This is a genomic window from Proteiniclasticum ruminis, from assembly GCF_900115135.1.
In the GTDB taxonomy this organism is placed as follows: domain Bacteria; phylum Bacillota; class Clostridia; order Clostridiales; family Clostridiaceae; genus Proteiniclasticum; species Proteiniclasticum ruminis_A.
The window spans coordinates 57672-101235 of sequence record NZ_FOVK01000009.1; the positions used below are offsets into that span (position 1 = coordinate 57672).

Genomic DNA, 43564 nt, shown 5'->3' on the forward strand with positions numbered 1-43564 from the left:
AGACACCAGAAGAAAAGCCGATGAACTGGTGAACAGGATGGACTTTGACTACTATAACTCCTTTACACTCAACTCCCTGGGTGTTCTAACCGAGAATAAAGTCACGTTCGAAGGCTTTGAACCGACGCACAATCACATGAAGCCACTCCACGAAACGGAACCGAACTTTTATCGACAAAGATTTCATGCCGCCAAAGAAAAATAGTATGAAAAGGGAAGGATCCGGTAGCCTTAGCGTTACCGGATCCTTCTATAGCTATAAGGAGATTTTATTCGGATGCAGGTTTCAGATTTCCTGCAAAATGACAAGCCACAAATCGTTCCGGAGCCACTTCACGAAGCTCTGGAGTCACATCTTTACACATGGCCTGACGATGTCTGCAACGTCCATAGAAGCGGCAGCCTTCTGGAGGATTGATGGGAGATGGCACATCTCCTTCCAGAAGTATACGCTCTCTTTTTACATCGATTCTTGGCACAGGAATCGCAGAAAGCAGTGCCTGAGTATACGGATGAAGCGGGTCTCTAAACATCACATTGTACTCAGACAGCTCCACGATCTTACCAAGATACATGACCGCAATCCGGTCACTGACATGCTTCACCACACTAAGATCGTGGGAGATAAACATATAGGTGAGGTCAAACTCCTTCTGAAGATCGCCCATGAGATTGAGAATCTGCGCCTGGATGGATACGTCAAGGGCAGAAACCGGCTCATCCTGAACAATGAACTTTGGTTTTAATGCCAAAGCTCTGGCAATACCGATTCTCTGTCTTCTTCCGCCATCCAGCTCATGAGGATAAGCATTGGTGAGTCTTTCTGCAAGACCAACAGTATCCATCAGTTCTTTCACTCGATTGATTCGTTCCTTCTTATCCTTGAAGACCTTGTTGACTATAAGAGGCTCCGAGATGATCTCTGCTATGCTCATTCTGGGATTCAGAGAAGCAAAGGGATCCTGGAACACGATCTGCATCTCTTTTCTCATATTTCTCATCTGCTGCTTGTTGAATGTGCGGATGTCCTGACCTTCAAAAAGAATCTCTCCGTCTGTGGCTTCCAGCAGCCTCAAGACCACACGTCCTGTGGTGGATTTTCCGCATCCGGACTCTCCCACCACTCCTAAGGTTTCTCCCTTGTTGATGAAGAAATTCACATCATCCACGGCGTGAAGAAGGCCTTTCTTCGTTTCAAAATACTTTTTGAGGTTTCTCACCTCTAGCAGTTTTTCTTTATTCATAGCCTTTACCTCATCCATTACTTTTCCACTCCTTCTTCATAAAGGAGACATTTCACAAAATGTCCCGGTGCCACTTCTGTGTTCTTAGGCACTCTCTGAGAACAGATGGGCATTGCCTTATCGCACCTTGGATGGAACGGACAACCAGACGGAAGATTTGTTGGGTCTGGCATCAGGCCTTTAATTGGCTTCAATCTATCCATATCACTTTCGATGTCAGGAATCGAATTGAACAGTCCCACGGTGTAAGGATGTTTCGGACTTGTGAAAAGCTGCACCTTGTCCGTGTACTCAATGACATTGCCGGCATACATGATGGCTACTTTATCGCACACTTCTGCCACGATTCCCAAGTCATGGGTGATCATGATCATCGATGTGTTCAGCTCAGTTTTCAGCTTCTTCATAAGTTCCAGCACCTGGGCCTGAATGGTCACATCGAGGGCTGTTGTGGGCTCATCTGCGATGAGAAGCTTCGGATTACACGCAAGGGCAATGGCAATGACCACTCTCTGCCTCATGCCACCGCTGAACTGATGGGGGTATTCCTTGGCTCTTTCTGCAGGAATCCCTACTTTCAGAAGCATTTCATTAGCTTTATTGAGTGCTTCCTGAGTAGAGAGATTCTGATGAAGCCTTATAACTTCAGCGATCTGTTCTCCTACTGTCATGACAGGATTGAGAGAGGTCATAGGATCCTGGAAAATCATGGAAATCTCATTCCCTCTGATTCTTCTCAGTTCACCTTGTGTTTTTCCAATGAGATTGCTCCCCTCAAAAATCACTTCCCCGGAAATGATCTTTCCCGGTGGATCCGGAACAAGCTGCATGATGCCTAAAGCTGTGGTGGTCTTTCCAGCTCCAGTTTCCCCCACAAGACCCAACGTTTCTCCTTCATTGATTTCCAGATACATATCCTGAACAGCCTTCACCACGCCATCAACGGTGATGTAGTGTATGGCCAGATCTTTAATTTCCAGTAATTTTTTCTTTTCCATTACTTTCGCCTCCTAGCGCACGCTAATTCTTCAGTCTTGGATCCAGCGCATCTCTAAGCCCATCCCCAAGAAGGTTCAGCGCAAAGATGGTAATCATAATTGCAAGACCAGGGAAAGCCGTGAGATGTGGATAGTCTCTGATATACTGACGTCCGCTGTTCAGCATTGCTCCCCATTCCGCAAGAGGCGGCTGGATGCCTAGCCCGATAAATCCAAGTCCCGCTGCAGAAAGAATCGCATTGGCCACTCCTATGGTTGCCTGAACAATCAGTGGTGCCATGGAGTTTGGAATGATGTGCTTTAAAATCAGTCTGGTATCATCTGCACCCACTGCTCTTGCCGCTTCGATGAACTCTTGGTCCCGAAGGGATAATACCGAAGCTCTTACAATTCGCCCATAAGAAGGAATAGAACCAATACCTACCGCAATCATAACATTCCGAAGTTCAGGCCCTAAAGCCGCCACAATGGAAATGGCCAGCAAAATGGAAGGGACCGCTAGAAGAATATCAATGAATCTCATGATGACATTATCAATCTTGCCACCATAAAAGCCTGCGACAGCACCCAAGGCACCACCTATAAACATTGCGATACCCACAGCAATCAGCCCAACCTTCAAGGAGACCTGAGCTCCATAGACGATCCTTGAAAAGATATCACGTCCGAAATTGTCTGTACCGAACCAATGGTCCTTGTTTGGTGTCTGGAATCTGCGCATAAGATCCTGGTCATCATAGCCATAGGGTGCCACATAATCTGCAAAAACTGCTGCTAGAATCAGGATCACCATTACGAGAAGTCCCAGCATTGCGGCTTTGTTTTGTTTCAGTCTGCGCCAGACTTCACGCCATGGGCCGGACTTTTTCTTCTTTTTCACTATAGTGTTTTCCGCCATAGAACCATCCCCCTACTTATACTGTGACTTGATTCTTGGATCAAGATATGCATAAAGAATATCCACACCAAGATTCACGATACTGAATACCACGGCAATGAAAAGTACGCCTCCTTGCACAAGAAGCATATCTCTTGATTTGATGGCATCTACCATTAGTCTTCCTACCCCAGTGATACCGAAGATGGATTCTGTAAGTACCGCACCACCTAGAAGGTAACCGAACTGAAGACCAATAACTGTGATAACTGGAATGAGTGCGTTCTTCAGCGCGTGTCTATTAATAACGACCGACTCTTTCTGCCCCTTGGCACGAGCCGTTCGGATGTAGTCCTGTCTAATGACCTCCAGCATACTGGAACGGGTCATACGTGTAATGATTGCAGCAGAGCTGGTTCCCAGGGTGACCGCAGGAAGAATCATGTGCTTCCACGTATCAAATCCAGAAGAGGGAAGCCATGCCAGCTGTATAGAAAATAATAGAATCAGCAGCAGCCCCTGCCAGAAGTTCGGCATGGATACACCGACCAACGCAAAGACCATGGATGCGTTATCAAAGAGAGAATACTGCCGCGTGGCCGAGATAATTCCCACGGGCACTCCTATGAGTACAGCGACTAGAACCCCCAATGCCGCCAGTTTCAACGTGTTGGGAAATCGTGCGGCTATTTCATCAAATACGGGACGGTTGGTGATGTAGGAACGACCAAGATCCTGATGTACCACCGCATTTTTGACATATCTTCCATATTGCACAAAGAAATTGTCATTGAGTCCCAGTTCATCTCTTAACCTCTGCACCTCAACCTCTGGCGCAGATTCTCCCAGCATGATTCTTGCAGGATCTCCTGGAGTAAAGTACATCATTGTAAATACAATGAATGATACGCCTATCATAACGGGAATCAGCATCACCAGACGTCGGAGAATATACTTGTACATAAAATTTCCCCCTTGTGTATTAACATCAAGATAGGGCCATAGTACTATGACCCTATACTCTCTGTATGCTTTTAAATTAATCTTGAATTATTCGAAGTATACACCCGCAAGCTTATGATGACCGGCTGGATGCTGTGTGAAGCCCTTAACGTTTGCTCTAGTACCTGTAAGGTCTTCTCCAGTCCATGTGAAGATCCATGGAGCTTCGTCTCTGATGATTTCCTGAGCTTCTTTGTATGCTGCTTCTCTTGCTGCAGGATCTGCAGTTCCACGAGCAGTATCAAGAAGTTCATCTACTCTGGCATTGCTGTAGAAAGTTCTGTTTCCAGCTGCACCATGCTGTGAGCTGTGGAACAGTGCGTACAGACCGTAGTCCGGATCACCAGTAACAGTTACCCATCCAAGGATGAACATGTCATGTTCTCCATTGGCAGTACCGTCCAGGTAAGCACCCCATTCAATAACCTTAACTTCTGCTTCAATTCCAATTTCCTTCAGCTGATTCTGAACGATTTCAGCGATATCCATTCTCTGCTGGTTGTCATTGGTCCAGATGGTGGTTTTGAATCCATCTGCATATCCAGCTTCAGCCATGAGGGACTTCGCTTTTTCGATGTCAAATCCATATTCATCCAGTTCCTGATTGGACGCCCAAACGTTAGGACCTAATGGACCCTTGGAAGGAGCACCAACACCTGCATACACTACATCAACGATGGTCTTCATATCCAGTGCATAGTTGATCGCCTGTCTGACCTTGACGTTGTCAAACGGAGCTTTGTTTGCATTGAATCCGATGTATGTGGTGGAAAGGTTCATATCTCTTAACAGTGTGAGGTCGCCATTCTCTTCGACTCTGGTCACATCGGTAGGCTGCACATCATAAGCGATGTCCACTCCGCCAGACTCCAGTTCGATGGTTCTTGTGGTATTGTCTGCGATGTTTCTGAATACAACGTGAGCTACCTTGGCTTTTTCACCATGGTATTCATCATTTCTGTCCAGTTCGATCTTGTCTCCGGTTACCCAGTTGGCAAACTTGAATGGTCCAGTTCCCACAGGCTTCTGGCCATAGTCTTCTCCACCTTCAGTAACAGCCTTCTCATTGAGAATTCCTGTTGCAGTGTGCGCCAGATGCGCAAGCAGTGGAGCAAATGGTTCTTTTGTGGAGATTCTGATGGTATAAGGATCAACAACTTCAATCTTCTCGCCATCAATAGCCCCAACGATATGACCAATGTGTGTGGATTCCAGAGCTCTCAGAAGTGTGAACTTCACATCATCTGCTGTCAGCTCTTCGCCATTATGGAACTTAACCCCTTGCTTCAGTTTGAATTCAAAGGTCAGTTCATCTACCTGATCCCAGGACTCTGCAAGACCTGGCTCCAGTTCCATTTTTTCATTCTGATTGATTAGAGTCTCATAAATCTGTTTTGAAACTCTGGAGGAAGGCTGGTCGTTGGTTGCATGAGGATCAAGAGACTTCGCATCAGCACCCATACCTACGATGAGTGTGTCCTTTGCAGTTTCTCCTGGTTCTTCTTCGCCAGGCTCTTCTCCCGGCTCTTCTGTGCCAGGTGTCTCTCCCTCTGGAGGTGTTTCAGATCCGCCGGAACATCCCACTACGGTGAATGCCATAACCAAGATCATACTGACGAGCAATGAAATACGTTTCTTGTTCATTAAGGTTCCCCCTTTTCTTTTATCCTGATTTAATCCTAAATCATAGGAACATTATATTCACAAATCATAACGTTATCAAGTGATACTTTTGAGATTTTTGGCATTATGACTGATTATATTGAACTGAAAATAAGAGCATTTTAACAAAATGGTAATTTGTGTGTTAGGAATTGATAATTATACTTTGATGACCAAAATTTTAGAATGCTTGAATTCACTAGCCTACAGCAATTCATTTCTTAATATTCAGTTTATTTGTAGGTTTTTAGGGAATCGCTTTCATAATAAATTCATAATTTTATCACAAATTACCAATTGTAAGTTTTTTTGCAGTTATTTTGATATATTATGATTATGGGGGGGATTATATGTCAAAATTACTAGATAGATTCGAAACAATCTTTGAAGTGAGGCGGAAAAAACAGAGTTCCTTATCCATACTCTTCACATTTCTTCTGCTCCTTCTGGTGGGAAATTCTCTGTTTTTTGTCATGACCTATCAGAAGAAAGCCTATGATCGATATGAGCTGGAGTATCAGATGGTGCACTCTGCTTTCCTGGAGTATCATGAGAAGCAAGGAGTCTATCCAGTTCGAGAGCCCATAGTATGGAAAGACGAGAAAAATCTTCAAATGTTTTTTGAAGAAAACCAGTTTCCACTGACTGGCTCCATCTCTTATGTGGATCTTGAAGCGCTGAAACTCCCATCAGAAGTGAAAAAAACATATCTTTGGGACAAGGACAGAAGCATGCTTTACACCTCTGAGTTCGTCAGCTTTGGCCTCAGAAGATGGCATCTTCCAGGTGCCAGGTAATCTTTTAGGCATTGAAAAAACCATCCTGAACTCCAACTGGAATCAGGATGGTTTTCTATTTTCATGTGAAAGCCCGGTTAGAGCACTTCTCTTGTCCATCGGTTGGACTGATAGATATAGTACCCATAAAGCACCACCAGGATATTGGAGACATTCATGGCAATCCAGACACCTCTTTGACCTAAACCAGTGAACTGGTTGAAGATCAGAATCAATGGGATTCTCACAAGCCAAAGCCTTCCGATGGCCATGAACATGGAGTAGTTTGTATGCCCCGCTCCCTGGAAGAGTCCCTGGAAAATAGAGAAAAGACCCATGAGCGGTATGGTCGGCAGGATATAAATAAGATACTCCAAGCTTTGGGACACCATGAGCTCTTCTGCTGTTGGAGTGAAAAAGTAAATCAGCTCTGTTCTGAAGACATAAATGAGGGCACTGCCCACGAGACTGATGAGAAGAGAAAGCTTCACCGCTTTCCAGAATCCTTCCTTGACCCGCTCCGGATTCTTCGCCCCCATATTCTGTCCCACGATGGAGGTAAGCCCTGAACCAATGCCCATGGCCGGCATCATGATGATGTTGTTGATGCGGTTGATCAGGGCAAACGCCGCCAGAAGAGAAGTGCCGTAAGATGCGATGAAGGTATTGAGCAAGATAAACCCAAATGCTGCTCCAGACTGCCCCGTTGCACTGGGAAGTCCCACTTTCATAATCCTCTTCAGTTTCTTTGTTTCCAAGGGGATATTCTTGAAGGACACTGAAAAAGCCTTGGATGTTTTTCTCATCATATAGTAACCAAGAAACATGAGCACCACATGAGCAATAGAGGTAGCAGCTGCGGCCCCTCCTACCCCCATGCCAAGTCCACGGATTCCTAATAGGGGTATTTCTGAAAAAATGAAAAATGGATCCAGGATGATATTCACCACCGCTGCGATGCTGTTGACGATGGTGGATGATTTTGTGTTCCCTTGAGCATTCATGATGGCCATGAATCCCATAAAAAGGATATGCGGAGGCACACCCAGGAAAATGATTTTCAGATACTCTGTGGAAAGAGCTCCAAATCGGCCTTCACCACCCATGAACTGAATGATATAGGGTGATGAGATATAGCCTAGTCCTCCGAGAATCAGTCCAATAAACCCACTAAAGAGAATCACATGATAAGCGTACTCTTTTGCTTCCTTCTGTTTGTTTCGGCCGATGAGCTGCGCGAGGATCGAGGTTCCCGCAATCTGAACCCCCATACCGATGGCCTGAAAAAGAAACATCACGGGATTCACAAAAGACACCGCTGCAAATTCCGTGGTGCCAAGCTGCCCCACAAAGTAGGCATCGGCCATATTGTAGAGCGTCATGATGAGATTGTTCACTATGAGTGGAAAAGAGATCATAAGAAGCACGGAGTACATGGGACCATGTAAGATCATCTCCGTCTTGGATGTTTTTTTCGCCATGTTTATTTGTTCTGTTTCCGCCATCTTTATCCCCTCCCTTACACTGGTACAAAACCCACTGTGCTGATATCTCATTCTTTCTGATATAGTTCAATATACCATGTTTTCCCGGCGTACTGGACTTCTCTCCGGTACAGATTCTCCTCTAAAAGATACAAAAGGGAAGCACCCGCTTCCCTTTGTACTCCACTATTCATTTCTAGAAACTGACGTATCGTTGAGACTTTCTGAGATCTTCAGCAGAATCGATTCCCTTGAAGGCTCCATATCTGTATGATAGAACACGCGAAGAACCAGGTCTCCTTTGACTGCAACAATTTCCCATTGATTCCTAACATAGACTTCATCTAGTCCATCGACAATCACTGCTTCAAAATCACTGACAACTGTTCCGTAGTATAAACTGGCTTTCAGCGATTCCAGAAATCGATCTCGAATCCTTTGACTTTTGATAAGATATACCTCTTGATCAAGATAGATGTATCCTTGAGTTCCATTACTGAACTCCTTTGTTTTTATCACTTTGCCAAAAATGGTCTTCCTGCTTCTATACTTTCCCTCATAGGCATCGGATGTTTCTTCCTCATGAAATTCTCCTTCATGAAGCTCCTCAAGGGTTATGAAGGGCCCTTCAAAAGAGCTGGGACTATCTCCTCTTACTGAGGTGGAACCTTCAATGAGCCCTAAAATCAGAACTCCTGAAACAAATACTGCAACAATACCTTTTTTACAGACTCGAACCAAATTTTCAAAAGTGGTGATCATCCTAAGCGGTACGCCTTTTCTTAATTTCGAGATCAGGTACTGACTGCTGATCATTCCTATAGCATAATACCCGATCCCGAGTGCAATCGATCCAAATACAAGAAATGCAAATGCAGGCATTTCAATAAGCGCTTCATAGAATCTATCTGAAATATATCTGAGATATGCTCCAGCACTTCTTTTGGGATATCCAGCCATCTGTATCGCAAAGAGAATAGCATATGTGACAATCAACGTCAGAAATTCCTTCAGAAAACTTTTTCTCAATATCTTCATAGACTCTATCTGATCTTCAGGCTGCGTATAGAGTTCTGGTGGATCTGTATTCTTGTCTGCAGAAAAAATCTGAATCTGACGCTTTCCGCATACATGGGTCCAGCCGCATTCCTCATAAACAAGGATCTGTTCCTCTGGAATCTTTCCATCTTCCAGCCTTTTATCGTCCACGATCTCCACCCGGTAGCTAAGGTTCTTTGGTTCTTCTTTTCGGAATCTGCTGAGATAATGGCCTCTCTTTTCAAGAATCATGCCTTTCTTAGCCTTTCTCTCATAGAACTCTTCCGTTTCAGTAAGAGAAAAGGTACTTGGATGAAAATAGTACTTCTTTTTCTTTTTCATATGAGCCCTCCAGAGTTATTCTGTCCGTCCTTAGCGTTTTCGCTCTTGTATTCTCTCTTTATGATTTACCAAAAGACCGTTCTTTACTGTTTAGAATCTCCGAGAGCTTATGGAGAAACTCTTCCTGTGACAACTGGTTTTCAGAAAAGGTTGTAATATTTAAAACTAACTCATCTTTTACCACGACCATGTCATAGCTGTTTTTCACATAAACCTCATCCAGTCCAGCTACACTCCGCTCAACATAGTCTTCGTCATATTTACCAAGAAGGCTTTCATTAATCAGTACCTCTACCAGCATCCCTCGGAGTTTATCATTCTTGATCTCATAGACTTCCTGAATAAAAGTAATATCTTTGTAAAACTGATTGCTGCTTTCCTGAGTCTTAATAATTTCTCCCCAGATAGTCTTTTTCTTTCTGTAGTAATCCTCTCCCAGAATGGAGTTCTCATCAGGAGGTGCTTTTTTGACATCAAAGTCTGAAAGTGTCACATAAGGTCCTGCTGCTTCACTGGGATCTTCCCGTTTTTCATATGTGAGGATCTCTGGAGCGCTCATAAGAAGCAGTCCGATCAAAACTACCATGGTTGCTCCTTTTTTAAATGGCTTTAGCTCTTTTCCATAAGGCTTGATTTTTCGAAGGGGTATCCCTTTCTTTAACCTGGAAATATAGTACTGGCTGCTGGAGATGCCAAAGAGGTAGCGTCCAATCCCGTTCACAAGGATCAGCACATAGAGTATCGCCAGCGGTGGTTTCTCCATGAGAAACCGAAAATATAAGGAGCCCACATTCTTCAGGAACTGGCTAAAACTCCCTCCACTAAATACTTGAAAGTTGATAAAGAGGAACAGTGACCATGATGTCAACATACTGATAAATGCCATAAAATCAGTTTTACTCAGTATCTTAATGGATTCGATCTGATCTTCCGGCTGGTAGTAAAGCTCTGGAGGATCTGTACTCTTGTCTGCTGAAAAGATCTGAATATGACGGTGCCCACATACATGGGTCCAGCCGCATTCTTCATAGATGGCGACCTGCTCTTCCGGTATCTTGTGTTCATTTAATTTATCATAGTCGATGACTTCTACCCGGTAGCTGAGATTCTTTGGCTCTTCCTTTCGGAATTTGCTTAAATAGTTTCCTCTTTTCTCTAGAAGCAGACCGTTCTCTGCCTTTTTCTCATAGAACTCTTCAATTTCAGATAAAGAATAGGAACTTGGATGAAAATAGTACTTCTTCTTCATGTGAGATCCTCCAGTATTTTTCCATCATCCACCTGATTTTTCAGGCGCTGGTATTCTTCTTTCAGGGCTTCTATGCCAAGGGCTGTGATATGGTAGGTTTTTTTCCTTCCTTCTTCTTCCACAAGACCGATGAGACCTTCTTTATTCATCCGGGTGAGCACGCCATAGAGTGTACCTGGACCCATGAGAAGCCTTCCCTTGGAAAGCTCTTTGATGCTTTGCATCATGCCATAGCCATGGCTGGGATGAATGAGAGATAGAAGGATATAGAATGTGGCTTCGGTCATAGGTGTGCTGCTCATTTCCCGTCTCAACTCCTACTATTATGTTACGCGATATATCGTGTAACATAATAGTAGCGGAGAATATACCTGAATGTCAAGAGTTCCAACTAAAAAAGAGCCTCTCACCCAATGAGAAACCCTTCTTTACTTTGACCTATCTCCAGAACCCTGAATGTTCTTTCTTGTCTTCGATGTTATAGGCAATCATCTTATGAAGAAGCTCAAAGTCCACAGGTTGTTTCCACGGAATCTGAAAAAGCTCTTTCAATAGTGGATACTGTGCCTTTAGAATATCGTCCTGAAACTTCTGAAGGCAGGCTCTCTCCGGTCCCACCGAAATATGACCCTTGGACACACTGAAGCCGATGATAAAGGTGCCATGGTCGGTAAACATGGGCTGTTTCCACTTCACTTCTTCCTGAAGCTCTGGAAACTCCTTCCGGATGTAGGAAATAATCGATACCAGCCGTTGCCTTTTTTCACCTTCTTCCACCGTTTCCAGAAACTCTTGAAAAGTATTCATCTTCCTCCACTTCCTTGTTTATCTACTCCGGCAGCACATCGTAAGCAAGTTTCTCAATGATTTCCTGATGCTTTGGATAATCAGCAAGCAGTTCCTTCTTCGTGAACAGCCTAAAGTCTTTAAAATCAAATCCAGGCACCACGGTGCAGCTGACTAAGGCATACCCTTCTTCTACAGATGACCCGAAGATCTCACCTGCTTTCACCGTATGGTGCGGCACCATTCCAGTTTCCAGTCCCAATACTGTTTTCTCATAGGTGCCATCTCTTAGAATAGAATGTACCGTCAATGGATTTCCTCCATGGTAAAACCAGAGCTCATCCGACACCAGCTGATGAAAATGGGACGGACTCTCCTTTGTGAGAAGAAAATAGATGTTGGTATACAGGGGCAGATTTGCCTCTTCTTTTCCATATTTTTCTTCAGATCTGTCTGTTTGTCTATAAAATCCACCTTCCGGATGGGGCTCTAAATTCAGTTCTTTGATCCATTCCTCTGCTGTTCTCATGATGCACCTCACGTTTTTTATTTCAGTATAACAAAAAACTCTACAGATTTTGTGAATCTCTAGAGTTTTTCTGCATAGTCTATGGCAGTGTGATCTTATAGGAATGTTTATAGTAACGATCCGTGGAGGTTTCCTGGGGTATGATGAAGCCTCCCCCACCTGTATATCCTCTGTAGTCCACTGTAGAGTCTGCTACCACGCCTTTATGTGTCATGGTAAAATCCTCCATGGTCTTTTCATAAATCTCCTTCATCACATCTTCAGGTTTCAAAGAAGAGAAAAATCTTCCTTTTTCCTGGGCTCCTGCTGCGGAAAGATAAGCAAGGCCCATATAGTTACCATTGGTTGCAATGAAATCATCCACATCTCCAATACTGGTCTCAAAATAAAAAGTTCTTAAGTACTCTCCGTCCACTTCAAACTGAAATTCTGGTCTAATGGAGTAATTCGGCACTTCAATGACATAACCATCCTGCTCCACCTCTTCCCAGTCTCCATGCTCATTGAGCTGTTCTACAGGTTCCTTGTCGAAGTATGCTACATAGTAGCGGTAGTTCTCGGAAAACTCTGTTAGAGTAAGTTCTCCCCGATGGGGTGGCAGCGTCTGATATCCCATGAAAAAGAAGATACTCAGAAGGTAAAAACCATAAGCAGCCACAAAAAGCACCGGCCTTAAATTCCTTTCATCCTTCAGTCTGTAGGAGAATCCCAGCTCCCACGGCTGCTGCTCTTTCTCATCCGCCCGTTTATAAGATTTGTAGAGTGTGTACAGCTCCAAAAACGTAATATTAAACGCCAAGCCATAATAAAGCACGCCTAAAGTTCTTGTGAACGCCTCCCGATAACTTGGATACTCTCCATCTTCCCGGCGGACCACCAAACCCCATATGGCTTTTCCTGGTGTTGTTCCAAGTTTTGAAAGAAGCAGTGGCTCTATAAGAAGCATGAGAACTGTTCCAAGAATCGTATCCACGATATTATCAAACCTATTGTGGTTTCTCAGAAAATCATGGAATACAAACACCCTCACAATGGTGATGAGCAGTGTATAGAAAGCAAGATCCAGGATTCTTGCAAAAAATCTTCGCCATGGTGCATAAATCTGTGGAGTCCTGTCTTCCTTTTCTGGATAATAGGGACGTCCCGTTTCTTTTTCCTTCTCCTCCAGGAGATGAAGGTACTTTAGCCCGTCAAGCTTCTCCAGGCTGTCCACTTCATTTTTCATAACCATACATACTTCTTTGGCGTAGTGAATCTGCCCCTCTTCATTTTCAAGAGTACGGATTCGCTCTTCCAAAGTTTCCCTGATTGAAGATGCTCCAGAGAATATTCCTTTGATTTCTTCCACCGTCATATGAAGACTTCGAAAGAGTTTAATCTTATAGAGTGCTTCCAGGTCTTCTTCCCCATACTCCCGGTATCCGTTCTCCAGTCTCTTTGGATGAATGAGTCCCTCACTCTCATAAAACCGGATACTGGATCTCTCCAACCCAGTTTTTTCTTCCACTTCCTTAATTTGCATTAGCTCTCCCCCCTTGTATTACTTCTATTTTAAACTATAATCAAAGATTACAGTCAAGAACTATCGGCGATTCCTTTATATTTTTCTCTATATATTGTCCTATATGGAATCTATGGACTATATAAAACGCATTTTCATCCATAGTAGTGCATTCTCCACACCGTAGCCTTCCCCTTTGATAAATTGAATAAGGACCGATAAAATGGTATTCTCAATTATATTGGGAATAGAAAGAATACGAGGTTATTTGAAGAATGGAAAATTTAGATCTTCTCCCTGTTCTATTGGCAAGTGATATTAATGTATATAGTATGGCGAGAGCTTTTCATGAAGAGTATAACGTTCAATCCCTCATGGTGGCGAGACATCCTTCTGGTCCAGTGATGAACTCAAAAATCCTAAGATACTGGGAAGAGAAAGAGTTAGATGATACCCAAGTATTTTTGGATACCATGAAAAAAATCCACGAAAAAAACAAAGATAAAACCCTCATTCTCATTGGATGTGCAGACCATTACGTGAGGCTTATTGTTGAAAACAAAGAGGCGCTGAAAGGGATGTATATCGTCCCTTACTCCGATAAGGAAGTACTCGACAACATCGTCCTGAAGGAAACCTTCTACAGCCTATGCAGCAAGTATCATTTAGATTATGCCAAGACCCTTGTCTATAAGAAGGAAATGAATCTGGATTTCACCCTGGATTTCGACTTCCCAGTGGTGCTGAAGCCTTCCGATTCTGTAAGCTATAATAAAAATTCCTTTGAAGGTCAGCATAAGGTCTACTTCATTGACAATATGACAGACTTGAAAGATACCCTGAAAACCATCTATGGACATGGCTATGAGGATAATATGATCATCCAGGAAAGAATCCCCGGGGATGATTCCGCCATGTATGATCTGCAAGTCTATGTAGGCAGTGACCATAAAGTGAAGCTGATGAACTTTGGCAATGTTCTTCTGGAGGAGCATACACCCAAGGGAATCGGCAGCAACGCTGCAACCTTAGTGGATTACAATGAGGAACTGATGAAAAAAATCCAGGTTTTCCTCGAAGATATCGGTTATGAGGGTCTTGCAGACTGTGACCTGAAATATGATTATCGTGACGGCACCTACAAGATGTTTGAAATCAATATCCGTCAGGGTCGAAGTCACTACCGGGTCACCGGTGGCGGAGATAATCTGGCGAAGTATATTGTGGAGGACTATGTGCTTCATAAAGAGCTTCCATTGAAGTTTGTGAAAGATGAATATTTCTGGCATGTGGTTCCACTTGGTGTTGTGTACAAATACATGAAAGATGAAGAAAAGGTCAAGAAGATCAAACGGCTTGTAAAAGAAGGAAAAGTATGTCACTCACTTTACTACAATAGAGATCTGAGCTTAAAAAGATGGGTTTATCTGAAGCTTAGAGATTTCAATCAGTACAAGAAATACAAGGAACATTTAGGCTAACACAGTATCGATATTGTACACAGGTAAAGAGGAAAGCAGGGTCTTGCAGCGCAGACTGGTTCCTCTTTTTCTTTAATATCATATGTAGGGGGGATATTTATGAACTTGACTTTATCACATCTCAAAAAGGAACAATGGAAAGGAACAGAACTTCCCTTGGATTATATCAGTACGGAGTATTATGATGTAAAGATCTTGCAAAGCAGCGTAGGTTTTGAGATTTCTCTCACCAAAGAACCCCTGAAAGCGCCTTTTATCAGCCGATCTGATGAAAAGGGGTATCCGGATAAGCTCTATGAAGAGTATCGAGAAGATCCTTATGCATGGGGATACCTGGACGGAGAGAGACTGGTGGCAGCTCTAGAAACTGCCTCAGAGAACTGGTCCAACAGACTGCGTATTTCTGAGCTTTTTGTGGAGGAGACCTATCGTAGAAAAGGTCTGGGACACCACCTCATGGCCATTGCAAAAGAACAGACCAGAAGAGAGAAAAGAAGAGCTCTGATTCTGGAGACCCAATCTTCCAATGTCCCTGCCATCACCTTCTATCTGAAGGAAGGATTTACCCTCATCGGTTTTGACTCCTGCGCCTACAGCAATGAGGATCTTCAAAGAAAAGAAGTACGGCTGGAACTGGGCTGGTTCCCAGAAAAAAGAAAAAAGCTGAAAAAAGAGGACATTCTCATCCGAGAGGAGAACCCGGAAGACCATCACCAAGTGGAAGCCATGACCCAAAGAGCCTTCTGGAACAAACATCATCTGGGATGTGATGAGCATTATCTGGTCCATAAAATTCGGCAGCATAGGGACTATATCCCAGAGCTTTCAAGAATTGCACTGGTAGACGGGGAAATTGTCGGTGCCATATTTTATACGAAATCCTTTGTGAAGGATGAAAATATAGAACAGGAAGTGCTTACCTTCGGTCCACTTTGCGTAGATCCTCTTTGGCAGGGAAGGGGCATCGGAGAGGCTCTTCTTACAGAAACAGCACAACTGGCCAAAGAAAAAGGCCATCAGGGAATCATTATTTTTGGTGAACCGGATTACTATCCACGTCTTGGTTTTAAGACCTGCGACCATTATGGCATCACCACAAAGGACGGGAAAAACTTTGATGCCTTCATGGCACTGGAGCTTTCAAAAGACTCCCTGAAAAATATATTTGGCAAATTCTACGAATCTCCGGTTTTTGAAGACTTGCCCAAGGAAAAGGTGGAAGAATATACTGCTCTTTTCCCAGAGCTTCCAAAAATCCCCTTTCCGGATCAGTGGGACTGATTTCCTCAAAAATAGAAGAGCTGCAGCAAATAAGCGCTGCAGCTCTTCTTTCTTCTCTTTTTTATCAGTCTTTTTCATCCACTTCAAACTCTGTGATGAGTCCAGTATAGGCATTGATTTCAATCTCATATTCTTTTCCCTCATGATGAATTTCAAAATCATAACTGTCCTCATCCGTGTCCTCATCTACGATGGTTCCATTGACTCTCTCTAGGGCAATTCGTCTTGCTTCCTCCAAAGTAATCCTTGATTTCTGCGGTGTGCCTGTTCCTCTATCATCGTCATCATCGTTATCATCCACTTCAACTTCTTTCACCGCTCCCGTGAAGGCATGAACTTCGACTTCATATTTTTTCCCATCATAGCGGATGTCAAAATCATAGCTGTCATCGTCTCTTTCTTCTTCTACAATGGTTCCATTGATTCTGCCCAAAGCGATCCTTCTTGCCTCTTCCAAGGTGATTCTTGATTTCTGCGGTGTGCTTGTTCCTCTATCATCGTCATCGTCATCCACTTCAACTTCTTTCACCACTCCAGTAAAAGCATGGACTTCGATTTCATACTTTTTCCCATCATAGCGGATGTCAAAATCATAGCTGTCATCGTCTCTTTCTTCTTCTACAATGGTTCCATTGATTCTGCCCAAAGCGATCTGTCTTGCCTCTTCCAAAGTGATTCTTGATTTCTGTGGTGTATTTGTTCCTCTATCATCGTCATCATCGTCGTCATCCACTTCAACTTCTGTCACTGCTCCAGTGAAGGCATGGATCTCAATCTCATGCTTCACCCCATGATAGAGAACTTTCATCTCATACTCCTCATCATCCAGCTCCATCTTCAGAAGCTCTCCTGGATACCTTCCCAGTGCGATGCTTTTTGCTTCTTCAAAGGAGATCATGCCTTCCTTTGGCTGGTCACTGTTGTAAGTATACGAGGATAGAACCTGGAAGATCTCCTCCTGATCAAGATCCTGGGCTCTGTAATATTCCAAAAGTTCTTTCAGCGTCATATTCTCCAGTTCAGCCAGGCCTAGGGAAACACCAAGCTCATTCAGTCTTCCCACAGCAGCTTCTCTGCCTGTGAGGTTCTGTTCTACTGAATCTTTGAAGTTTCCAGCTAAAACTGTGGCTTCAATCTGCTTGTTTTCCAGGTAAGCTCGGATCATCTCATTGACTTTTAGTACCTTCTCCTCGTTGGCTGCAAGATCTCTTACACTGATCATCACCACATTATCTGTACCGCCGTCAATAAACCCTCCAAGAATCATAAGATCCACCAGCTCACTTACAGTCGCTTCCAGAGATCTTGTGTCATTTGTGAATCCTGTCAGAAGTTTTTCTGCGTCTTCATTAAGCGCTCTCACTTCAACCACTTGCTCCAGCCGGTTGGTCACCACTTCAATGCTTGGGTTCACATCCATGGTCATACGGAAAGAAGGTGCCGTAAGATAGTAAAAGAGTCCAGCCACTAGCGCGATCGTAAGCAGTGGAAGCATCAGTATCATTTTTCTTGATTTCATCATGGGTAAAACCTCCTGTTTTTTTGTCTTATATCTATATAACAGAGGATCTTCTCATTTTATTGCATCGATTTAAAATTAATCCTCATCGTCATCTTCAACTTCTTCATCATCCCTATCGTCAACTTCTTCATCCTCTGTATCATCTTCACCGTCATCGTCACTGTCGTCCTCTTCATCCAAAGCCTCTCTGTCATGGTCTAGAATCCTTCCCGTGAATGCATCAATCTCCAGCTCATGCTTTTCCGCGTCTGTGTGGATTTCAAACTCATAACTGTCCTCATCCAGATCTTCTTCCACAATTCTTCCGCCAGTTCTTTCCAAAGCAATTCTTCTGGCTTCCTGTAGGGTGATTCTGTTTCTTCCTTCTCCTCCGGAGGGGTTTTCATCGGGGTTTTCCTTCTCCTCCGGTTCCAGATGCTCCACTTCTGAAAGGTCCTCACTCTCAATGATCCTGCCCAGATCTAGCTCCAGATTTTTCGAGAGAAGCACCAGCTCTTCCAGTGACATCTTCACCAGATCCTCTACCAGAAGTCCTTCCTGAAGAATCATCAGATTTCTGATGAACGTCATTTTGCTGATGGATATGCCATATTCTTTCGCATAGTTCTCTATGGCGCTGGTCTTTTCTAGGCGCTGATTGAGAAGTATCGGAACAATTTCCCTGTTTTTCAGATAGGCATGAATGAGATCATCCAGTCTGTTAAGCTTCTCCTCTTCCTTCATCTCATTCCTGCTGAACACCGAAAGAAGCATCACTTCTTCTTGGCTTCTCAGATATCCTTCTTCAATAAGTTCCTCCAGAATCATCTCCGTCACGTCCTCATAGGATTTTCCACTGTAGTCTATATCCTGAAGTAGAACTTCTCCCTCCACATTAGAAGCTCGAAGCCCAATCACTTCATTCTTCTTGTTTGTTTTCAGTTCTATGCTTGGATTCACATCCAGATAGATTTCACTGTCCACCACCTGGTAGGTGCGATACCAGCTGCCGAACATAAGAAGCAGTATGGCTGCGGTGGCGAGTGGAATCATGGATTTCACAAATGGTCTTTTTGTCTCCTGACGGGTGATCTCATCATGCCGAAGCATTTTAACCACAGGTTTTCCTTTGATCTCTTCCAGAAGATCAAGCGGTGCCGTTTCTATAATATTCTTCAGTCGCTTCTCAATCTGACTATCCTTCATGATCTTCCCTCCTCCAAATAAGTTCTCAGCTTTTTCAGCCCCCGGTGATACTTGGAAAGCACCGTGGAAAGCTTCATCCCAAGGCTTTCGGATATCTCCTTATGTTTCATCCCTGATACCGCATATAAAAGAATGATTTCCCGCTCCTCTTCTGTGAGATGCGCCAGCACATGTTCCAGCACCATCCGGTCCTCCAGGTCTGTCACATAGGAGAATCTCTTGTCATTTCCAAGAAGGGACGTATCCTCCAGCTGAACCCGGTTTCTTTTTTTATACTCTGTGTAGTAGATGTTCTTCGCAATGGTGAACATCCATGCCAAGGGCTTCCCCATGGGCTTATAAAGATGGGCGGCAGAAAGAATCTTCAGATAGGTTTCCTGCATGATCTCTTTTGACAGCTCATGGTCCCTGGTGAGGGAGACACAAAACGCATAAAGCGCTCTTTCGGTGAGATGATACAGTTCATCCAGAGCATCAGTGTCACCGGCACCGATCCTTTGAAACAGACTTTCATCCACTGCCAGGGAGTCCCCTTCTTCTTTGGGGGTATTCTCTTGTAGCACAAAAGTGAAAAGTATCATCTCGACTCCTCCTATACCATTAACTGCGCTGCATGGGCTTTTATTGCATACCATGCTCAAATTAACATTTTGTTCATAAATAGAGCCAGGAAAAAGATGATGTCTTTCCCCTGGCCGGTTTTCTCTTCTTTGTAGTATACCATAGAATCAATTGCATGAAATTAATTTCCTGACACGTCAATGCAGAAGTCTCTACCGGTTTTTAGGAGAGAGGTTGCAGCTTTTCTTCCAGAAGCAAATTATTCGGCGCTATTGAGCCTCTCAAAACGTGGTAGAATAAAGAAAACACCACTGGAGGAAGAGACATGATGTGCACAATCATCCCCTATACGCCCGACAAGATAAATGAAGTCAGAATGCTTATAGAAGACCCCTTCGTCAGAGAAGATCTCCTTGGGTGCCTCGAAGAGTTCCCGGATTGCGGCCTGCTTGCCATGGAAAAAGGTGCCATCGTAGGCGCTGCAGTCTTTACTGGAAAAAATGAGGCCACAAGCTTCACCCTTTATGTGGGAACATCCTATAGAGAACGAGGCGTCGGTACAAAGCTACTTCTGGAGCTGGAAAAAAGCATGCGCTCCAGTGCTGTGAAGGAAGTCTATTGTGATTTTCAGGAAAATCCGAAGCCTTCCTCTTTTGTAGTGAATAACGGCTATCCTCTCCAGTTCCGGTCCAGTCTCATGACCTTCCAAGGTGCTGATGCTGTCTTATCTGATCAACGGATCCGTCTCTATGAAGATCAAGACTATGAGGCTGTTCGTGACATCCTTCACCGTGCATTTCAAAAAATGCGGAAACAGGTGGGTCTTCCACTGAAAGAGGCACCAAAAAGTAGAGAAGAAAAAGAAAAGTATCTGGAAAATAGAACCTCTATCTTTGTTCTGGAAGAAGAGAGCATCATAAAAGGCTGCATCTTTCTGGACGGCCATGAGATAGACAAACTGGCGGTAGCGCCTGAAGAAGAAGGAAAAGGATATGGGAGAGCCCTCCTTGCGGCGGGTGTAAAAAATATACGAACCCATCATAAGGAAGCCGCCCTGTGGGTGGTCCAGGGAAACCCTGCGGAAAAGCTCTACACAAGCTTTGGATTCCAGAAGAAAAGACTTCACTGCTTCCATAAAAAGATATTGTCCTAAAGGAGAACTTATGATTACTTTTGATAAATCCCCTGCTCTTACCCGATGTTTTCACGACCTGTCCCTCTCCATGGTCAGCATGCAGGAATTCCTTAGAAAGCTCTTGCCTTATATGGAAAAGCCTTTGACAGAAAAAGAGGAGAAAGACGTGCTCTTTCTTTTTTCACAGTATGGAGTCCCTCAGCACTCCCTGAAGATCTCTCCAAAGCTACTTAAGAATCATCCCTATTTTAGAAATATCCAGCTCAAAGAGATACAAACCGAAACAGTTTCCTACAAAGAAACTGTCATTCCAAAAAGAAGGCTCATGAATACAGATTTCATGAAACCGCTGGGCAGACACCTTTTTCACTATCATCCTCTGGGATACTTCGAAGAAGACATCCGGATGCCAGCTCTTCATGAAGGCCACACTATTTGGATGGCTCCAGCCGTCAGTGAGTTCACCAGCATGGAAGAAGGCATCAGGAAGGGTCACGGCAAATGCCTCACCTTTGGCCTTGGCATCGGCCTCATCGTCTACATGTGGCTCAGAAAAGAAGAAGTTACTGAGGTAACCATTGTAGAATTCAATGAAGATGTGATACAGCTCTTTCAAAAGCATATTCTGCCTCAATTTCCAGAAGGAAAATCCGTAAACATCATCCATGGAGATGCCTTTGACTATTTTACCGAGGACTTTCTAGAGCAGTTTGATTACGTGTACGTTGACTTCTGGGAATCCACCGAAGACGGTCTTCCCTACTATACAAAGCTCATGGAGACCGGCGTAGATCTTCCCCAGGTGGACTTCTGGATTGAAGATGCCATTCTCATGGATGTGAAATACCTCACGTTCCTCTACCTGAAGCATGTGTATGAAGGGAAAGCACCCAGTGATTTTATGTTTCAGCAGGATTTTTCCCTGGCGAAATATGCCCGGAAAATCCATTTTTTCTTCCAGCATCTGGAGATGACCATCTGTTCACCGGAGGAGCTTCTTAGCCTCATTCACAGCAGAAATGTCCTGAGAAGCATTCTATCCATCTAAATATGTCCCTACAGACAACCCCCCCCTGGAGCCTGATAAAGCTTCCGGGGGGTTTTTATAAATCAATCTAAGCTATGAGCACTAAGCAGAAGAGGAAATAACCTCACAAACCATAAGTGATGAAAAATGACACTAAATGAAGTAGATGAAATTCATTTAGTGGAGAACTTTCTATTATATTTTACCAATTTTCTCTCATCTTTTAGTCTCATCAATTCTGTGATAAAATAGATTTTATTATGCAAAGTATGTTAAAATTTGACAATATATGATTGGACCATCGAGAGAACAAAAGACCCTTCGCCCACAAATCAGGAGGATACAATGGAAAAAAACTTTAAAGCATCGAGATTTAATGCGCTGACAAATACAGAAGAGGATGGTCTCATCCTTTTCAACAGCTATACTGGAGCTCTTGCGGACTTCTCTAAGGATGAAAAAGAAGAAGTCATGGGCTACCTGAAAAACCAGCCAGGCTTAGAAAGCTCCCCAGTGAAAGAAGCCCTCATTGACCATGGCTTTCTTGTGAAGGAAAGTGCTGATGAAAAAAAGAGAGCAGAATTTCTTCATCAGTCCCTGCATCGCACCGATATGCTGCATCTCATTCTCATGCCTACCGAGGCCTGCAACTTCAGATGCACTTACTGCTACGAATCCTTTGTCCGAGGCAGGATGGATGAGAATACCACAGCTGGTGTAAAGGCTCTGGTACGAGAGAGAATAAAAACGCTGAACACACTCCATATCAGCTGGTTCGGCGGAGAGCCGCTCCTGGAGCTTGATCTCATGGAGGAGCTGACAACAGTCTTCCAGGAAGAAGCAAGAGATCACAACGTATCTTATTCAGCAGACATTTCCACCAACGGCTACTTCCTGACAACGGAAGTGTTCCATAAACTGCTGTCCATGGATGTCCGGCAGTTCATGATCACCATAGATGGTGTGGAAGCGGTCCATGACAAGAGACGGTTCCTCATTGGTGGTGGAAAAACCTTCAGTGAAATCATGGAGAATCTGAAGTCTGCCAAAGAAAGCACTGAAAACTTTGATCTTTCCATCCGTGTGAACTTCGATGAAGACAACCTGAAGGAGACGGAAGAACTCACCCAGTACCTGAAGGAGCAGTTTGCAGGAGATCCACGTTTCGGGATTCTCTTCCGACCTGTAGGCAGATGGGGTGGAGAGCATGATGAGGACATTCCCATCTGTTCCCATATCACAGCCAATGAAAAAATGTGGCAGTTCACTGAGAACGCCATTGATGAGAAGCTCCATATGAGCAGTATGATTGGCGGTATCATGAACCCTGCGGGCTCCGTCTGCTATGCCGCAAAGCCCAATGCCTTCGTCATTGGAGCCAACGGCCAGCTCTACAAATGCACCACAGCACTGGATGCTGAGATCAATCATGTGGGAACACTAAACGCCGACGGCACCATGAATCTTGATTACGACAAACTTATTTCCTGGGTGACCTCAGGAGAAGAGACGGATCCTGTCTGCCAGAACTGTTTCTACAGACCTGCGTGTCAGGGGAACCACTGCCCCTGGTATAGAGCCCTAACAGGTGACAGACCTTGCCCATCAGAGAAAAATAACATCAAGAAAGTTCTGAAGCTCGTTTGGAAGAACAGTCTATTATAATAATACCTATACCCTTTTGAAAGGAGGTGAGCACCCATGCGTATCGTAAGACCTGCAGTATCCCCAAACAAGGTAACTTCCGGAAGAATCCTGAAGGCTGCTCCTGGAAACCTGAAATAAGGATCCATCATCATAAGAAGTATTCCTCTGGGAATGCTTCTTTTTTTGTTTCGTGTAAATAAAATCTTTATCCACATGATTTTTGCATGATTCCACAGACTGGACTTGGGTCCTGTGTATAACAAAAAGAGAGATCCTGCAAAGGCCAAAACCTTTCAGATCTCTCCATTTCTCATTCTCTTCTACTGCCCATTCTTAGAGAAAGCGCTCTTTCTCTCCATTGATCATAGCACCTTCATGATCCTCCAAAGGAATCACCAGGCACTTTTTCCCGTCAATGATCTCTTTTCGGATGGAAGAGATTTTATCCTCCTTCACTTTCACCACCACTGGGAACTCTTCTTCTGGCGCGTCCACTTTAGCCTTTTCCAGTTCCTCTTTTAAAATGGTGACTTCTTTCCGAAGATGCTCTTCCTTTCTTCTCTGCTCTTTCTCCTTGAGCACTTTGGCATCCAATAGGCTTTCCGCAAGCGGCAGGTCCACCCCATAATAACTCTCATAGGATTTGGCAATCTCCTCAGTGTACTTATCCGGAACTCCACTGTCACGAAGAAGATCCTCCACCTCATCCTGGCGGAGTATCATAGGTTCCACATCCGCATCGCTGTAGGTGTCCTTAAATTCAAGAAGCCTTCCATGCAGCTGGTCCTGGATCTCCATGAACAGGGTTTCTGCATCCTCTTTTCCATCTTCCAGGGTCCCCTTCACCATGGCCTGGAACGACTCTTTCTGAAGTGTCGCTGTTTCTTTCATCTTGCAGCCCAAAATCTCTTCCATGAACTCAATATGGGGATCCTTTGGATTCTTGGTATAATACATCACCCGGTCAATATCTTGGCTCCGGTCAATAAACGCAGGATAGACAAAGCCATGTTTAGGCATATCCACCACCCAGTCCCGATGACGCGCTTTGATCTTATTCTCATCCTCCATATAGCTGAGGCCGGCATCAGATAAAGAAACAGGACACACAGCACAGAGGACATACTCATAGACTTCTTCCGATTCATCCACTTTGAGATTGTCTTCTGTCTTGGTGATGACATCATATACATCATGGAAAAGAAGAATGATAAAGTTTCCCACATACTCATAGGTGTCAATGATTCTCTGATAGAGTTCATCCAGCACATCATCCTTCAGAAGTCTGCTCTTTTTAAGATTCATATAGAACTCCTGATGTCCTTCTTCTTTCTTTTCCGAATCAAAGCTCAGATCTAAAATATTATTACCGATGCTGCCGCTCAAGACCTTTTTCGCAATCTCCAGATACTTATGAAATTCATCATCCTCAAGATTCAGGAAGGTCTCCCGGAACTTGGTGACAATGGCTTTTTCTCCATTGACATAGCATCCCGCCATCTTGGTGAAGGTCGCCTGTTCTTTCTTATACCTTTTCTTGATTTCCAATATGTCTTTTTTTTGCATTTTGTTCTCCATTTCTTTCACTAAGATCTCATTTCTTCCTTCCCTAATTTAACACATCTAGAGGAAGATATCCAAGTGAAAAAGAAGCCCTTTTTCACTTGGGCTTCTTTCATCCGATTGCTAGTTTTGAAGGAACGCTACATAGCCCTTCTTGGTCTCATAAACATCCGCTTTACTGACTACTTCCCAAGGGGCATGCATGTTCAGCACGGCTACGCCACAGTCGATGACTTCCATACCATAATGGGCTAGGATATAGGCAATGGTGCCACCGCCACCCACATCTACTTTTCCAAGCTCTGCAGTCTGGAAAGATACGTTGTTTTCGTCAAGGATCCTTCTCAGGTCCGCCATATACTCTGGATTGGCATCATTGGATCCGCCTTTTCCGCCTGAACCTGTAAACTTGTTGAAGACCATTCCCTTGGAAAGGAATGCGGAATTCTTCTTTTCAAAAGCCTGAGGATAGGTTGGATCATAGGCTGCACTGACATCAGAAGAAAGCATTCTGGAGTTTGACAGGGTTCTTCTGAGTGTCAGATCCTTGTATTCTCCCATGGCTTCCAAAAGCTCCGCAACTGTATTTTCAAAGAATCTGGACTGCATACCTGTAGCCCCCACACTGCCGATTTCCTCTTTATCCACCAGCAGGGTGCAGGCGGTTCTTTCAACAGATTCCATCTCCAGCATGGCGACAAGTGAAGTGAACGCACAGACTCTGTCATCATGACCATAGGCCATGATCATGCTTCGGTCCAGTCCTGCTTCTCTTGCTTTCCCTGCAGGAACCACTTCCAGCTCTGCAGAAAGGAAATCCTCTTCTATCATTCCGTATTTGTCAGAAAGGAGATTCAACACTGCCTTCTTTACAGACTCTTTTTCTTCACCCTTCACCGGTTTATTGCCGATGATGATGTTCAGATCATCCCCTTCAATCACTTTTGCCGCTTTCTTCTCCAGCTGTTCCCTGGAAAGATGGATGAGAAGATCAGAAATGAATACCACTGGATCCTTTTCCTCTTCTCCAACGACCACATCCACAACGCTTCCGTCCTTCTTCACCACCACGCCATGGATGGCCAATGGAATGGTCACCCACTGGTACTTCTTGATGCCGCCATAGTAATGGGTGTCCAGATACGCAAAGTCTGAGTCCTCGTACAGCGGATTCTGCTTCACGTCCAGTCTAGGAGAATCCACATGGGCTCCTAAAATATTCATCCCTTTTTCCATGGGCTGTGTTCCAATATGGAAAAGCGCAATGGCTTTCTTCATCCAGGTGGCATAGACTTTATCGCCCGCTTGTAGAGTTCTTCCTTCTGCAAGGACTTCAGCAAGGGACCTATAGCCCTTCTCTCTTGCCATCTCCTCTGAAACCTTTACCACTTCTCTTTCCGTCTTACCACCATCCAGATAGCTCATATACTCCTTGGAAAGGTTCTCCAGAGCTTCTTCTTCTGTCTTATCATACTTCAGCCAGATGTTTTTACGTTCCATATCAATTCCCCCTGATTTTTCATTCAGTTCTCATTATATCATGGGGGATTTTCAATGAAACTACGAAGAAATACACTTTCTTTCAATATCAGCACAAAAGAAGCATGATGAACTGCTCCTCATTGAAAGAACGAGCTCTGATTCGATTACCGAAATAAAGGAGGAGCCAATCACAGCTCCTCCTCTCTTCTTAGGCGTTCTTTACCAGTTTCTTTTTCTCAAACAGAAATAGCATTGCACCCGCTCCGATAAAGATCATGCCCAGTGGCAATGTAGTCTTCATGGCATTTTCAGATCCAGTTTTGGGCAGTACGCCTGCTGCCTGGAGATCTTTGTCTGCAATAAAGTAATCACTGTTATGAGTGATGGTAAGTTCTACATACCCCTCTGCATCTACCTTTATTTTTTTAGCAACGGTTTCCACTTTTTTGGATGCCGCATTGTAGTAATAGGCATACAGATTATTTTTGTCTTTGCCCTTAAGCCATTGCTCATCAAGCTTTATTCTCACTACTGCTTTTCCTGGCAAGACTCCATTGTCTCTGAAGCTGATGACTAGAACATCTTCCCCTTTTACCGCCTTTTTAATGGCAGCTGCATTTTTAGATGTGCAGCTTGCGATAGGCGCTATGGTTATTCCTAAGTCGATGTCTTTCACAGTCTTGATGTCTTTTCCATTGAAAGACCATACCGCATTTTCCGTTTCAAAGACTATGGTCTTATCCTGCCCCTTCAATGCTTCAAAAATGGCCTTGTCGATCTTTTTGTTCTCTCGTGCATCCACAATCAACGTACCCTTTACTGGGGTTTTTGCAAGAGCTTCCAAGACTTTCTCTGTTTCATTCTTGATGGTCTCAGATGACTGTTCTTTCTCAGTGAGCTGCTTGATGCCATCTTCAATGTCTGTCACAGCCTCATCAACTTCCTCTTGTCTTGCATAAACATCGTCTAAAAGATTCATGCCTGCTTCAACAGCATTTTTAAGTATCAATACACTTGCTTCTGTCATCTTGGTCAGGTCTTTTTCTTCAGCTTCTTTGATGATGTTTTCTAGTGCCGTTTTGCTGGTTGCTTTTTGCACCAGTTTAATCTCACTTCGGTCTCTTACTCGAATTCTGTTGCCTTCAGGATCGATGGAGGAAAGACCAATGGCATGAACGAAATCCCCTTCTTCGATGTTTGGCATCTCTACCGAGGTTCCAATATATCCATCAATGAAGACTCTAATGGCTGCACCGCTGCGGTCTTCTACCATAATGGACTCCACCACACCTTCTTTGGATGTGATCTTCCGAACAAGTCCTTCCACTGCAACCAAGAGACCTAAATGATCTGGAACCTCTTTTGTGGTCATCAGCGTAGGCTCTACTTTCACCACCGGCTCTTCTATCACCTGCATGGACTCAATGTTCAGCTGATGTTCTCCCTGATAGGAAGAAGTAATACCTGTAATCTGAATCATGGTTCCCGCTTCATAATTTCCATCGATGGGGAAGATATTGATTCCACCTGTTTCATCTTGAATATATGCACTGTCAAAGAAGGCTGTAGATCGGTCAAATCCGCTGACATTGGAAGTTAATCTTCCTTTAATCGTGAACTGAAGACCTTCTTCGGCTTCCTGTACTTCCTTGATGCTGACGATTTCAGGCTCTGGTTTGATCTCATCAATGACATTATTGAGAATCTGGAAATTTGCGTTTCTCACAGACTCTTCAATGAGCATTTCTACCGTGACTTCAAAGTTTGAGAAGAAGGTTACACCCGATGCCAGAAGGAATCCTCCACCAGGAAGTATTTCTTCGGAAACCAGAGCTACTTCGCCCTTCTCTACGACTACCTTATCCTTCTCATAGTCCGGAATATACGCAGATCCTGTAAAATTTTCTGTATAATTTGCGCCCCAGGTGCTTTCATATCCTGTAATGATTGGAGTTGCACCGTTCAATAGGACAGGAGCGGAGTTATACGCATTGAATGTTTTAGTGGTTTGAGTTAAGATGCCTTTTCCAAACATCGTATCATCATTGAAGTTTTCCTCATCTTTAAATACCAGTCTGTAGGCTTCATTGGACTTCTTCTCGTTATCCACAACAATTCCGTCCGCAATTCTAGCCTTGGCGCCAATGGCTTCTAGGATTCTATTGGAGATAGCGGCCGCATTGGCATCCCCACCAGGATTTCCACGATCGGATTTTGAGGATAAAATGATGTTTCCACCATTCTGTGCAAAGGTTCTGATGGCATCAATCTCTGACTGTGTGTAGTTCTTCAGCTCTCTGCCAAATCCTTTATATGGCACTGTAAGCATTAATAGTTCAATACCTTCCAGTATCTCGGGAGTAATCACATCATTGACGCGTTTCACCCGGGCACCCTTCTCTCCAGCAACCTGGGTAAAGTAGGTGTCATTATTTGCATAGTCTCCAGAAACATAGAAATTGTCATGGGCTGCATCTACTAAGATATCTACAACATTTTTGTTATCATAGACATTCAAGGTAATGGATCTTGTGAACGCCATGGTAAGTCCATCCAGCGTCCCTTCCATATTCATGGTTATGGTCTGTTTTCCGAGTTTTTCCGGCACAAAGTTAAATTCTACTGTACTGGTTGTTCCTTTAGCAATCACTGGAAGACCTGTTGTCAGGGTCTTATAAGGTGCTCCATCCACCAGATATTCCATTTTTGTGATCTGGAAATCTTTTTCTTCATAATTGTACATATGAGTGAGAAGTTTTGTGGTTTCACCTTTCACATCCATGGCAGTATCTTTCGAAAGATCATTGATTCCAACCTGAGTCACAGCTCCGGTCCACACAGGTGCAGTTACTGCGATGTCTCCATCCCCTTGTTCCACCATGATGTAATAGTAGGAATACTCATTGGGTAGGGTTACTTCCATTTTTCCTGTGTTGGTGTTGATACGTTCTTCATGAACCACCAGGCCACCATTTACCATGATACTGACTTTACCAATGACATCCACTGCATCTGGATCGCTGAACTCTACAAGGATATCCAGTTCTTCCAAATCTTCCTCGAATCTTGTACCCATGGGCATGTCATTTGCTGTATAGAAAATTTCAAAGTTGTTGTCTTCCGTGGAATATACCATCAAGTTCTCAATGGACTCCTGGAAGGAGGGAAGGGTTAAAGCATCTGCAATGACTACCGTTCTTGTGGTATTGGCATCCCCCCACTTGCCTTTATGATTATCTTGCCCATTGGAAGGCGCCACATGCCATCCTTTGTCAAGAGCTTGTGCATAGTACTGATAGCTTGGGAAATATCCAGAACCACGTACAGGTCCTTCTCCATTTCCAACTTCAATCAGGTTGATTTTATCATCTACAAGCTTGTCATAATGCGCAAAGTCTTCGAAGGTTCCAAAGGTTGGACCTGGATGATTAAACTGGGAGAACGTTCCATCCTGGTCTTTCAGCAGTTCATAGTATGCCTTCAAACCAGCTCCTCCACGGGCACTGAGAACAGAATTGTTTCTGCTGACAAATCCATTGGAGTTGAATGTGTTAATGTGGCCGTACTGACCGCTCCAAGTCATTTCAAATCCATAAATAGGCAGAAAATCTTCTGTCTGGTGTTTTTGGAATAGAGACTTGTAATAAGCCCACTTGCTCATGGCTGCATTGACTTCTGACGGGCTTCCTGAACTGGCATCATCAAAAGTGCCCAGTTTTGAAGTGGTATCAAAGTAATTGCTATGGTCTGTCAGAGCCAAAAAGTCCACTTGTGCTGCATTTTTGGCATACTCCAATGCTTGATCCGGAGTGCCTAAACCATCCGAATAATTTGTATGCGCATGCAGCTGTCCGAAGTAAAAATTATAAAGTGGTTCGCCAATATAGAAGCTCCAAGCATAAGGTTCTGAAGAAATTTCATCTTCCCTGGTAATCACTATTGAAGCCTGAACTCTTCCATCTTCCATGGCTTCCTGAACCGCATAGGTTGCTTTATTCCCTGAAACGGTCATCTTTACTGGCGCATCTTTGCCTAGGATCAGCATTACGGAAGGGTTTTCTCCTGCATTTTCAAATTCTACCGCAATCACAGGTTTCTTGTTTTCTCCTGTGGATTCGTTTGCTCCAGGAGATACCGAAAGAATCACTGGCTTGTCTTCTACAGCGATTTCAGCACTTTTCATGGTTTTGTTGCCATTGACATCTTCAGCTGCAAAATGCAGTGTCATTTTATTTGTGCCTACCAGCATGGTTCCTGGAAGCAATACCTGATAGATGCCTGTGGTCGCATCAGGTACCATGGTCAGTGGTTCGGAAGTGACTCCATTGATTTCAACACCTACCGACACACTTTTTACTGAAACATTATCCACCACTGTGGCTGAAACCAGATAGTCTCTACCGGCCTTAGCTGGCAGATATTCTGGCAGTACAAATTCTGGTCCAACTTCATCCTTCACTACCTGGAAGTCACTGCTGGCATTCATTCTTAACTGAACTGTTTCATAATGCATAGATGAAGCAGCATAGACATTTACGGTGTCTCCTTCTTTCACGCCTGAAGGATATGCGGGTCCTTTGTAGATATTGATGGTTCCAGTGCCATCTGTAATCGGTGTGCTTCCATTCTCTACAAATTTTCCAAGCACAGCGTCTTTGATTACAATATATTCTGAAAGATAGGCTCTTCCATTATCCAGAAGCTCTTTTACTTTAACTTCCTGAGGCTCGAAAAGATCTTTCTTCCCCAGCACCTGGATGTCCGTAATCTTGGAAACTTGTGCCACCCCACCAAAAGCTCCAGTGGTTCCTGTGATTTTTACCACATCTCCAATGACAAACTCATCAATTCTCGTGTATTCATAGACTTGCAGTCCAACTACCTCATCCTGAATGACATCCTGTAGTAAAATCGTATTTCCATTATAAATATAAGCAATCTGTCCAACTGTTGTCACAACCTGATTTGCAGGTAAGGCGTACACATCCTGAAGTGAAGTGGCTCCTGTCAGATCTTCCTCACTGACTGGATCCGGAATGACTTCAAACAGCTTCACATGGGATTTATCCGCAACTCGAAGCTGATAGGTGTCTTTATACTGCCCCACCACGCCGATGACTTCAACGGTATCTCCGGATGTAATATTTTCAAGTGCGGGCATCTTAAAGATGTTGAAAGTCATCGAGTCTCTTGAGATCGGTGTGTAATTGCCATTTGTTTCTCCCAAAGTGACTCCTCGAGCAACAATTCGATGGGATTCTAAAGACTCCATCTTTTCTTTATTCTGAAGATCGCTCATGGTGAGGAGCACAGGTGCAGGAAGTGCTTTGACAAACCCAGGTGTCACCGCGCCACTTGCAACAGAAAGCTGCTCCATATTGTTGTACATGCCCCTTTTTCCTGTGGCTACAACTTCCATGCCAAGCTTGAGCTTTGCCGCATCTGCATCTGTGACAAAGAGTACCATGGCGCCTGTGGCATCCTGTACGATGATGTTTCTAGAATCAATCATGGTCACGATGGCTTTGATGGTTGCGATTTCATCTTTAGGAAGTGCTCTTGCCTCCTGAATAGAAATAAAATCCACCGTTTTTACAAGTTTCACATCCTCAGGAAGAACTACTCTCAACTGGTAGTTTGTGAACTGTCCCACCACTGCTGTGACGTCAACAACGTCTCCCTCTGTAATTCCTGAAAGAGCGGGAACTTTATAGATATTGACACTCTTGCCGTCTTTCGTGAGGGTGGTGTTTCCAGTGGTGTTGATCGCACCAATGGTGGCACCTTGCACAAAGATTCTCTGAGACTCTACTGCCTCAATCTTTTCGGCATTGGCAAGATCTTCCATTGTCATTTCTTTTGGTTCTGGCTGTGCTTTTACTTCACCTTTATAATAATTGCCAGTCTCAACATTGATTTGTTCTAAGCCATTAAATGTGGCTCTTTTCCCTTTAACGGTAAGCTCCATACCAAGAAGGATAGATGCATCAGCCACGGGAATTCTTGCTACAATCCCAGCAGTCTCATCTTGGATGGTGATGTTCCTGCCTTCTACAAAGGTTACAATCCCCTTAACGGTAACCTCATCAGTAGCGGCCCGACTTCTTGCAACATCAATGGAAAGAAGAGAAGCTGAACTTGTTACGTCTACCGCTTCTGCAGATATCTTTCCTCCAGGCAGCAAGCCGAAAGCAAATATCAGCAGAATCATTAGAATAGAGATTTTTCTGGTTCTTTGTCTTTTCATAAGTTCCTCCTTGGATTTTCATTCATCGACAAAAGTATTTTGAGAGTCAAAAAAACTTCAACCAAAACTCCCGTACTGGCTGAAGTGTCTCTACAAAATTATTTTGTAAACGATTTTCTTCATCATCTTACTACATATTCTGACAATTCTCAATGATTCTAGAAGCCTTTGTCACTCTTTCGTCACATGTTTTTCATTTTTTCAATTTTATGATAAATAATTATTTATTTCTTTTTTACACGAACATTCTAACGAAAAATCCGCAATGAATCTTCGTGTATCTGACTTTCATGCATGACAGAAATACTCTGTACTTTTTCTCACCATGGCTTCTTTCTTCTCCCTCCTGCTTCTTCTTCAGATCATCATTTTTTCTTTATCAGCAAAAAAAGAAAAGCCCCGAAGGACTTTTCTAAAACCTCATTTATCTGTTTTTATCATCGCGGTCCAGGATATCATTGATTTTCTCTGAAACCTTATCCTTGGCTTCCTCAAAATCTTCACGAAGATCCGCTTTCTTCTGTTGAAGCTTTCCTTTCAGCTCCTGAGCCTCATCATCTGTGGCTTCTCCAACGGCCTCGTTGAACTTCCCTTTCACTCTGTCTTTTTCAATATCAAACTTATCTTTCATATCTGACATAACATATCCTCCTATGTTCTTTTATGCTATCATTGTAACTTCTTCCGGATGAAGTACTACTGTAACCCTATGGTAACATAAAGATCTCTACAGATTCCACGATATCATGAGATATTAACAAAGTCTTTCCGGTTCATTCATTGAAGTCATCTTTTCCTCATACTTTGATCTGAAGTGCCTCCAGAACATCTTCTGTGACTTCATCAATCTCTTTTGTGCCATCCACTCTTCTCAGCAGTCCTTTCAGTTCGAAGAAATGAACGAGAGGTTTTGTTTCAGACTCATACACCCGAAGCCTTTCCTTCACCGCTTCTTCGGTGTCATCTTTTCTGATGATAAGATGGCCACTGCAAAGATCACAGACCTCCATCTCCCTGGGTGGATTGAATGTCAGATGGTAGCTTGCGCCGCAGCTGCTGCAGACTCTTCTTCCTTCCATACGGAGCAGCAGCTCCTCATGGGGGACATCCAAAAACACAACCGCATCCAGCATCTTATGGGAAGACTCCAGATGTTTTAAAAGCGCTTCTCCCTGAGAAAGCGTTCTTGGAAATCCATCCAGAAGATACCCTTCCCCAGCATCCTCTTCTTCCAGTCTGTTTTCAACAAGCCCGATGGTCACCTCATCTGGCACCAGAAGGCCTTTGTGGATGTACTCCTTCGCTTTGATGCCAAGTTCTGTCTCTTCCCGGATATTTTTCATGAAAATATCTCCGGTGGAGATATGAGGTACAGAAAGAACCTTAGAAATGATTTTTGCCTGTGTGCCTTTCCCAGCACCAGGGGGACCCAAAAGAACTACTCGCATATGACACCTCCATGCATTCACAAACTATTCTGAATCTTTATATTAAGCATACCACAGACAAGCATATGAAAAAAGAGTGTTTTTAGAGGTCAAAGTGGGCCAGTAGAAAGGACAGTATCCTTTCATTGACTTCATCACTTTCTGTAAAGCTCAAGGCATGGCTTGCATTTTTCCAGTACTCCATTTCAATGGAGGGCACAACTTTTCTTCCATACTGGAAGGCTTTTTCCGCATCATGAAGAAGACTGTTTCCAGCCATAAGAGCCAGCACCGGAAGCTTCAGATTCCTAAGATCTTTCTCCGGGATTCTTCTAGGCACCGGGGATCTGAACCGAAAGTACTTCAGACCCAGAGTGATGGATTTTCCCAAGGTGTCTTTGAAGGGAAAGTCTTTCCGGTTCAGAAGAAAGGGGATCATTTTATCTTTGCTGAAGCCCATTCTCACAAACTCTTTCACTGTATGGGCGGATACTCCAGAAAATACAAAGACCGGATCCAGAAGGATGAGGCCTTCCGTCATTTCGGGGTAATACCTCGCAAAGTTCACCGCATAATACCCTCCCATGGATGATCCCATGAGGATGGCAGAAGATATTTCAAGCTTTCCCATGACTTCCTTCAGCCAAGCGGCATGATCTTTGTCTTTCCAGAGAGGTTTACTTAATCTGCTTCTTCCTGGTTCTCCCAAAAGGTCCACAGAATATACCGGCGTTCTCTCAGACAAAGGGAGAAGATTCGGCTGCCACATGATGGTGGATGCATAATGTCCATGGAGCAGAATAAGGGGCACCTTCTCCTCGCTCCCTTTACTGGCATAATAATAAACACGTACCGTACCAAAGGTGGTTTCCACATCATAAATGGTCCGGGCTCGGGGCAGAAATCTCATGGCTTTGTCATAGTGGACGAGAAACTCCATTCTCCGGGACTCTTTCGTGAAACCACTCTTGAATAATGACCGAATGCCTTCCATTCTCCTCATCCTTTCAGTAGAGCAAAGGAACACCCAAGGCAGATGAGCACTACTAAAGCAAAGAAAAGGGCAGCGGGAGAACCACCGGTACTAAGGAGGTTCCATCCTACAACAGGTTCAGAATCTCATGAAGATGAGCGATCTCATAAGTGGGCACAATCTCTCCTTTATTGATTTTACTTCTCGGATTGAACCAGCAGGTATCGATACCAAAGCGTATGCCCCCTAGAATATCCGACCCCAAACTGTCTCCCACCATGAGGATTCTATCCTTTGGTGCTTCACCCAGGAGATCCAGGGTCAGCTCAAAGATCCTCTCATCGGGCTTGGAGACCTGTACCTCTTCAGAAATGACAATAGCTTCAAAGTAGTGGCTGAGGACCGATTGTCTGATCCTTTTTCTCTGGACTTTTTTCAGTCCGTTGGTGATGATGCCCATCCGGACTTTGCCCGAAAGCTTTTGAAGAAGCTCATGGGACTCCTCATAAGGGAAAGAAGCCTCTGCCAGATGATCCATATAGCGCTCCGCGAAATCCTCGGCCTGAAAATCTCCACAAAGCGCTTCCTTCAGTCTCTGGAAGCGCTCAATCTTCAGAACACTTTGGGTGATTTTTCCTTCCTCAAATTCTTTCCATATTTTTGTGTTGATCTCATGATAAGTGTCAAAATAAACCGACTTGTGCTCCTCCAGACCATAATCCTTCAGCGTGCTGAGAAAAGCTTCCTTCTCAGACTTTTTAAAATCAAATAGTGTATCGTCTGCGTCAAATAAAAGTATGTCGTATTTCAAAATTGCAACTCCTCTCTTTACGTATAGTCTCTATCCATTATATACCATTTTCTCCTTATTCCTCAGGAAGTCCCTGGGGTTTTTCAATGGTCTCCACGGAGTTCACAGAAAGAATCTCCAAAGAGAACTCATTGTCCATGGACAGATTCCGCACCTGATTCGTAAACTCCACCCGAACCTCCTTCAGCAGTTTTTCTTCCTTGTCAAAAACTGCTGAGATCCTGTAGGACGTGATGTTCCAGTCTTCTGTGTTCATGCCCTCCAGTTTCAGTGTTTCAGATAGGATTTTTTTAAACTCTTCCGGCGTGAAGAAGTCCGTAGTATAGTAGGTAAGTTTCTCCTCATCCTCCTCTTTCTCTAGGGAAGAAAGAAAACGAAGAATCGGAATTAGCTCCGCTTTTGGAGACAGTTCAGTGAGATTAGAAGGATTGAAGGCATCCTCTGAAAGCATGGGAATGCCCCTTTGCCAAGGCAGAAATGCCAGATTGAATTTATGATAAACCTCCTTCTCTTCGGTATAAATATCCATGATCTTCTGGGACCCTAGAAAGGGAAGTTCTGTATACACTTCAATAAAAGATGCTTTCGGTGCAAAGGTCATGGATGCAGTGCCGTGGATGCCCAACTGATTCTCTCCCAGACCCATTCTGCTTTTATAGGCGATTTCCATGGACTGAACCTCTGAAAGAGCCCGGTAGGTTCTGATGACATAACTGTATCTGTGGTCCGTATAAAAGAATATGGTTAAAGCTGTTACCGCAATCAGTAGGAGACCTAAAAGACCTATGATGATTTTTTTCCCCACAAAAGCTCACCTCTCCTGTTCTTTTCTTCAGTGTAGCACAGCCTATCAGCCCCTTTTCTAAACAATATCTTAAGTTTTCAGAGAAAAAAGAACATAACTCCGTATCCTCACTTAATTATCCAAGAAAAAAAGAGCCTGCATGCAGACTCTTTTCCAAGTTCTATGCTTTTTCAAGGGCTGGATCAGAAGCTGGTGGTGTGGGAGGCGCTTCGATCTTTGGTTTGACCTTCCCCTTCCAGGCGTGCATGGCAAGAGATACCGCGATTACGCCATAGGCCACAAACACACGGAAGTATTCACCCAGCTGAGCATTGTTGAAAAGCTCTTTTCCCGCCTGGGGTGCCACAATGAACAGTGTATGGAACAGGATTACCCCCAAGATGGCTTGTTTATTCGTGGCTTTTTGTACAGAAGCACCGCCTACAAGAAGAGCGGCGATGGCAAACTGTCCCACCTGAGTATGGGCTCCATAGGTGGAGAAGGTACCGATGTTCTGGAGATATATCAGCTGTCCCCAGCAAGCCAGTACTGTAGAAATCACCATAGCGATGATTCTTGTCCGATCCACATTTATACCGGCAGCATTGGCAACCACTCTGCTCTGGCCTACAGTTCTCATATTCTGGCCAAGTCTTGTCTTCAGGAGCATATTGTTGAAAATACATAGAAGCACAATGACAAAGTAGGTGGTCACAGGAATCTTGACATAAAGCAGTATGGTCTCAATGGCCTTCACATAAGTCAGTGCATAGGTGATGCCTAAAACAATCAGCATCGCCACTGGTTCCTTGAAATTGAAACTCTCTTTCTTGGAGATGAACTTTGCGTCCACCATCTTGTAGAGCTGCAAGATGGCTAAGGCGATCACCCCTATGGTGACGCCGTCCAGGAGAAGAAGCCTGTCCGTGGACAGGAATTTTTCCACCGAAGGGATAAAGGTCAGTCCGTATATGCCCAATAAAACCGCTAGGGTCAGGATGTCTTTCAGAACTGGTGCACCGGTCTTCTTCACTTTATTGAAAATCATTTTAAGAAGAAGCAGCCCCACAGAGACGAAAAACAGAATCTCGATGAGCTTCAGCATGGATACCGTATCCAGGGAATACTTGAGGTTTCCCGCCAGGTCGATGGTATTTTTGACGCCAATCCCTCCTGAGATGATCAAGGTAGGATTATTCACAGGAATGATGCCACCAATGACATACAGGAAAAAGAGCTGATACAGTCCATCGGCAAAGAATCCCAGAACCATACCTGCAATCATTTCAGCGCCTTTCATCTGATTGAACAGCTTTCCAACGAGATAGCCAAATAAAATGGCCACAGGTGTTGCCATAAGAAGACTGAGAATAAACCCTTCAATCCCTTTGAATCCCCAGTACACCACCCAGAATACAGCAATCTGTGCTGCGATGGCACCAATGGTGATACCAAAATTCAGCCCCATACCCGCCAGGACAGGAATGAGAAGCGCCAGTACCATAAATCCATTACGGCCGATTCTTGTGAACAGCTCTCCCGCAACGAAGGTCAATGGATTCTTTGAGGCGATGATGGCACCGATACATAGAAGTACAAAGAGGAGAACTACCTTGTTTTCATTGAGAAAGTGCATCACTTTATTCTTCATGGTCATTATTTTGCACCTCCCTTGGTCTTCGATAACGCATAGAGAATGATTCCATTGGAAATGATGATTCGGATGACATCCGACAGATTTCCTTCTGGAAGAATCTTATTGGCCACAGGAAGTGCCACCGCGAGAATTCCCTGAAACAGAAACGCACCGATGAGCACATGGGAGATTTTCGCTCTCTTGATACTTGCTCCGCCGATAAGCACGGCAGCAACGGAATGGAATCCCATCATAAGAGGTGCATTATAAAGCTGGAGAAATCCATAGCTTTGGGCATAAATAATGATTCCTACCGCAGCCAGAGCTGTAGATATAGCGGTACCAAGAATCCTCATCTTGTTCACATTGATACCGGATGCTTTTGTGAACTGCTCATTGGCACCGGCAGCGCTCATGGCCATGCCAGCCTTGCTTCTCATAAACAGCCATACCAGGAAACAGGAGAACAGGAAGAAAAGAATCAGTCCTGTTGGAATATAAAGGCCGAACTTGTCATCCCCAGGTGTCGCGTAGAATGCGCCATCTTTGATGCCAAAACTGAAATCCAGAATATTGTTGAACACATGACCGAAACTGCTGGAAAGACTGATGGTGTTTCTCATGCCTTGGCCCCCCAGCGGCCAGATCAGATCTCCATTCTTATAAGGAAGAGAAAGCCATACCATATTCATAAAGGCAATGACAGAGAATCCCACATAGGTGGATACGGTCATTTCAGAGCCCTTCACACGGTTGAGAAGGAGTCCATAACCGATGCCAAAGAGACTTCCCAGGGCTATGGCGATGGACAGTGCCAGGAATATACTAAGAAATGGGTTGCCGACGCCTATTTCAATGGTAAAGGTGGCACCAATGAGTCCAGCCACAATTCCCAGAGAAATACCAAAATTCAGTCCAATACCGGACTGAACCGCAGGCACCATGGCAAGCACCAGAATTCCGTACATAGCCCAACGTCTTATGGCATCCCCCAGGAGACTCTGCACATTAAGCCCCAATGGCAGGGCAATGATCAGCATAAACAGGAAGAAACTGATGATGATGATTCTTGGAAGCCCGATGTTATCATAAATCTTATGCAGTTTTTCACGCATGTTTCGCACCTTCTTTCCTGGATCCCGCCATGGCAAGACCAAACTCCGCATCTTTGTCATCAGGTTTCAGTATGGTCACGATTTTACCGTCTGAAACAATGGCGATACGGTCACATAAAGACCGAAGCTCCACAAGCTCAGAACTGACCATCATGATGGTGATGCCCTGTTCACGATTGAGCCTCATAAGATACTCCAGCACCAGTTTTTTTGCGCCAATGTCAATCCCTCGTGTAGGTTCTGATACAATGAGAAGCTTTGGTGACATGGTCAGTGCTCTGGCAAGACAAACCTTCTGCTGATTTCCACCAGATAGCGCCCCTACGGGCTGCTTGGGTCCAGTACAGCGGATATCCAGAAGCCTGATCATCTCCTTGGCATGGTCTCTGGCTTTTTTCTGATCAAAAAGTTTCAGCGGTCCGATTTTCTTCAGGAAATTTTCCTTTACCTGCATGGCAGAGAAGGCGATGTTTTCCTCAATGGACTCTTCCAGTAAAAGACCCACCCCTCTACGGTCTTCAGAAACACAGGCAATTCCATGTAGAAGGGCATTGCCAAGCTTATCCAGCTCCAGCATCTCCTGAAAAAAAGTTACAGCCCCTTCTGTCTCATACAGCCCCATAATTCCATTGGGTATACCGATTTTCCCCTGTCCTGCCAGACCCCCGATGCCAAAAATCTCCCCTTCGAAGACATCAAGGTCAATCCCTCTCACCATTTCTCCAGGCATCATCACATGAAAGTCTCTTAAAGACAGGGCGATCTTCTTGGGATCCACTTCTCTTTTTTCATCCTCAAGTCCATCCACCAGTTTTTCCACTTTACGACCGATCATAAGCTCTGCAATCTCCACCACATTGGAGTCCTTCACTTCTTTTCTGGCCACAAACTCACCATCTCTAAGCACCGTCAGGCTGTCAGCCACGGCCATGACTTCGTCCAGTCTGTGGGTAATAAATATAATTGCAATGCCCTTGCTGGAGATGAGTTTCATAATTTCAAGAAGTCTTTCTGCCTCGCTTTCTGTAAGCACCGCAGTAGGCTCATCAAACACAAGAAGCTTGATTCCGGTCTTGTCAATCTCACGGGCAATTTCCACAAACTGCATATAACCGATGGGTAGACCCGCGACTTTTACGTATTCTTCGATATTGAGACCAATATCTGACAGTGCTTTTTTCGCATCCTTTCTCATCTGCTCTGTATCCAAAGTTTCAAGGTTTTTCCCCAGAACACGGCTCAAAAAAGTAGGATTGGTGATTTCTCGTCCAACTTTGATGTTCTCTGTTACGGTAAATCCCGGAATGAGCATAAACTCCTGATGCACCATACCAATGCCAAAATTCATGGCGTGGTGGGGCGCATCGATGGAAACGGCCTGCCCGTCAATTTTTACGGTTCCTTCAAATCCACCCGTCTGGTGAATCACCGGCATGCCAAAAAGAATGTTCATGAGTGTGGACTTCCCCGCTCCATTTTCACCCATGAGTGCATGAATCTCTCCAGGCTTTATAGCAAGACTTACATTTTTCAGCACTTTATTGCCATAATACTCTTTTGAGATATTGTCCATATGGAGAAGATAATTCGTGTCCAAATAGAATCCCCCCTTGAAGTTGTATCTTTATTTCTGTTATCGAAAAAGAGTCGCCGGCTTGTCGCTTGAAGCCGGCGACTCTTTATGTAATCAGTCTGATAACTTACTGAGTTTTAGTTGTCTCCGAAATCGTAGAAATCACAGAGAATCATGTAGTAGTTGTCCAGCTTCACGCCACCTTCATCAAAGTGCGTAATCTGAGCGGAACCTTCTCCACCTGCGATTCTGTTGACGATTTTTGTAAGAGCTGGTTCATCTACTCTACCGCTGGTTCTGCCTTCTAAGAATTCAATAGCATAATCTACGCCAGCTTCTACCATCAGCATGTTGATTGGAACGCTCCATGTGGACATTCTGTTTTCCTGGCCATATTCAGTAAGCACTTCGTCAATGGAGGAAAGCATATAGTCTACATCGCCTTCATGACCGGATACATTCACGTTGAGTGCTGCTGGGTAGCCATGGTATGGGCTTGGACAGCACTGCTGTGGGTAAATTGCACCCTGTTCCAGAATGGAACGGATGAGTGGTTCCTGCATAGCACAGTTGGTGGAGAAGAACGCGGTGTCTTTTCCATACTGCTGGATCTGACGTGGAACGTCTTCCAGAATAAACTGCTGAGCTCCGGATACACCAGCATCTCCTGTTGGGTCTGGTGCATTGACATCAACGAACTCGATGCCAAGTTTCTTGCATTCATCAATCATCAGCTCACGGCGGGCTGCGATGGTCGCATAAGAAAGATGACGGGCAAAGGAATAATGGATAAAAGTCTTAGCCCCCATTTCAGCGGCTTTCTGAGGAATGGATCTGCCCATGGAGATTTCATCCACCAGCATAACGATGTCTGATTTGGATGCGATGGTGGCTGGGTCTTCTGCTGCTACACCAGAGACAAACAGCATATCAGGACGCGTTTCACGTACCTTGTCGATGGCAGCCGCTGCACCAGGAACCGCCTGTACAAACACAATGGCTTTTACTGCTGGATCAGATGCTAGAGAAACAACGTTTGCGATGGTCGTTTCAGTTTCTGAGGAGAAGTTGTCAGGATACGTGGCAGTGACTATCTTGTCTCCATACTTCTTCAGCATATTCTGAGCAGCCTGGTATTCTTCCTCTCCTTGGGACACTGTACCGGTGATGATACCGATCTTATAGTCTTCAGCTTCTCCGCTTGGTTCTTCAGGTGTCTCTTCGCCTGGTTCTTCCACCGGTGTTTCTCCGCCTGGAGTCTCTTCTGGAGCTTCTCCGCTACGGCAGCCAACCATGGAAATCACCATCAGGGATGCAATTAAAAGTGACATGGCTTTTTTCAACATATTTCTTTCCCCCTTCATCATATTAATGTTCGTATTATCCAATACGAATCATTATGAATTATGACGATTATACAGCGACTTTGTTTATAATTCAACAATTTTATTAATAATTATCAAATTTTTAGTGAAGTACAGTGTCACATTATTAAAATATCAGAAAATTTTGCAAGTCAATTTTGTATGGTTATTCAGTTTTGCAGGATATTATTCATTTGCTTGGAAGTCCTGCTCATTTTAGTGATTGATATCGAAGCCTGATTTTCATCGATACAAAGATCCCTGCTTTTCTCCCGAAGTTTCTCCTGACTTTAGAACTTAATATTAAGAAAACCGTTGGAAACACAAGGCTTTCACCTTGTTTCCAGCGGTTTTTTTGTACACTTATTCTAGATTCTTCACTAAATTCAATTTTGTTGCACTCCGAAACTGAGTCAAAGTCATGTTCTGTCTAAGTGCTGACATGCCGAGGATCTTGCTGATGTCCAGGTATGTCTGGTTTATATTGATCGGGGTTACGGTAATATTGGGATAAGTCCCCTGTGTAATAACGGTAGGTCCTGACAAAGCTTCCATGAGATTTGCAGCGGATACTTGCGCTCCAGTGTGATCTGTAATCTTATACTGCAGATATCTCATAGTAGTTAAGGCTAAAAAGCACAATGCAAAGTGTCCTTCGATATGTTTATCGGTCCAAACAAAAGCAGGAGTTGCCTGTAAATCTGTCTTCATGATTCTGAAACTCTCTTCGATTCTCCACAAACCACGATAGATTTCAACTACTTCAAGGGTTGATAACTCTAGGTTGTTCGTGATGATAGCATAATATCCATCATATTTTTCAGATTCTTTAATTTTCTCCTCGCTGATTTTCCAGTTTTCTGTCTCCAGTTCCATCTCCAAGAACTGGTTTACCCCTCTTTTCACCGCTGCTTTCAGCTGATAAGGCTTATCCATTTTTTTTATCAGTTTTTCAAGCATTCGTTGCCGATCACCGCGGTCTTTCGACGCTCTTTTGGCGCTCCATGTCAGATGGATCTTCACCGGAACAGCATGGTGTTGATACTTTTTAGGTCGTCCACGCTTCTTTTTCACGCCTTCTTCCGCACCCTCCGGTGCGTCCAGCGCTAGACCTTCTGTCTTGTATTCCAGTGTTTGTTCCACCACTTTCTCCATGGTCAGAACTTCGCCGCTCTCTTCGTTTTCAGAAGTCACTTTCCATCCATCGGGATTCAAGGCCAGTTCTTTAAACTCTTGCGTGGATCGTTTCAGCGTATAGCTGA

Annotated in this window: 35 protein-coding genes (1 of these 35 running past the window's edge); 7 read left to right on the forward strand and 28 right to left on the reverse strand. The window is 44.1% G+C overall.

What is annotated here, in order from left to right:
* Window positions 1-205, forward strand: partial view of a MerR family transcriptional regulator gene (locus BM243_RS11670; protein ID WP_074912539.1) — the final stretch only. The gene continues 1238 nt to the left of window position 1, outside the view; the window shows 205 of its 1443 coding nt (coding positions 1239-1443); its start codon lies beyond the left edge, outside the window; the stop codon is at window positions 203-205.
* Between the two features lie 64 nt (window positions 206-269).
* Here BM243_RS11670 and BM243_RS11675 read toward each other — a convergent pair whose 3' ends face one another.
* The 5 genes from BM243_RS11675 to BM243_RS11695 all read right to left on the reverse strand — a co-directional run bounded on the left by BM243_RS11675 (window position 270) and on the right by BM243_RS11695 (window position 5765).
* Entirely contained in the window at window positions 270-1244 is a 975-nt protein-coding gene (locus BM243_RS11675) for an ABC transporter ATP-binding protein (RefSeq protein WP_074912566.1), read from the reverse strand.
* 17 nt (window positions 1245-1261) lie between these two features.
* The gene (locus tag BM243_RS11680; RefSeq protein WP_074912540.1) at window positions 1262-2242 is read right to left on the reverse strand and encodes an ABC transporter ATP-binding protein; all 981 of its coding nucleotides are present in this window, start codon (window positions 2240-2242) and stop codon (window positions 1262-1264) included.
* A gap of 22 nt (window positions 2243-2264) precedes the next feature.
* Window positions 2265-3140, reverse strand: coding sequence for an ABC transporter permease (locus BM243_RS11685; protein ID WP_074912541.1), 876 nt, complete (start codon window positions 3138-3140; stop codon window positions 2265-2267).
* Window positions 3141-3152: 12 nt separating this feature from the next.
* Entirely contained in the window at window positions 3153-4082 is a 930-nt protein-coding gene (gene nikB / locus BM243_RS11690; RefSeq protein WP_074912542.1) for a nickel ABC transporter permease, read from the reverse strand.
* 87 nt (window positions 4083-4169) lie between these two features.
* A complete protein-coding gene (locus BM243_RS11695) occupies window positions 4170-5765 on the reverse strand; it encodes a glutathione ABC transporter substrate-binding protein (RefSeq protein ID WP_074912543.1) in 1596 nt (531 codons plus the stop codon).
* A 368-nt stretch (window positions 5766-6133) separates the two neighbouring features.
* Between BM243_RS11695 and BM243_RS11700 the strand changes: the two genes are divergently transcribed.
* Window positions 6134-6580 carry a hypothetical protein gene (locus BM243_RS11700; RefSeq protein ID WP_074912544.1) on the forward strand — a complete coding sequence of 149 codons (447 nt, stop codon included), beginning with the start codon at window positions 6134-6136 and terminating at the stop codon, window positions 6578-6580.
* A gap of 77 nt (window positions 6581-6657) precedes the next feature.
* On the opposite strand, the gene BM243_RS11705 is transcribed toward BM243_RS11700, so the two are convergent.
* The 7 genes from BM243_RS11705 to BM243_RS11735 all read right to left on the reverse strand — a co-directional run bounded on the left by BM243_RS11705 (window position 6658) and on the right by BM243_RS11735 (window position 13509).
* Window positions 6658-8064, reverse strand: a complete 1407-nt coding sequence (locus BM243_RS11705; protein WP_242943551.1) for an MATE family efflux transporter — start codon at window positions 8062-8064, stop codon at window positions 6658-6660.
* 165 nt (window positions 8065-8229) lie between these two features.
* Window positions 8230-9423, reverse strand: a complete 1194-nt coding sequence (locus BM243_RS11710; RefSeq protein ID WP_074912545.1) for a DUF2812 domain-containing protein — start codon at window positions 9421-9423, stop codon at window positions 8230-8232.
* A gap of 58 nt (window positions 9424-9481) precedes the next feature.
* Window positions 9482-10672, reverse strand: a complete 1191-nt coding sequence (locus BM243_RS11715) for a DUF2812 domain-containing protein (protein ID WP_074912546.1) — start codon at window positions 10670-10672, stop codon at window positions 9482-9484.
* Window positions 10669-10974, reverse strand: coding sequence for a PadR family transcriptional regulator (locus BM243_RS11720; protein ID WP_031575429.1), 306 nt, complete (start codon window positions 10972-10974; stop codon window positions 10669-10671). The genes BM243_RS11715 and BM243_RS11720 overlap by 4 nt, the downstream gene beginning before the upstream one ends.
* A gap of 136 nt (window positions 10975-11110) precedes the next feature.
* The gene (locus BM243_RS11725; RefSeq protein WP_074912547.1) at window positions 11111-11479 is read right to left on the reverse strand and encodes an iron chaperone; all 369 of its coding nucleotides are present in this window, start codon (window positions 11477-11479) and stop codon (window positions 11111-11113) included.
* A 22-nt stretch (window positions 11480-11501) separates the two neighbouring features.
* Entirely contained in the window at window positions 11502-11987 is a 486-nt protein-coding gene (locus BM243_RS11730) for a cupin domain-containing protein (protein ID WP_074912548.1), read from the reverse strand.
* A gap of 79 nt (window positions 11988-12066) precedes the next feature.
* The gene (locus BM243_RS11735) at window positions 12067-13509 is read right to left on the reverse strand and encodes a MerR family transcriptional regulator (RefSeq protein WP_074912549.1); all 1443 of its coding nucleotides are present in this window, start codon (window positions 13507-13509) and stop codon (window positions 12067-12069) included.
* A 254-nt stretch (window positions 13510-13763) separates the two neighbouring features.
* Between BM243_RS11735 and BM243_RS11740 the strand changes: the two genes are divergently transcribed.
* Window positions 13764-14969 carry a carboxylate--amine ligase gene (locus tag BM243_RS11740; RefSeq protein WP_074912550.1) on the forward strand — a complete coding sequence of 402 codons (1206 nt, stop codon included), beginning with the start codon at window positions 13764-13766 and terminating at the stop codon, window positions 14967-14969.
* Window positions 14970-15068: 99 nt separating this feature from the next.
* Window positions 15069-16250, forward strand: a complete 1182-nt coding sequence (locus BM243_RS11750; RefSeq protein WP_242943552.1) for a GNAT family N-acetyltransferase — start codon at window positions 15069-15071, stop codon at window positions 16248-16250.
* 64 nt (window positions 16251-16314) lie between these two features.
* Here BM243_RS11750 and BM243_RS15060 read toward each other — a convergent pair whose 3' ends face one another.
* The 3 genes from BM243_RS15060 to BM243_RS11770 all read right to left on the reverse strand — a co-directional run bounded on the left by BM243_RS15060 (window position 16315) and on the right by BM243_RS11770 (window position 19538).
* A complete protein-coding gene (locus tag BM243_RS15060) occupies window positions 16315-17772 on the reverse strand; it encodes a PepSY domain-containing protein (protein ID WP_083422780.1) in 1458 nt (485 codons plus the stop codon).
* Between the two features lie 75 nt (window positions 17773-17847).
* On the reverse strand, window positions 17848-18957 hold the full coding sequence (locus BM243_RS11765) for a PepSY domain-containing protein (RefSeq protein WP_074912551.1): 1110 nt from the start codon (window positions 18955-18957) through the stop codon (window positions 17848-17850).
* On the reverse strand, window positions 18954-19538 hold the full coding sequence (locus BM243_RS11770; protein ID WP_083422781.1) for an RNA polymerase sigma factor: 585 nt from the start codon (window positions 19536-19538) through the stop codon (window positions 18954-18956). Before BM243_RS11770 ends, BM243_RS11765 begins: the two co-directional genes overlap by 4 nt.
* Window positions 19539-19843: 305 nt before the next feature.
* On the opposite strand from BM243_RS11770, the gene BM243_RS11775 reads away from it, so the two are divergent.
* The 3 genes from BM243_RS11775 (at window position 19844) to BM243_RS11785 (ending at window position 23345) form a co-directional block, all read left to right on the forward strand.
* Window positions 19844-20671, forward strand: a complete 828-nt coding sequence (locus BM243_RS11775; protein WP_074912552.1) for a GNAT family N-acetyltransferase — start codon at window positions 19844-19846, stop codon at window positions 20669-20671.
* Window positions 20672-20681: 10 nt separating this feature from the next.
* On the forward strand, window positions 20682-21701 hold the full coding sequence (locus BM243_RS11780; protein WP_074912553.1) for a hypothetical protein: 1020 nt from the start codon (window positions 20682-20684) through the stop codon (window positions 21699-21701).
* Window positions 21702-22025: 324 nt separating this feature from the next.
* A complete protein-coding gene (locus BM243_RS11785) occupies window positions 22026-23345 on the forward strand; it encodes a radical SAM/SPASM domain-containing protein (RefSeq protein ID WP_074912554.1) in 1320 nt (439 codons plus the stop codon).
* Between the two features lie 315 nt (window positions 23346-23660).
* Here BM243_RS11785 and BM243_RS11790 read toward each other — a convergent pair whose 3' ends face one another.
* The 13 genes from BM243_RS11790 to BM243_RS11850 all read right to left on the reverse strand — a co-directional run.
* On the reverse strand, window positions 23661-24893 hold the full coding sequence (locus tag BM243_RS11790; RefSeq protein ID WP_074912571.1) for a DUF4317 domain-containing protein: 1233 nt from the start codon (window positions 24891-24893) through the stop codon (window positions 23661-23663).
* Between the two features lie 120 nt (window positions 24894-25013).
* Window positions 25014-26390, reverse strand: a complete 1377-nt coding sequence (locus tag BM243_RS11795; protein WP_074912555.1) for an aminopeptidase — start codon at window positions 26388-26390, stop codon at window positions 25014-25016.
* A gap of 190 nt (window positions 26391-26580) precedes the next feature.
* Entirely contained in the window at window positions 26581-32619 is a 6039-nt protein-coding gene (locus BM243_RS11800; RefSeq protein ID WP_074912556.1) for a CehA/McbA family metallohydrolase, read from the reverse strand.
* Window positions 32620-33043: 424 nt separating this feature from the next.
* Window positions 33044-33259: a CsbD family protein gene (locus BM243_RS11805; RefSeq protein WP_242943553.1), complete on the reverse strand. Its 216-nt coding sequence runs from the start codon at window positions 33257-33259 to the stop codon at window positions 33044-33046.
* Between the two features lie 157 nt (window positions 33260-33416).
* Window positions 33417-34067 (reverse strand): adenylate kinase, encoded by a 651-nt coding sequence (locus BM243_RS11810; RefSeq protein ID WP_074912557.1) that lies wholly within the window; start codon window positions 34065-34067, stop codon window positions 33417-33419.
* Between the two features lie 82 nt (window positions 34068-34149).
* The gene (locus tag BM243_RS11815) at window positions 34150-35040 is read right to left on the reverse strand and encodes an alpha/beta fold hydrolase (RefSeq protein WP_177213516.1); all 891 of its coding nucleotides are present in this window, start codon (window positions 35038-35040) and stop codon (window positions 34150-34152) included.
* 106 nt (window positions 35041-35146) lie between these two features.
* On the reverse strand, window positions 35147-35830 hold the full coding sequence (gene yjjG, locus BM243_RS11820) for a pyrimidine 5'-nucleotidase (RefSeq protein ID WP_074912558.1): 684 nt from the start codon (window positions 35828-35830) through the stop codon (window positions 35147-35149).
* 55 nt (window positions 35831-35885) lie between these two features.
* Window positions 35886-36635, reverse strand: coding sequence for a hypothetical protein (locus BM243_RS11825; protein WP_074912559.1), 750 nt, complete (start codon window positions 36633-36635; stop codon window positions 35886-35888).
* A 160-nt stretch (window positions 36636-36795) separates the two neighbouring features.
* The gene (locus BM243_RS11830; protein WP_074912560.1) at window positions 36796-38271 is read right to left on the reverse strand and encodes an ABC transporter permease subunit; all 1476 of its coding nucleotides are present in this window, start codon (window positions 38269-38271) and stop codon (window positions 36796-36798) included.
* The gene (locus tag BM243_RS11835; protein ID WP_074912561.1) at window positions 38271-39365 is read right to left on the reverse strand and encodes an ABC transporter permease subunit; all 1095 of its coding nucleotides are present in this window, start codon (window positions 39363-39365) and stop codon (window positions 38271-38273) included. Before BM243_RS11835 ends, BM243_RS11830 begins: the two co-directional genes overlap by 1 nt.
* Window positions 39358-40962 carry a sugar ABC transporter ATP-binding protein gene (locus BM243_RS11840; RefSeq protein WP_074912562.1) on the reverse strand — a complete coding sequence of 535 codons (1605 nt, stop codon included), beginning with the start codon at window positions 40960-40962 and terminating at the stop codon, window positions 39358-39360. The genes BM243_RS11835 and BM243_RS11840 overlap by 8 nt, the downstream gene beginning before the upstream one ends.
* Before the next feature lie 113 nt (window positions 40963-41075).
* The gene (locus tag BM243_RS11845) at window positions 41076-42284 is read right to left on the reverse strand and encodes a DUF3798 domain-containing protein (protein ID WP_074912563.1); all 1209 of its coding nucleotides are present in this window, start codon (window positions 42282-42284) and stop codon (window positions 41076-41078) included.
* 381 nt (window positions 42285-42665) lie between these two features.
* Window positions 42666-43564: IS1634 family transposase (locus tag BM243_RS11850; protein ID WP_143093588.1), on the reverse strand; the 899-nt coding region annotated here is incomplete at its 5' end.

Bases quoted from the DNA above. Each gene is read 5' to 3' on its own strand.
- BM243_RS11675 (WP_074912566.1), bottom strand. From the start codon at position 1,244: ATGAATAAAGAAAAACTGCTAGAGGTGAGAAACCTCAAAAAGTATTTT.
- BM243_RS11680 (WP_074912540.1), bottom strand. From the start codon at position 2,242: ATGGAAAAGAAAAAATTACTGGAAATTAAAGATCTGGCCATACACTAC.
- BM243_RS11685 (WP_074912541.1), bottom strand. From the start codon at position 3,140: ATGGCGGAAAACACTATAGTGAAAAAGAAGAAAAAGTCCGGCCCATGG.
- nikB (WP_074912542.1), bottom strand. From the start codon at position 4,082: ATGTACAAGTATATTCTCCGACGTCTGGTGATGCTGATTCCCGTTATG.
- BM243_RS11695 (WP_074912543.1), bottom strand. From the start codon at position 5,765: ATGAACAAGAAACGTATTTCATTGCTCGTCAGTATGATCTTGGTTATG.
- BM243_RS11700 (WP_074912544.1), top strand. From the start codon at position 6,134: ATGTCAAAATTACTAGATAGATTCGAAACAATCTTTGAAGTGAGGCGG.
- BM243_RS11705 (WP_242943551.1), bottom strand. From the start codon at position 8,064: ATGGCGGAAACAGAACAAATAAACATGGCGAAAAAAACATCCAAGACG.
- BM243_RS11710 (WP_074912545.1), bottom strand. From the start codon at position 9,423: ATGAAAAAGAAAAAGAAGTACTATTTTCATCCAAGTACCTTTTCTCTT.
- BM243_RS11715 (WP_074912546.1), bottom strand. From the start codon at position 10,672: ATGAAGAAGAAGTACTATTTTCATCCAAGTTCCTATTCTTTATCTGAA.
- BM243_RS11720 (WP_031575429.1), bottom strand. From the start codon at position 10,974: ATGAGCAGCACACCTATGACCGAAGCCACATTCTATATCCTTCTATCT.
- BM243_RS11725 (WP_074912547.1), bottom strand. From the start codon at position 11,479: ATGAATACTTTTCAAGAGTTTCTGGAAACGGTGGAAGAAGGTGAAAAA.
- BM243_RS11730 (WP_074912548.1), bottom strand. From the start codon at position 11,987: ATGAGAACAGCAGAGGAATGGATCAAAGAACTGAATTTAGAGCCCCAT.
- BM243_RS11735 (WP_074912549.1), bottom strand. From the start codon at position 13,509: ATGCAAATTAAGGAAGTGGAAGAAAAAACTGGGTTGGAGAGATCCAGT.
- BM243_RS11740 (WP_074912550.1), top strand. From the start codon at position 13,764: ATGGAAAATTTAGATCTTCTCCCTGTTCTATTGGCAAGTGATATTAAT.
- BM243_RS11750 (WP_242943552.1), top strand. From the start codon at position 15,069: ATGAACTTGACTTTATCACATCTCAAAAAGGAACAATGGAAAGGAACA.
- BM243_RS15060 (WP_083422780.1), bottom strand. From the start codon at position 17,772: ATGATGAAATCAAGAAAAATGATACTGATGCTTCCACTGCTTACGATC.
- BM243_RS11765 (WP_074912551.1), bottom strand. From the start codon at position 18,957: ATGAAGGATAGTCAGATTGAGAAGCGACTGAAGAATATTATAGAAACG.
- BM243_RS11770 (WP_083422781.1), bottom strand. From the start codon at position 19,538: ATGATACTTTTCACTTTTGTGCTACAAGAGAATACCCCCAAAGAAGAA.
- BM243_RS11775 (WP_074912552.1), top strand. From the start codon at position 19,844: ATGATGTGCACAATCATCCCCTATACGCCCGACAAGATAAATGAAGTC.
- BM243_RS11780 (WP_074912553.1), top strand. From the start codon at position 20,682: ATGATTACTTTTGATAAATCCCCTGCTCTTACCCGATGTTTTCACGAC.
- BM243_RS11785 (WP_074912554.1), top strand. From the start codon at position 22,026: ATGGAAAAAAACTTTAAAGCATCGAGATTTAATGCGCTGACAAATACA.
- BM243_RS11790 (WP_074912571.1), bottom strand. From the start codon at position 24,893: ATGCAAAAAAAAGACATATTGGAAATCAAGAAAAGGTATAAGAAAGAA.
- BM243_RS11795 (WP_074912555.1), bottom strand. From the start codon at position 26,390: ATGGAACGTAAAAACATCTGGCTGAAGTATGATAAGACAGAAGAAGAA.
- BM243_RS11800 (WP_074912556.1), bottom strand. From the start codon at position 32,619: ATGAAAAGACAAAGAACCAGAAAAATCTCTATTCTAATGATTCTGCTG.
- BM243_RS11805 (WP_242943553.1), bottom strand. From the start codon at position 33,259: ATGTCAGATATGAAAGATAAGTTTGATATTGAAAAAGACAGAGTGAAA.
- BM243_RS11810 (WP_074912557.1), bottom strand. From the start codon at position 34,067: ATGCGAGTAGTTCTTTTGGGTCCCCCTGGTGCTGGGAAAGGCACACAG.
- BM243_RS11815 (WP_177213516.1), bottom strand. From the start codon at position 35,040: ATGGAAGGCATTCGGTCATTATTCAAGAGTGGTTTCACGAAAGAGTCC.
- BM243_RS11830 (WP_074912560.1), bottom strand. From the start codon at position 38,271: ATGACCATGAAGAATAAAGTGATGCACTTTCTCAATGAAAACAAGGTA.
- BM243_RS11835 (WP_074912561.1), bottom strand. From the start codon at position 39,365: ATGCGTGAAAAACTGCATAAGATTTATGATAACATCGGGCTTCCAAGA.
- BM243_RS11845 (WP_074912563.1), bottom strand. From the start codon at position 42,284: ATGTTGAAAAAAGCCATGTCACTTTTAATTGCATCCCTGATGGTGATT.